56 protein-coding genes and 1 riboswitch (1 of these 57 running past the window's edge) are annotated in these 57,671 nt (G+C 31.2%); of the genes, 51 read left to right on the top strand and 5 right to left on the bottom strand.

Annotation, left to right across the window (positions count from 1 at the left end; translation table 11 throughout):
• Both SOR77_RS04555 and SOR77_RS04550 read right to left on the bottom strand, forming a co-directional pair.
• Positions 1-93 carry the 5' end (the start) of an NAD(P)H-hydrate dehydratase gene (locus SOR77_RS04555; RefSeq protein ID WP_320635997.1) on the bottom strand. The gene continues 762 nt to the left of window position 1, outside the view, so only the first 93 of its 855 coding nucleotides appear in the window; it begins with the start codon at positions 91-93; its stop codon lies off the left edge, out of view.
• A gap of 77 nt (positions 94-170) precedes the next feature.
• Positions 171-1,160, bottom strand: coding sequence for an aspartate-semialdehyde dehydrogenase (locus SOR77_RS04550; protein WP_320635996.1), 990 nt, complete (start codon positions 1,158-1,160; stop codon positions 171-173).
• Positions 1,161-1,290: 130 nt separating this feature from the next.
• Here SOR77_RS04550 and SOR77_RS04545 point away from each other — a divergent pair, with 130 nt between their 5' ends.
• From SOR77_RS04545 to SOR77_RS04490, 12 genes are all read left to right on the top strand, one after another.
• Positions 1,291-2,460: a homoserine dehydrogenase gene (locus tag SOR77_RS04545; RefSeq protein ID WP_320635995.1), complete on the top strand. Its 1,170-nt coding sequence runs from the start codon at positions 1,291-1,293 to the stop codon at positions 2,458-2,460.
• 18 nt (positions 2,461-2,478) lie between these two features.
• Positions 2,479-2,832 (top strand): hypothetical protein, encoded by a 354-nt coding sequence (locus SOR77_RS04540; protein ID WP_320635994.1) that lies wholly within the window; start codon positions 2,479-2,481, stop codon positions 2,830-2,832.
• 1 nt (position 2,833) lies between these two features.
• On the top strand, positions 2,834-3,790 hold the full coding sequence (locus tag SOR77_RS04535) for an NAD(P)-dependent oxidoreductase (RefSeq protein ID WP_320635993.1): 957 nt from the start codon (positions 2,834-2,836) through the stop codon (positions 3,788-3,790).
• Positions 3,790-4,227, top strand: coding sequence for a ribose 5-phosphate isomerase B (rpiB, locus tag SOR77_RS04530; protein WP_320635992.1), 438 nt, complete (start codon positions 3,790-3,792; stop codon positions 4,225-4,227). The genes SOR77_RS04535 and rpiB overlap by 1 nt, the downstream gene beginning before the upstream one ends.
• 113 nt (positions 4,228-4,340) lie before the next feature.
• On the top strand, positions 4,341-5,855 hold the full coding sequence (locus tag SOR77_RS04525; RefSeq protein WP_320635991.1) for a glycoside hydrolase family 26 protein: 1,515 nt from the start codon (positions 4,341-4,343) through the stop codon (positions 5,853-5,855).
• A gap of 327 nt (positions 5,856-6,182) precedes the next feature.
• A complete protein-coding gene (locus SOR77_RS04520; RefSeq protein ID WP_004821016.1) occupies positions 6,183-6,716 on the top strand; it encodes a hypothetical protein in 534 nt (177 codons plus the stop codon).
• Positions 6,717-6,844: 128 nt separating this feature from the next.
• Positions 6,845-6,983, top strand: a riboswitch (Lysine riboswitch).
• Between the two features lie 62 nt (positions 6,984-7,045).
• On the top strand, positions 7,046-8,206 hold the full coding sequence (locus SOR77_RS04515; RefSeq protein WP_320635990.1) for an aspartate kinase: 1,161 nt from the start codon (positions 7,046-7,048) through the stop codon (positions 8,204-8,206).
• An 8-nt stretch (positions 8,207-8,214) separates the two neighbouring features.
• Positions 8,215-9,096, top strand: coding sequence for a 4-hydroxy-tetrahydrodipicolinate synthase (gene dapA, locus SOR77_RS04510; RefSeq protein WP_320635989.1), 882 nt, complete (start codon positions 8,215-8,217; stop codon positions 9,094-9,096).
• Positions 9,093-9,824 (top strand): 4-hydroxy-tetrahydrodipicolinate reductase, encoded by a 732-nt coding sequence (gene dapB / locus SOR77_RS04505; RefSeq protein WP_320635988.1) that lies wholly within the window; start codon positions 9,093-9,095, stop codon positions 9,822-9,824. The genes dapA and dapB overlap by 4 nt, the downstream gene beginning before the upstream one ends.
• Before the next feature lie 2 nt (positions 9,825-9,826).
• Positions 9,827-10,786, top strand: a complete 960-nt coding sequence (locus SOR77_RS04500; protein WP_320635987.1) for a diaminopimelate dehydrogenase — start codon at positions 9,827-9,829, stop codon at positions 10,784-10,786.
• A 149-nt stretch (positions 10,787-10,935) separates the two neighbouring features.
• The gene (locus SOR77_RS04495; protein WP_320635986.1) at positions 10,936-12,159 is read left to right on the top strand and encodes a sodium/glutamate symporter; all 1,224 of its coding nucleotides are present in this window, start codon (positions 10,936-10,938) and stop codon (positions 12,157-12,159) included.
• A 118-nt stretch (positions 12,160-12,277) separates the two neighbouring features.
• Positions 12,278-12,796: a dihydrofolate reductase gene (locus SOR77_RS04490; protein WP_320635985.1), complete on the top strand. Its 519-nt coding sequence runs from the start codon at positions 12,278-12,280 to the stop codon at positions 12,794-12,796.
• Positions 12,797-12,832: 36 nt separating this feature from the next.
• On the opposite strand, the gene SOR77_RS04485 is transcribed toward SOR77_RS04490, so the two are convergent.
• Complete coding sequence (locus tag SOR77_RS04485; RefSeq protein ID WP_320635984.1) at positions 12,833-13,048, bottom strand: hypothetical protein; 216 nt, start codon at positions 13,046-13,048, stop codon at positions 12,833-12,835.
• A gap of 296 nt (positions 13,049-13,344) precedes the next feature.
• Here SOR77_RS04485 and SOR77_RS04480 point away from each other — a divergent pair, with 296 nt between their 5' ends.
• The 17 genes from SOR77_RS04480 (at position 13,345) to SOR77_RS04400 (ending at position 32,515) form a co-directional block, all read left to right on the top strand.
• Positions 13,345-15,396, top strand: coding sequence for a glutamine synthetase III (locus SOR77_RS04480; protein WP_320635983.1), 2,052 nt, complete (start codon positions 13,345-13,347; stop codon positions 15,394-15,396).
• A 9-nt stretch (positions 15,397-15,405) separates the two neighbouring features.
• On the top strand, positions 15,406-16,995 hold the full coding sequence (locus SOR77_RS04475; protein WP_320635982.1) for a CTP synthase: 1,590 nt from the start codon (positions 15,406-15,408) through the stop codon (positions 16,993-16,995).
• A 13-nt stretch (positions 16,996-17,008) separates the two neighbouring features.
• Positions 17,009-17,527, top strand: a complete 519-nt coding sequence (locus SOR77_RS04470) for an NUDIX hydrolase (RefSeq protein ID WP_320635981.1) — start codon at positions 17,009-17,011, stop codon at positions 17,525-17,527.
• A gap of 15 nt (positions 17,528-17,542) precedes the next feature.
• A complete protein-coding gene (gene cysS, locus SOR77_RS04465) occupies positions 17,543-18,937 on the top strand; it encodes a cysteine--tRNA ligase (protein WP_320635980.1) in 1,395 nt (464 codons plus the stop codon).
• On the top strand, positions 18,922-19,347 hold the full coding sequence (locus SOR77_RS04460) for a Mini-ribonuclease 3 (RefSeq protein WP_320635979.1): 426 nt from the start codon (positions 18,922-18,924) through the stop codon (positions 19,345-19,347). Before cysS ends, SOR77_RS04460 begins: the two co-directional genes overlap by 16 nt.
• Positions 19,344-20,075 (top strand): FAD-dependent thymidylate synthase, encoded by a 732-nt coding sequence (gene thyX / locus SOR77_RS04455; RefSeq protein WP_320635978.1) that lies wholly within the window; start codon positions 19,344-19,346, stop codon positions 20,073-20,075. The genes SOR77_RS04460 and thyX overlap by 4 nt, the downstream gene beginning before the upstream one ends.
• Positions 20,076-20,098: 23 nt before the next feature.
• On the top strand, positions 20,099-20,818 hold the full coding sequence (rlmB, locus tag SOR77_RS04450) for a 23S rRNA (guanosine(2251)-2'-O)-methyltransferase RlmB (RefSeq protein WP_320635977.1): 720 nt from the start codon (positions 20,099-20,101) through the stop codon (positions 20,816-20,818).
• Positions 20,799-21,317, top strand: coding sequence for an NYN domain-containing protein (locus SOR77_RS04445; RefSeq protein ID WP_320635976.1), 519 nt, complete (start codon positions 20,799-20,801; stop codon positions 21,315-21,317). The genes rlmB and SOR77_RS04445 overlap by 20 nt, the downstream gene beginning before the upstream one ends.
• A gap of 289 nt (positions 21,318-21,606) precedes the next feature.
• Complete coding sequence (gene secA / locus SOR77_RS04440) at positions 21,607-24,339, top strand: preprotein translocase subunit SecA (RefSeq protein WP_320635975.1); 2,733 nt, start codon at positions 21,607-21,609, stop codon at positions 24,337-24,339.
• A 113-nt stretch (positions 24,340-24,452) separates the two neighbouring features.
• Positions 24,453-25,472, top strand: coding sequence for a hypothetical protein (locus SOR77_RS04435; RefSeq protein ID WP_115312165.1), 1,020 nt, complete (start codon positions 24,453-24,455; stop codon positions 25,470-25,472).
• A gap of 5 nt (positions 25,473-25,477) precedes the next feature.
• Complete coding sequence (locus SOR77_RS04430; RefSeq protein WP_320635974.1) at positions 25,478-26,506, top strand: hypothetical protein; 1,029 nt, start codon at positions 25,478-25,480, stop codon at positions 26,504-26,506.
• A gap of 2 nt (positions 26,507-26,508) precedes the next feature.
• Entirely contained in the window at positions 26,509-27,180 is a 672-nt protein-coding gene (locus SOR77_RS04425; RefSeq protein ID WP_320635973.1) for an ABC transporter ATP-binding protein, read from the top strand.
• A 466-nt stretch (positions 27,181-27,646) separates the two neighbouring features.
• Positions 27,647-29,581, top strand: coding sequence for an acyl-CoA dehydrogenase family protein (locus tag SOR77_RS04420; protein WP_320635972.1), 1,935 nt, complete (start codon positions 27,647-27,649; stop codon positions 29,579-29,581).
• A gap of 59 nt (positions 29,582-29,640) precedes the next feature.
• On the top strand, positions 29,641-30,882 hold the full coding sequence (locus SOR77_RS04415) for an FprA family A-type flavoprotein (RefSeq protein ID WP_320635971.1): 1,242 nt from the start codon (positions 29,641-29,643) through the stop codon (positions 30,880-30,882).
• Between the two features lie 174 nt (positions 30,883-31,056).
• Positions 31,057-31,668: a hypothetical protein gene (locus tag SOR77_RS04410; RefSeq protein ID WP_320635970.1), complete on the top strand. Its 612-nt coding sequence runs from the start codon at positions 31,057-31,059 to the stop codon at positions 31,666-31,668.
• 63 nt (positions 31,669-31,731) lie between these two features.
• Entirely contained in the window at positions 31,732-32,046 is a 315-nt protein-coding gene (locus tag SOR77_RS04405; protein WP_320635969.1) for a hypothetical protein, read from the top strand.
• A gap of 55 nt (positions 32,047-32,101) precedes the next feature.
• Entirely contained in the window at positions 32,102-32,515 is a 414-nt protein-coding gene (locus SOR77_RS04400; protein WP_320635968.1) for a hypothetical protein, read from the top strand.
• Positions 32,516-32,616: 101 nt separating this feature from the next.
• Here the strand turns inward: SOR77_RS04400 and SOR77_RS04395 are convergent, their stop codons facing one another.
• Together SOR77_RS04395 and SOR77_RS04390 are read right to left on the bottom strand one after the other, a co-directional pair.
• Positions 32,617-33,798 carry a coenzyme F420-0:L-glutamate ligase gene (locus tag SOR77_RS04395; RefSeq protein ID WP_320635967.1) on the bottom strand — a complete coding sequence of 394 codons (1,182 nt, stop codon included), beginning with the start codon at positions 33,796-33,798 and terminating at the stop codon, positions 32,617-32,619.
• A gap of 1 nt (position 33,799) precedes the next feature.
• Positions 33,800-34,375, bottom strand: coding sequence for a 5-formyltetrahydrofolate cyclo-ligase (locus SOR77_RS04390; protein ID WP_320635966.1), 576 nt, complete (start codon positions 34,373-34,375; stop codon positions 33,800-33,802).
• Positions 34,376-34,586: 211 nt separating this feature from the next.
• On the opposite strand from SOR77_RS04390, the gene ftsE reads away from it, so the two are divergent.
• The 22 genes from ftsE (at position 34,587) to SOR77_RS04280 (ending at position 57,668) form a co-directional block, all read left to right on the top strand.
• Positions 34,587-35,273 carry a cell division ATP-binding protein FtsE gene (gene ftsE, locus SOR77_RS04385; protein WP_320635965.1) on the top strand — a complete coding sequence of 229 codons (687 nt, stop codon included), beginning with the start codon at positions 34,587-34,589 and terminating at the stop codon, positions 35,271-35,273.
• Entirely contained in the window at positions 35,260-36,159 is a 900-nt protein-coding gene (gene ftsX / locus SOR77_RS04380; RefSeq protein ID WP_320635964.1) for a permease-like cell division protein FtsX, read from the top strand. The genes ftsE and ftsX overlap by 14 nt, the downstream gene beginning before the upstream one ends.
• A gap of 10 nt (positions 36,160-36,169) precedes the next feature.
• Positions 36,170-37,393, top strand: a complete 1,224-nt coding sequence (locus SOR77_RS04375) for a murein hydrolase activator EnvC family protein (protein WP_320635963.1) — start codon at positions 36,170-36,172, stop codon at positions 37,391-37,393.
• Between the two features lie 9 nt (positions 37,394-37,402).
• Positions 37,403-38,572, top strand: coding sequence for a S41 family peptidase (locus SOR77_RS04370; protein ID WP_320635962.1), 1,170 nt, complete (start codon positions 37,403-37,405; stop codon positions 38,570-38,572).
• A 168-nt stretch (positions 38,573-38,740) separates the two neighbouring features.
• Complete coding sequence (gene glmU / locus SOR77_RS04365; RefSeq protein ID WP_320635961.1) at positions 38,741-40,123, top strand: bifunctional UDP-N-acetylglucosamine diphosphorylase/glucosamine-1-phosphate N-acetyltransferase GlmU; 1,383 nt, start codon at positions 38,741-38,743, stop codon at positions 40,121-40,123.
• Between the two features lie 2 nt (positions 40,124-40,125).
• Positions 40,126-41,073, top strand: coding sequence for a ribose-phosphate diphosphokinase (locus SOR77_RS04360; RefSeq protein ID WP_320635960.1), 948 nt, complete (start codon positions 40,126-40,128; stop codon positions 41,071-41,073).
• 9 nt (positions 41,074-41,082) lie between these two features.
• Positions 41,083-41,640 (top strand): aminoacyl-tRNA hydrolase, encoded by a 558-nt coding sequence (gene pth, locus SOR77_RS04355; RefSeq protein ID WP_320635959.1) that lies wholly within the window; start codon positions 41,083-41,085, stop codon positions 41,638-41,640.
• A gap of 54 nt (positions 41,641-41,694) precedes the next feature.
• The gene (gene mfd / locus SOR77_RS04350; RefSeq protein WP_320635958.1) at positions 41,695-45,162 is read left to right on the top strand and encodes a transcription-repair coupling factor; all 3,468 of its coding nucleotides are present in this window, start codon (positions 41,695-41,697) and stop codon (positions 45,160-45,162) included.
• A 25-nt stretch (positions 45,163-45,187) separates the two neighbouring features.
• On the top strand, positions 45,188-46,342 hold the full coding sequence (locus SOR77_RS04345) for a peptidylprolyl isomerase (RefSeq protein ID WP_320635957.1): 1,155 nt from the start codon (positions 45,188-45,190) through the stop codon (positions 46,340-46,342).
• 43 nt (positions 46,343-46,385) lie between these two features.
• Positions 46,386-47,213, top strand: coding sequence for an SAM-dependent methyltransferase (locus SOR77_RS04340; protein ID WP_320635956.1), 828 nt, complete (start codon positions 46,386-46,388; stop codon positions 47,211-47,213).
• Between the two features lie 133 nt (positions 47,214-47,346).
• Positions 47,347-47,631 (top strand): HU family DNA-binding protein, encoded by a 285-nt coding sequence (locus SOR77_RS04335; protein WP_040552346.1) that lies wholly within the window; start codon positions 47,347-47,349, stop codon positions 47,629-47,631.
• A 34-nt stretch (positions 47,632-47,665) separates the two neighbouring features.
• Positions 47,666-47,908, top strand: a complete 243-nt coding sequence (locus tag SOR77_RS04330) for an RNA-binding S4 domain-containing protein (RefSeq protein WP_320635955.1) — start codon at positions 47,666-47,668, stop codon at positions 47,906-47,908.
• Between the two features lie 51 nt (positions 47,909-47,959).
• The gene (locus SOR77_RS04325) at positions 47,960-48,250 is read left to right on the top strand and encodes a septum formation initiator family protein (RefSeq protein ID WP_320635954.1); all 291 of its coding nucleotides are present in this window, start codon (positions 47,960-47,962) and stop codon (positions 48,248-48,250) included.
• Positions 48,251-48,276: 26 nt separating this feature from the next.
• Positions 48,277-48,666 carry a S1 RNA-binding domain-containing protein gene (locus tag SOR77_RS04320; protein WP_004821093.1) on the top strand — a complete coding sequence of 130 codons (390 nt, stop codon included), beginning with the start codon at positions 48,277-48,279 and terminating at the stop codon, positions 48,664-48,666.
• 31 nt (positions 48,667-48,697) lie between these two features.
• Positions 48,698-49,999, top strand: a complete 1,302-nt coding sequence (gene tilS / locus SOR77_RS04315) for a tRNA lysidine(34) synthetase TilS (protein ID WP_320635953.1) — start codon at positions 48,698-48,700, stop codon at positions 49,997-49,999.
• Between the two features lies 1 nt (position 50,000).
• Complete coding sequence (hpt, locus tag SOR77_RS04310; protein WP_320635952.1) at positions 50,001-50,531, top strand: hypoxanthine phosphoribosyltransferase; 531 nt, start codon at positions 50,001-50,003, stop codon at positions 50,529-50,531.
• 14 nt (positions 50,532-50,545) lie between these two features.
• Positions 50,546-52,435: an ATP-dependent zinc metalloprotease FtsH gene (gene ftsH / locus SOR77_RS04305; RefSeq protein WP_320635951.1), complete on the top strand. Its 1,890-nt coding sequence runs from the start codon at positions 50,546-50,548 to the stop codon at positions 52,433-52,435.
• Positions 52,436-52,685: 250 nt separating this feature from the next.
• Positions 52,686-53,318 carry a response regulator transcription factor gene (locus SOR77_RS04300; RefSeq protein WP_320635950.1) on the top strand — a complete coding sequence of 211 codons (633 nt, stop codon included), beginning with the start codon at positions 52,686-52,688 and terminating at the stop codon, positions 53,316-53,318.
• 130 nt (positions 53,319-53,448) lie between these two features.
• The gene (locus SOR77_RS04295; RefSeq protein WP_320635949.1) at positions 53,449-54,432 is read left to right on the top strand and encodes an MFS transporter; all 984 of its coding nucleotides are present in this window, start codon (positions 53,449-53,451) and stop codon (positions 54,430-54,432) included.
• A gap of 171 nt (positions 54,433-54,603) precedes the next feature.
• Positions 54,604-55,764 carry a sensor histidine kinase gene (locus tag SOR77_RS04290; RefSeq protein WP_320635948.1) on the top strand — a complete coding sequence of 387 codons (1,161 nt, stop codon included), beginning with the start codon at positions 54,604-54,606 and terminating at the stop codon, positions 55,762-55,764.
• A gap of 85 nt (positions 55,765-55,849) precedes the next feature.
• Entirely contained in the window at positions 55,850-56,701 is an 852-nt protein-coding gene (locus tag SOR77_RS04285; RefSeq protein ID WP_320635947.1) for an AraC family transcriptional regulator, read from the top strand.
• Between the two features lie 106 nt (positions 56,702-56,807).
• Positions 56,808-57,668, top strand: coding sequence for an AAA family ATPase (locus SOR77_RS04280; protein ID WP_320635946.1), 861 nt, complete (start codon positions 56,808-56,810; stop codon positions 57,666-57,668).
• The last annotated feature ends 3 nt before the right edge of the window (positions 57,669-57,671 follow it).

Here is a 57,671-nt window from a genome sequence, read left to right as displayed (position 1 = left end):
TCCATAAGTTCCCTTGTGTGAAGATGGGTCTCTTTTTTTTAATATTCCCTTTATTTCTGATGGGATGTAATACGATTCAAAAAATTTTTTCATAATTCACCTACTTTTAATTAATATTATCATAAGGAGTTGATAAAATAAAAAGGCTTGAGATACACTCAAACCCATAATTATTTATGCTCTATTACATATTCAAGAATTTGTATTGCGTTTAGTGCCGCGCCTTTTCTTGTGTTATCTGAAACGCACATAAAGTTTATACCATTTTCAACAGAATGGTCACGTCTTATTCTACCAACGAAGACTTCATCTTTTCCTGTTGCAGTTATTGGCATAGGATAGATATTATTTTTTACATCATCTTGTAAAACAATACCTTCTGAATTTTTGAAGATGTTAAAAATTTCTTCAACTTCAAATGGTTTTTCGGTTTCCACTACAATATTTACCATATGACTTTCAAACACAGGTATTCTAACAGCAGTGGCAGTTATTTTTAGAGAGTCGTCAGATAAAATCTTACGACTTTCATTTACCATCTTAAGTTCTTCTTTAGAATATCCATCTTCAGTAAAATCATCTATGTGGGGAATTGCATTGTGCGAGATTTGGTAAGGATAAAATTTATTTTTTCCACCCCAATCTCCTAATTTTAGATCATCAATTCCATTTACTCCGCTCCCTGCAACTGCTTGATAAGTAGTATATATAATTCTCTTTATTCCAAAATTTTTGTATATAGGGTTAAGAGCAACTACAGATTGTATTGTAGAGCAATTAGGATTTGCTATAATTCCGTTTCCCTTTAAAGCTTCTTCCGGATTTATTTCAGGTACCACAAGAGGAACTTCAGGATCCATTCTAAAAGCTGAAGAGTTATCTACAACAGTTATTCCGTTTTCAGCAGCTAAGTTAACATATATTTTTGCAAGCGGAGAATCAAGTGCTGAAAGAGCATAATTAATATTATTATTTAACAAATTTTCTTCATTTAATTCAATTATGGTATATTTTTTGCCTTTAAAATAGATATCTTGCCCAGCAGAATTTTTTGAAGCAAAGAAGAATATATTATCAAATTTAAAGTTTCTCTCAGCTAAAATTCTTCTCATTTTTTGTCCGACAAGCCCTGTCGCACCAAGTATTGCTAAATTTATCATCTATTTCCTCCCGTCTTTTTAAGTATTTTAGCATTATAATAACTATTTTTCAATATCATATATTCATTAACTTATACTTATAATTTTAAATGAGTGGTATAATAAATCCAAAAGAGAAAGGGAAAATTTGATGATAAATATAGCATTTTTAGGATACGGCACTGTTGGGAAAGGTGCATACAAGATAATTAATAAAAAGAAAAGTGAAATAGAGTACTTTGTAGGCGATAAAGTAACAGTAAAAAAAATATTGAGAAGAAATGTAAGTGGAACCACAGAAGATGGAAGAGCGATTTTCACTTCTGATTTTAATGAAATTGTAGATGATGAAGATATAAGTTTAATTGTTGAGATGACAGGAGATTTAAAATCAAGTTATGAGTATATAAAAAGAGCTCTTGAAAATAAAAAACACGTTGTTTCAGCTAATAAAGCAGTTGTAAGTGAATATTTTGAGGAGTTTAATAAGTTAGCTGATAAAAATGGGGTATCATTTTTATATGAAGCTGCTGTTGGGGGAAGTATTCCAGTAATAACTCCATTAAAAAGCCAAGTAATAATAAATAAAATAAATAGAGTGCGAGGAATTTTAAACGGAACGTCCAACTATTTATTGAGTAGAATGTATAATGAAGCAAAATCTTATTCAGAAGTTTTAAAAGCTGCTCAAGAACTTGGATATGCAGAAAGTGACCCGTACGATGATGTGGAAGGGGTAGACACTCTTAGAAAATTGACAATATTATCTACTATTGCCTTTAATGGTATTGTAAAAAACGAAGATATCTTGAGATTTGGTATATCTAAGATAAATGATACAGATATCAAATATTTAAAGTCTAAAAATTTAAAGGTTAAGCTACTGGCAGAGAGTATAATAGAAGAGGAATGTTTTTCAGCTGTTGTAGAGCCTGTGGTCTTAGATGAAAGGGATAATTTATACAACATTGAAGGGGCAGATAATAGCGTGGAAATTTTTGGGGAGAATTATTCTTCGCTTGTCTTTAAAGGGCAAGGAGCTGGAAGTTTGCCAACTGGTAATGCCATAGTTTCAGATATTATTGAAGTATTAAGAGGAGCTGCATTAAAAGTTAAAACAGATAGTAATTTAGTTTGTAGCAATGAAATAAATGCCAAATACTATGTTAGAGTTCCGAAAGATTTTAGTTTAGATATTGAAGTTGAATCTGAAGAAGTTATTGGAGAATATAAGATATTTAAGACTGAAAAGGTATCAAGAGAAGCCTTAATTGAAAAACTGAATTGTGAAGATTGGTTTATGGCGAGGTATGAAAGTTAAATAAAAGGTCGTGATAGGTTGAAAATAAGTAGAGAAGCAATGGAGTATTTAAATAAAAATAATGCTGATTATGTAGTTATTAATTCTGAAATTTCATTTAACAGGGTGGGATCATGTTGTGCAAATGCTGTAAATCCAAAATTTGATATGAATGTAAGTTTTGGAAGTGGAATAATTGATGAGAAAAATTATGTTGTAAAACACTATGAAGATAAAAAAATTTATATAGGTCTAAAGGCTGAAGAACTTATAGGAAATGATTTTATAATAACATTGAAAAAGAGTTTATTCTCTAAAAAGCTAATTGTAGAAAATTTTGAAGCTATAGATTTAACTCACGTTGAAGATATGAAAGGTAAAATAGGAGGCTGAATTGAAAGTTTTTATAACAAGTAGAGTACCTAAAGAAATTTTACAGAGAATTGAAAATTTGTGTGAAGTTGATTATGAAGATTCTAATATACCGTTAAAAAATGATGAGATAGTCGAAAGACTTAAAGGTGTAGAGGTCTTGATATGTCCGCTTTCAGATAAGATAACAAGAGAAGTTTTAGAGAGTGAGAATGCTAAGAATTTGAAGTTAGTTGCAAACTATGGTGCGGGATATGACAATGTGGATATAAAAGCTGCAGCGGAGAATGGAATTGATGTGACAAATGCTCCCGCACCGTCATCTGCAGTTTCCACTGCTGAACTTTCTTTTGCTCTAATGCTTGCAACTGCCAGAAAGATAGTACAAGGCGAAAAGGATTTAAGGGAAGGTAAATTCTTTGGCTGGAGACCGACTTATTTTCTTGGAGAGGAACTGAAAGGGAAAACTCTTGGTATAATAGGCATGGGGAATATAGGCAAAAATCTTGCGAAGAGAGCATTGGCATTTGATATGAATGTAATTTACTATTCAAGAAATAGAAAAGAAGACGTAGAAGCTTTAGGAATAGAGTATTTATCTAAGGATGAAGTGATAAAAAAATCGGATTTCTTGTCTCTACACACTGCTTTTTCTCCTGAGTTAAAGCATATGATAGGGGAAAGAGAATTTAAGATGATGAAGTCTACGGCACATTTAATAAATGCAGCAAGAGGACCTTTGGTTGACGAGAAAGCTCTTGTAGAAGCTCTAAAAAATAAAGATATACGTTCAGCAGCACTTGATGTATATGAATTTGAGCCAAATGTTACAGCAGGATTACTTGAATTAGATAGTGTTGTATTGGCTCCACATCTGGGAAATGCAACAGAAGAGGCAAGACTTGAAATGGGGAATGCAGTTGCAGATAATTTAGAGGATTATATTGCTAAGAGAAATTTAAGGAATAAGGTGAATTAATGAAAATTGGAATGGGATCAGACCACGCAGGATTTGAATTAAAAGTAAAATTGAAAGAACATTTAGAAGCTAAAGGATATGAAGTTGTGGACTACGGAACTCATTCTCTTGGTTCGGTAGATTATCCGGACTATGGGAAAGCTGTTGCAAATGCAATTTTAACTGAAGAAGTTGAAAAAGGAGTTTTAATTTGTGGAACAGGAGTTGGAATTTCAATTTCTGCGAACAAAGTAAAGGGAATTAGAGCTTGCGTATGCTCAGAACCATATTCAGCAAAGATGAGCGTAAGACACAATAATGCTCAGATAATTGCAGTTGGTGCTAGAGTTGTTGGCGAAGACCTTGCAAAGCTAATAGTTGATGAATTTTTATCAGAAGAATTTGAAGGTGGCAGACATCAAAGAAGAATTGACAAGATGATGGAAATAGAAAAATAATAAAATGATTTTATTACGCTCTCCAATTTTTAAAAGTTGGAGAGTTCTTTTATTTTAAAGGCTTTCAAAAGTGTGTTAATTCAAGTATACTTTCTATAGTATGAGGAGGGCGTATGAACAAAATTATAACTAAAATTATTTTAATTGTATTTATCTTTATGTTGATTCCAACAAAAATTTTCGCATCAAATTTTGACACAGAAAAGATAAATGATCACACAAAATGGCTGAAAAATTATCAAGATGGTTATAGAATTCAAGTGCCGGCAAATTCTGAAATCGAAATGAAGACAAATTTGCTGTCTACAGAAATTAACTTTTTTGATATAAATATGAAAATTTTTATTCAGGACTTGAACAAAGATTTCAACTATGAAACATATGAGTACTATTCACTAAGAGGAATAAGAAACACCAAGGAACACAAAGTTTCATTCGATGGAAAAGTCAGCACAAAATTTGGGAATATACACAAAATAAAGTTCACAAGACAACATTTGAGTGAAGTTGAAAATGATAAGCCTAATTACATGATACTGTTTAAAAATTTAGGAGAGAAAGCTCTTACAGTTATGATTAAGAGTAGCACACCGATAAATGAAAAATTGGTTATGCCAATGGTGGAATCAATTAAATTTGACATTGCAAAAAATCCTAAAACTCCTGAAAAAGTGCCGAACAGCATGAAAGATGGAAATTTTGACAGACTTCTCGATAAGAAGACATTGGAATTATATCAAAAAGATTTTAATTCAGAGCACCCGACAACTTGGGGACTGTATTCAGTGGATTTTTGGAGATTTACAGATACTACAATTGTGGAGTCAGAAATAGGACACAAATTTAAATATGCATTGGTGTATCATGATTTTAGTTTTCCAAATTCTCAAGTAAAAGATGCGCTTGATGTTGCTATGATACAAGAAAAGACAGTGGAGTTAACTTTCCAATCTCAAATAGTGGACGGAGAAAATCAAACCTATGATGTTTTAGATGGGAAATATGAAGATTATTTCAGAGAACTTGCACGAATGATAAAAGTTAAGAAGTTACCTATTTTATTTAGAATAGGAAATGAGATGAATGGGGATTGGTGCGCTTATTCAGCTTATAATACAGGACTTGATTCTGATATTTACAGGGAATTTTATAATTATATCTACAAAATATTTGAAGAAGAAGGAGCAAATTCATATATATTATATGTTTTTAATCCAAATGGAAGAAATTTTCCAAATTTTAAATACAATGACGGTTCAGAATACAGACCAAGTGCTGATAAATATGACATCGTTGGAATGACACTTTATAATACGGGAAATTATTATTCATTTGAAAAATGGGAGACATTTGATGAACTATACACACCACTTTACAAAAAAATGGTAAATTCGTACGATAAACCACTTATGATAACAGAGTTTTCTTCTTCAACAGTTGGAGGAGATAAAGTCAAGTGGACTAGAGATATGTTTGAATCGTTGAAAAAGTTTGACAAGATAAAAGTAGCTATTTGGTTCAGTGGAACTGATTTAGATGAGAATAAAAATCCGGCGCGAATTTATAAAATTGACGAGCCAAAAGAAGTGTTGCAAGTGTTTAAGGAAAATTTACCAAAGAATAGATAAATTGAAAAAATAAACTTTGTTTATAAAATCAAAAATATAAAAATTGGCCTATAATTTAATTATAAGCCAGTTTTTATATTTAAAAGAAAGATGAATATTTAGTAAATAATCATAATAAAAGGTTTATGATATAATCTATATCAGATCAATGAAAACGAATTCTCAAGGTTATTTATTATAAAGAAGTTATATAGTGTAATTTATGTGATTATCTAACTTTATAAAAAATTTAGATGTATTAAAATTTATTTAAAATATACAGTGATACCATAAAAATAGTGATTAGGGAAATATGGTAGAATTTATTGATAGTACTTAGGAGGAAATATGAAAAATCTATCAAAGAGAACTATTGTTTATATAGGATTATTTATAATTATATTTGCTATAGGATTTAGTAAAGTTTATATGAAATATTATAATAGTGATAAAAAAATTATGAGTGATGTTTCAAAATATATGGTTGAAGAGAATGGAGAGAGATACTTCAACTTAGAAAAAGCTAAAAAAGATAGAGTTAGAGAAAAAGTAATAAATTTAGGAAATTTAGTAAATGATTTAGCTGATGTTTGGGAATTTAGAAATTTAGAAGAAACAGAAGATAATAATGTATCTAAGAAAGTAATATATGGGAATTTTTGTGGAAAAGATAATAATGGATGGGATAAAAATCCTATTGATGATTTAGATGCAGCTTGTAAAGGATTTGCTAAATGCTCTTTATACAACAAAGATAACACGGGTTGTAGTATCCAATTTTGTAAGGAATTAGATTGGGTGATAGAATTTGCTCAAGATGGGAGTAGGAAAAAAGAATATGCTATGGCACTAAGAGTTTTGTTTGGATATAAGAATCAATGAGTTTTTTATAAAACAATTATTAATGAGAGAGATTTAAAGATAATTTACTGAAGATATAGATAAATTTAAAAAATAGTTTGACTTTAATATATTTAAGTGTTAGAGTATATACAATTTAAAAAACAGACGATTGTAAAAGAGGCTGCGAATTTCATCAGTAAGAAATGAAAGGGGAATTCGCCGAAGGGAAACCTGGGGATGCGTAGAATATGCGTATAACTGTCTATCTAAGAGTGCCCGCTTTTGGATAGAGGTGCTTTTATAAATCGGGGGCGAAAGTAAACCATGGTGCTTTTGCTCATGGTTTTTTTGTATTTAAAGGAGGGATTATGAAAAGAGTTGTTATGAAGTTTGGCGGCAGTTCGGTTGCCACAATAGAAAAAATAAAAAAAGTTGCGGAGATTTTAAAACGTCGAAAAAACGGAATGAATGACATAGTTTGTGTAGTATCAGCCATGGGAGATACTACAGACGAACTACTAAGCCTTGTTGGAGCACTCTCTAAAAATCCTTCAAGACGTGAACTAGATATGTTGCTGGCAACAGGGGAGATGGTTTCAGCTTCTCTGCTTGCAATTGCACTTAACGAGATTGGAGAAAAGGCGATAGCTTTAAATGGAGCTCAAGCGGGGTTTCAAGTTAAAGGAAGATATGGGTTTGCAAAAGTTGTTGATGTAAATATTTCGAGGATAGAACGAGAACTATCAGAAGAAAACATTGTAATTGTCACAGGGTTTCAAGGAATTAATTCTAAAGAAGATTTTTCAACTTTGGGAAGAGGCGGCTCGGACACTTCGGCTGTGGCAATAGCTTCGAAACTTGGGGTGGATTGTGAAATATATACTGATGTGGATGGGATATACACAGTTGATCCAAGATTTCACAGAAAGGCAAAGAAGTTATCTAATATATCTTATGATGAAGCTATGGAGATGGCGCATTTAGGTGCAAAGATAATAGACCCAAGGTCTGTTGAGATTGCTAAAAAGTACGGAATAAGAATTTATGTAGCACTTAATAGTGCAAATGTATTGGGAACATATATAGGAGAGGAAAACGTGGAAGAAAGTGTAATTTCAAATTTATCTGTTCAAGATAATATTTTATTAGTGAAGAAGACTTTAAAGAATGAATCTATAGCTGAACTGTTTTTAAATTTGGCTAAGGAAGATGTAAACATAGATATAATTTCGAAGATGGATACTGAGGGAAAAACTCTTGTAAGATTTACATCTGTTGTGGGTGAAAGAGATTTAATTGAAAAAGTTGCTGACGATTTTGAATTTGTAGAAAATGTTTCAAAGGTTAGCATAATAGGTAATGCGATGAGAAATCAACCGGGAGTTGCAGCAAGAGTGTTTGACTTATTAAATTCTAACGGAATAAATTTCCACGGACTTTCAACTTCTGAAATATCAATTTCAATAATTGTAGATACATTGGTAAAAGAAAAGGTAATGAGTTTATTGATTCGTGAGTTTGAACTGTGAGGTGTGAGATGAGTATTTTTAGAGGCAGTGGAGTTGCCTTAGTTACTCCTTTTGATGAAGATGGAAGTGTAAATTACGGTGTGTTAGATGAATTACTGGAGTATCATTTGGAAAATAAAACGGATGCAATTGTAATAGCTGGAACGACGGGTGAGGCATCAACTTTAACTGATGAAGAGCAAGTTGAAGTTGTAAAGTTTACAGTAGACAAAGTAAATAAAAGAATACCTGTTATAGCCGGTGCAGGTTCTAATGACACAAGACACGGAATAAATTTATCCAAGATGATAGAAGATGTTGGGGCTGATGCACTACTTCAAGTTACACCGTACTACAACAAGACTTCTCAAACAGGTCTTTTAAAGCACTATGAAGCGATGGACAATGCTGTAAACATACCGATGATAGCTTATTCTGTCCCTGGTAGAACCGGAATGGGAATAACACCTGAGAGTGTAGTTGAAATTTCAAAGATGAATAATTTTGTAGCACTAAAAGATGCGACTGGAGATTTGGGATACACAACAAAGGTTGCTTCTATGATAGATGGAAATTTTGATATTTATTCAGGAAATGACGATGTAGTGTTACCTCTATTATCTCTTGGTGGGATAGGAGTTATATCAGTTTGGGCAAATATTTTTCCAAGGGAAGTGCATGAGATGTGCGAAGCATTTTTCAATGGAGATATTTTAAAAGCAAGAGAAATTCAACTTAAGTTCAAAGAATTTATAGACGCACTATTTATGGAAGCAAGCCCTATTCCATTAAAAGCTGCAATGCAAATTTTGGGTTGTGAGGCTTGTAATTTGAGATTGCCACTTTACGAAGCTAGTGAGAATACTAAGGAGACAATGTCAAGAATTTTAAAGGGGCTTGGTAGATTATGAAAATATTTTTAGTTGGGATAACTGGTGCTATGGGAAATGCAGTGCTTAGCTTATCAGACGAAGTTGTTGCGGGATATGCTTCTGAGTCAAAAGATATCAATGGTATAAAAGTATACGATAGATTTGAAGATGTAGCAGAAGAATTTGATGTGATTTTAGATTTTTCTAATAGAAACATAGCGAACGAAGTACTTTGTTTTGCAAAAAGAGTTAAAAAACCACTTGTGATTGCAACAACAGGTCTTGATTCAGAAATAGAGGGCAGAATTTTAGAATTGTCGAAAGAAATATCAATTGTATATTCTAAAAATTTCTCTATGGGAATGAATGTAATGAGCGAAGTGATAAAGGTATTGACGAAAGCTTTAAAAGAATTTGATATAGAAATAATAGAAAAACATCACAATCAAAAAGTTGACGCACCTTCGGGAACGGCGAAAATGTTATTTGACTCAGTAAAAGAAGAGCGAGAAAATGCAGAGGCTGTGTATGACAGAACACAGATAAGTGAAAAACGAAAAGCTGAAGAGGTTGGGATTTCGGTAGTAAGAGCAGGATGTATAGTTGGAGAACACTCGGTTATATTTGCAGGGCTTGATGAAGTTTTGGAGATAAAGCATCAAGCAGGATCCAAGAAGATTTTTGCAAGCGGAGCTTTAAAAGCTTGTGAGTTTGTAGTTGAAAAAAGTAATGGAATTTATGATATGAAAGATGTAATGAGGGGATAAAGATGATAAGAGTAGGTATAGTTGGATATGGGAATTTAGGAAAGTCACTAGAAGCTTTAATTGACTTGGAAGAAAACATGGAACTTGTTAGAATTTTTACAAGAAGAGACCCTAATTCTATTAAAAATGAAAGAATGGAGTCTTTGAAAAATATTTTAGATTACAAAGACAGAATAGACGTTATGGTCTTAGCTCTTGGATCGGCAACAGATATTCCTGAAATGGGACCTGAGATTGCAAAGAATTTTAACACAGTGGACTCATTTGACACTCACGCAAAAATTCCGGAATATTTTAGTGAGATGGATAGAATTTCAAAAGAAAATAATTTAGTTTCTTTTATTGCAACAGGCTGGGACCCAGGTTTATTTTCATTAAATAGAATGGTGGCAGAAAGCATTCTTCCTCGTGGGAATACTAACACATTCTGGGGGAAGGGAGTTAGCCAAGGACATTCCGACGCAGTTAGAAGAATAGCGGGCGTAAAGAATGCAGTACAATATACATTGCCGAAACAAGAAATTATAGAAGATATATACAATATAGAGAGCGATTTAAAATCATACGAAGCTCATTCCAGAGAAGTGTTTATTGTAGCTGAAGAAGGTGTAGATAAAGAAGCTATAAGAAGAGAAATAGTTACAATGAAAAATTATTTTGACGAATATGAAACTACTGTACACTTTATATCACAAGAAGAATTTGAAAGAGAACATATGGTGATGCCTCACGGAGGTCATGTGATAAGAGTTGGAGAAACTCCAAATGGAAAGGAAGTTTATAAATTTACACTTGAGTTAGATAGCAATCCTGATTTCACAGCTTCTGTAAATTTAGCGTGTATAAGAGCTTGTCAAAAATTCTTTGAAAATAATAGTTTTGGAACTCATACTGTTCTAGACACTCCACCAATATATTATACTGACTTAAATTCACAAAATGCCATTGAAAAATATTTGTAAACTATATTTAATTTTATAAACATAAGGGTATAAAAAAATTGGCTCTGTTAAAAATTTTTAAATTTATATAGTAAATATTTTGACACTAAAAAATTTATTATGTAAAATAAAGAGCGCGTTTATAAATATTATACTAATGGGAGGAATCGATGGAGAGAACAGTAGTGGAACTAGGGATGTTTGAGACCCTATTTTTAGCAGTAATAGGTATATATTTGGGAGATTTTTTAAGAGCTAAGTTCCCGGCACTTAAAAAATACTGTATACCTGCAGCGGTAGTGGGGGGAACAACAATAGCAATCATAACAATGCTTTTATATTATGCAAATATTTTAGAACCAAATTTTGATTTCAAAACTGTTAATACTTTGTTCTATTGTATATTTTTTGCTGCAAGTGGTACAGCAGCAAGCATGGCACTTTTGAAAAAGGGTGGTAAGCTAGTAGTAATCTTTGCAATTTTAGCAGCAGTATTATCAGCAGGACAAAATGCGGTAGCTTTAGGAGTAGGTTCGCTTTTAAAAGTAAATCCTCTTATTTCAATGATGACCGGTTCAATTCCTATGACAGGTGGACATGGTAATGCTGCAAGTTTTGCTCCGATAGCAGTTGAAGCCGGACAATCAGCAGCGATGGAAGTTGCAATAGCCGCAGCAACATTTGGTCTTATCGCAGGCTCTATGCTAGGTGGACCTTTTGGTAACTTCTTAGTTAAAAAATATCACTTTGAAGATCCTGAACTTGATAACAATTCAAAAACTTTGACAGATACAGTTTCTGATATTTTATTCAACAAAAAAACAGTCATGTCAGCTGTATATATGTTGATGGTCGCTTGTGGTATAGGTCAAGTTATCTTCTTAACACTAAAATATTTCGGACAAAACTTCCCAATACACGTTTGTTGTATGTTTGGAGGTATAATGGTTAGATTATTCCTAGATAAAACTAACAGAGTTAACGATAGTATTTTAGAAGCTTTAGATACAGTTGGAGAGTTTTCTCTTGGATTGTTCGTATCTATGTCAATTGTAACAATGAAGTTGTGGCAATTAGCAGGGTTAGGCGGACAATTAGTAGTGCTTCTAATAGCACAAGTTGTATTTATTTTGATATTTGTCTACCTATTAACTTTCAGATTATTAGGTAAGAATTATGATTCAGCAGTTATGGCAGTAGGTCATCTTGGATTCGGTACAGGGGCTGTTCCGGTTTCAATGACAACTATGAAAACTGTTTGTGATAAGTACAGATATTCTAAGATAGCATTCTTTGTAGTTCCGGTAATCGGAGGATTCATCAGTAATATCACTAATGCACTCATAATTACTAAATTCTTAGATATTGCACTTAAATTAAACGCAGGTATGTAAAATATTTTATAGCAGGGTTTAGGCTCTGCTATTTTTTATGAACTTTATTAAAAGGTGAATCTAAACTTTTAAATTAAGTTATAATGTATTTAAGAATTTGATTTGTTAAGGAGTAAGTATGTTTGCGATAGTTAATGTAGATGAAAATTGGGGAATAGGTGCTGACAATGATATGTTGGTGCATTTAAAAAGTGACTTAGAATTTTTTAAAGAAACTACTATGGGTAAATTGATTTTAATGGGGAGAAAGACTTACGAAACACTTCCCGATAAGAAGCCATTGCCGGGTAGAAGAAATGTAATTTTGACAAGAAGTGATATAAATCCGGAAGGATACGAAGTGATACACAGTCCTGAAAAAGCCATGGAGATATATTCTAAAATGAACCATGATGATTTTGCAATCATTGGAGGGGCTGAAGTGTATAAAATGTTTTTACCTTATTGTGAAAAGGCGATAATAACTAAAACTCATACAGCATTTGAACGTGTAGAAAAATATTTTCCAAATTTAGATGAGTATGAAGATTGGGAAATTGAATCTGAAGGAGAAACTGTTCGAGATCCACAAATTGATTATCACATAGTTGTATATAAAAATAAGAATGTTAAAGAATGGGACGGAGTAAAATTCTAATACAAATTAAAAATCAGCCCAAGCGAGGGTTGATTTTTAATATCCATAATTCTGTATAAGTTTTAAAATTATAAATGAAAGGCTAATTCCAAAAATAGGTAACATTATAACTAATATAAAACGCAACAAAAGTGAAACTAAACTTATTTTTAAATATAAACCTCTGTTTTGATCTTCGGTTGAAAAGAAATAATAAATAAATCCAAATGACGGAAACATAAAGCATAGAAACATTAGAATTATCTTTTGCATGACAGCCTCCTTTTAGAAAGTTTAACACAGTTTATATAATCTGAGCAATGATTTAAATTAATATTTGAAGAGAAAATTACATGATTTAAAAATTTATATATAATTTAAAATATAGTTTTAAATTATATAATTGTAAGAATAAAAAGATAAATTCTATTTGATAAAATAAATCTGAGAGTATATAATAAAAGAAAACACCTCAAGATTTTGTCTTGGGTAATATTTTTTTTCATATTGGCATTGGTTATGCCAATTTTTTGTTTTTTATGGAAAATTTATTATAGTGGAGGAACAAGATGGAAAATTTTGGGAAGATGACGTTTAACAAGGCACGTATGAAAGAAAGACTACCTCATTCAGTTTATATGAAGTGGAAAGAAGTAGTTAGAAATAACCTTGAATTAGATCGTGACACAGCGGATGCCATAGCTCATGCAATGAAAGAATGGGCAATTGAAAATAATGCAACACATTACTCACATTGGTTTTTTCCACTAAATGGCCTTACTGCTAAAAAAATGGAGGCTTTTATAGATAGAACTGACAATGAACCCCTTATGCGTTTTTCAGGGAAGGAATTGATAAAAGGGGAACCGGATGCTTCATCTTTTCCAAGCGGAGGTATAAGGTCTACATTTGAAGCAAGGGGATATACTTACTGGGATGTTACTGCAAACTCTTTTATAATAGATAATGTTTTATATATCCCAACAGTTTTTGTTGCTTTTACAGGTGAGAAATTAGATACTAGAGCACCATTATTATCTTCAACAAATAGGTTGTCAAAAATTGGCTCTGACATAATGAATATTTTAGAGAAAAAGCATACTTACAGAATGAGGGTTAAGGTTGGACTCGAGCAAGAATTTTTCTTAATTGATAGAGATTTATATAACAAGAGAATTGATTTGGCATGCACTGGGAGAACTCTTTTTGGAGCGAGACCACCTAAGGCTCAAGAACTTGAAGACCATTATTTTGGTATAATTCCTGAAAGGGTTGAAAAATTTTATCGTGAAGTAGATGAGAAACTTTGGAGTTTGGGAATTTATGCTAAGACTGAACACAACGAAGTTGCTCCTGGACAATTTGAAGTTGCAATTCTTTTTGAAAATGTAAATATAGCTGTTGATGATAATCAACTTTGTATGGATATTTTAAAGTCGGTTGCAAAAAAACACAATATGGTTTGTCTGCTACATGAAAAACCATTTAAGGGAGTAAATGGAAGTGGTAAGCACAACAACTACTCAATAGCTACTAACTATGGACTAAATTGTTTTGAACCGGGGGATAATCCTGAAGAAAATTTACCGTTCTTAATTTTTGTAAGTGCCCTTATAGAAGTTGTGCATAGAAATCAAACACTTTTGAGAATAGCTTCATCAAATGTATCAAATGATCATAGACTGGGAGGAAATGAAGCTCCACCTGCAATAGTGTCCATGTTTTTAGGCACAGATTTAGAAGATGTATTTAGAAAAATAAGTGATACTAATTACAAGCCAAAGACTAAATTTGAACCTATGAGGATTGAAACTCTAGGGGAAGTTCCAAGTGATAAGGCTGATAGAAATAGAACTGCATCTGTAGCATTTACCGGAAATAAATTTGAATTTAGAATGCTTGGCAGTTCTAAATCAGCAGCTGAGTTAAATATTGTAATAAACACTGCAATGGCTGATGCTCTTGAAAGAATGTATGAAGAGTTAAAGAATGCTGTTGATATAAAAGAAACGGTGTATAATATTGTAAGAGATAGAATGGAAAAATATAGTGGAGTAATTTATGATAAAGACAACTACTCTGAAGAGTGGGTTCAAGAAGCTAACAGAAGAGGTCTTAAAAACCATAAGACTTTATTTGATGCTTTAAAGGCGGTTAAGGATGAAAACTGCTATGAAATATTCTACAAGCAAGATATTTTTTCAAAAGTTGAGTTAGAGGCTATTTACAAGATAGCTTATGAAGAGATAAAACAAGTTCATCTATTAGAGCTTAGAACAATGCAAGAAGTAATTCAAAAACAAATTATTCCGATGACTATGAAACAAGCCGTTTTATATGGAAAGTATTTAGATACAATAGAAAATCCTGTTGTAAGGGCTGAACTTGAATTATTTAATGACTCAATAACTGAACTTTACAATTTAAGAGAAGAAATGATTGAATTACATGATAGGCTTGAAACTGATGAAGATATTTTTAAGTCTACCGAAGAATTACAAAAAGATGCTACAATGTTATTAGAAAAAGTTAGAAATATAATTGATGAATTGGAACTTAGAATTTCAGAAGAGATTAATTATATACCAACTTATAGAGAAATGTTTAATTCATTAGTTTAGGAGGAATTAATGTCAAAGTTTATATTCGTAACAGGAGGAGTTGTATCTGGAATAGGAAAGGGAATATCTGCGGCAAGTATAGGTCGTCTTTTAAAAGAAAGAGGACTTAGCGTGTTTATGCAAAAGTTTGATCCTTATATAAATGTTGATCCGGGAACAATGAGTCCTTACCAACATGGAGAAGTGTTTGTAACTAAAGATGGAGCGGAAACTGATTTAGATTTAGGACACTATGAAAGATTTATTGATGAAGAGTTGACAAAGAGAGCGTCTATAACAACAGGCAAAGTTTATTCAAAAGTTATTGAAAAAGAGAGAAGAGGAGATTATAACGGTTCAACAGTACAAGTTATACCTCATATAACTGATGAAATAAAAAATGCCGTGTATAAAGCGGCGAAAGAATCTCAAGCAGATGTTGTAATTACTGAAATTGGGGGGACTGTTGGGGATATAGAATCACTTCCTTTTTTAGAGGCGATAAGACAAATTCATGCTGAAAGCAAACCTGAAGATGTACTTTTTGTACATACCGTATTAGTGCCCACTATACCCGGTTCTGATGAATTGAAGACTAAACCAACACAACATTCATATAAGGTGCTGATGAGCTATGGTATAAAAGCTGATATTATAGTAGTTCGAAGTGGGGTTGAAATCACAGAACAAGTAAAAGAAAAGATTTCTCTATTCTGTGATGTTCCAAAGGAGGCCATAGTTGAGTCAAAGACAGTAGATTTAATTTATGAAGTTCCAATGGTGTTCCACGAACAAGGAATTGATAATTATATTATAGAAAAGCTTGAAATAGAACCTGAAGAATCAAAACACCAATGGAAAGAAATGGTTGAAAGATTCAAGAAGGCAAGCAAAGAAGTTAAGATTGCATTAGTTGGGAAATATGTAGATTTACACGATGCATATCTATCAGTAACTCAAGCTCTTATGGATGCAGGATATGAAAATGGAGCAAAAGTTTGTATAAAATGGGTTAATGCAGAAAATCTTGAAAAAGAAAATATTGAAGAAGTATTTTCAGACATAGATGGAATTATTGTACCGGGCGGTTTTGGAAGTAGGGGCACTGAAGGAATGATATTGACTTCAAAATATGCAAGAGAGCATAATGTACCTTATTTTGGGATTTGCTATGGTATGCAAATAGTTCTCATAGATGTTGCAAGAAACAAACTTGGACTAAAAGGAGCTAATTCATCTGAAATAGACCCGGATACAAATTATCCTATTATAGACTTGTTAGAAAACCAAAAGACTGTCGAAAACCTTGGCGGTACTTTAAGACTTGGAGATTATGACTGTACAGTCGAAGAAGGTACTCTAGCTAGAGAACTTTATCAAACTGAACACATAGTTGAAAGACACAGACATAGATATGAATTTAACAACTCATTTAGAGGAGAGATAAGACGTGCCGGAGTTGTATTCTCAGGAATAAATGAAGATTTAGATTTGGTGGAAATCATAGAAATACCGGAAAACAGATTTTTTGTAGCATGTCAATTCCATCCGGAATTTAAGTCAAGACCTAATAGGGTTCATCCACTATTTAATGGATTTATAAAAGCTTGCTTAAAGTGAGAAAATAAATTTTATGGCTGAGTTTTGGGATGTATATAGTAAATCCGGCAAAAGAAAAAATAGAGTCATAAAACGTGGGGACAAGATGCTAAATGGAGAATATCACTTGGTCTCTGAAGGGTGGATTAGGGTTGATGAGAACCGCTATTTGATTCAAAAGAGAAGTAAAAATAAAAAAGTTTTTGGAGATATGTGGTATTGTTCTGTTGGCGGTTCAGTTCTTGCAGGAGAAGAACCCAAGGAAGGGCTTATAAGAGAAGCAAGAGAAGAAATAGGTATTGATATTTCAAATGCTAGGATAAGATTGAAGAGAATTGTTATAGAGAGTTTTGGAATATTTTATATTTATTTGATAGATAAGAAGATAAAATTGGAAGATTTAGTTTTACAAGAAGATGAAGTTTCTGAAGTTAAGATTGTAACTTTAGAAGAAATCTGTGAATTGATAGAAAATGGGGACATGATAAAGTTAGATTATTATGAAAAGTTTTTCGATTCGGCAAAGAAGATTCCAATTAGTTTAGATGATTGACACATAGGAGGAAAAATGAAATTATACAATACTTTATCCAGAAGTCTGGAAGAATTTCATCCTGTAGTAGAGGGTGAAGTCAGGATGTACAATTGTGGACCCACTGTCTATAACTATATCCACGTTGGAAACGCAAGACCTCTTTGTGTTTTTGATACTTTGAGAAGATATTTCATATATAAGGGAAATGACGTCAAGTTTGTAGTAAATTTTACAGATATAGATGACAAGCTTATAAATAAAGCTAACCAAGAAGATACAACTGTAAAAGAAGTTGCTGAAAGATTTATAAAAGAATTTAAAACAGATGCAAATGGGTTACATCTTTATGACTACAATACAATGAATCCAAGAGCTACTGAGCATATCCAAGAGATAATAGATTTTATAGCTGGATTAGTTGAAAAAGGAGCTGCTTATGAATCCGATGGAGATGTTTATTTTAAAGTTGAATCTTTTACTGAATATGGGAAATTATCACATAAAAAATTAGAGGACTTAATAAGTGGAGCCAGAGTTGATATTTCATCGTTAAAGGAAAATCCGGCAGACTTTGCACTTTGGAAGAAAAAGAAAGAGGGAGAACCATATTGGGAATCTCCATGGTCCGAGGGAAGACCTGGCTGGCACATTGAATGCTCAGTAATGGCAAAATCTCTGCTTGGAGATACAATAGACATCCATTCAGGTGGAGAAGATTTACAATTCCCACACCATGAAAATGAAATAGCTCAATCAGAAACACTAAACGAAAAGCCTTTTGCAAATTATTGGCTTCACAATGGAATGATCACAGTAGACAATGAAAAAATGAGCAAGTCTAAGGGGAATTTCTTTACAGTTAGAGAAGTTGCTGAGGAGTTTGACTTGGAAGTATTGAGATTTTTCTTATTGTCAAGCCACTATAGAAGTCCGATTAATTTTTCAAGAGATGTAATGATTCAAACTAAGAATTCACTTGAAAGAATCTATAACGGAAGAGATAAATTAGTTGATTTACTTGAAGTCACAAAAGAAATTGAGCTTTCTGATGAAGATAGAGAGTTTTTAAATTCAATTGAAGAAGAAGTTAAATTCTTTGAGGCATCAATGGAAAATGATATAAACACAGCAGACGCAATAACAGCAGTGTTTAATATAGTTAAAAAAATCAACACAGGACTTAATGAAAATTCAAATAAAAAAGTAGTTTCATCAACACTTGATACACTTTTAAAACTAACAAAAGTTCTTGGTATTTTAGAAATTAGTCAAGAGACAGATGCAGAAGTTGAAAGACTTATTGAAGAGCGTGTTCAAGCAAGAAAGAATAAAGATTTCCATAGAGCAGATGAAATAAGACAAGAACTTCTTGATATGGGAGTAGTAATAGAAGATACAAGAGCGGGAACGAAATGGAAAAGAGCTTAAAGTTTTTAAAAATTTCAAAAGGGTATGATGAGAGTTCTATTAGGGAACTCTCTCCTCTTGCTCTAGCTTTTTTAGGGGATTCAGTTTACGAATTGTTAGTTAGAACCACAATTTTAAATAAAAATAAAAATCCAAAAAAATTACATCTAGAGACAGTAAACCATGTAAAGGCATCTAGTCAATCAGACTCTATAGAAAATATATTAGATAATTTAACGGAAGAAGAAATGAGTATATTTAAAAGAGGCAGAAATGCTAAATCGCATACAATACCAAAAAATCAAAGTGTTTCTGATTACAGAAATGCCACAGGGTTGGAATGTCTATTTGGATATTTATACTTATTGGATAAGTCGGATAGAATACTTGAGTTGTTTGAAATGATTACAGAAAGTAGGGGTAGAATATGAAAGTCGAGATTATAGCTCACACTCCAAATCCGGAGGAGTTGATAGCAAAATCAGCAAAATTATGCTATTCAAAAGTAGGAGTGGAAGAAATATCTGAAAATATGACAAAAGAAGATGCTCAGAAATTTTTGAAAATGTTGATGAGTTTTTCTCACGCATCACCTATTGAGCATGCAAGTTTTACTTTTGCAGTTGAAGGAGTTTCAAGAACTTTGACTCATCAATTAGTAAGACACAGAATTGCATCTTTCTCACAACAATCGCAAAGATACGTTAGGCTTGATGAATTTAACTATATTATCCCACCTGAAATTGAAAAAAATGAAGAAGCTAAGAAGATTTTTATAGATGCAATGGAAAATTCAAAAGAAGCTTATAAAAAGATAACAGAAATTTTAATTGCTGATAAAGAGGGAGAAGGCAATAAGAGTGCCATAGAAAAAGCTTCGATAGAAGATGCAAGGTATGTATTTCCAAATGCTTGTGAAACTAAAATTGTATTTACGATGAATGCAAGAACTCTTTTGAACTTTTTTGAACTAAGATGTTGCAATAGAGCTCAATGGGAAATCCGCCAATTGGCAACTGAAATGCTTAGAAAGTGTAAAGAAATAGCGCCGACACTATTTAGTTTAGCCGGACCAAGTTGTGTATCAGGAAGTTGTCAAGAGGGAGCTATGTCATGTGGAAGAGCTAAAGAAGTAAGAGAATTTTACAGAAGTCTATAAATTTTGGCTTGATAGGAGAAATTATGAAGTATATATATGGAAGAAACCCTGTAATTGAAATGCTAAAAGCTGAAAAAGTAGACAAGCTATACATTCAACAAGGTAACAGAGAAGGCTCCATCAAAAAAATATTTGGAATGGCAAAGTCAGCCGGAGTATTGATAACTGAAGTTAACAAGAATAAATTAGATGAATATGCAAATTCTTCAAACCACCAAGGGGTAGTTGCTTTGGTATCGGACTTTGAATATTCAAACATTGAAGAAATGCAAAATTTAGAAATAGAAAAGATTTTGATATTGGATAAGATAGAAGATCCACACAACTTTGGTGCTATAGCAAGAAGTGCAGAGGCTTTTGGGTTTAATGGGATTGTAATTCCAAAACATAATTCAGCTTATGTAAATGATGTAGTATATAAAACTTCAGCCGGAGCAATAGAGAGACTGAAAGTTGCGATAGTTGTAAATCTTACACAAACAATAGAAAAGTTAAAGGAAAATGGATACTGGATATATGGAACTGACTTACAAGGAGAGAAATATAGCTCTGTAAATTTACAGGGGAAAATAGCTCTTATAATTGGAAATGAAGGTAAGGGGATGTCTCAAGGTTTGAAAAAACACGTAGATGAAATGCTTACAATACCGATGGTGGGATCAATAAATTCCTTAAATGCATCATGTGCAGCATCTGTTTTGATGGCGGAAGTTTTAAGGCAAGATGAAGCGTCTAAATTATAAGAAATCAGAAAGATATTTGTTTGTAGATGGATACAACATAATAAATGCTTGGGATAGTTTTGATAAATCAATTCCTTTGGAAGATCAAAGACTACAGCTTGTAGATGTGCTGTCAGAATACGCTCACACTGTTGATGAAAAAATAATAGTTGTGTTTGACGCTTACATGGTAAAAAAATCTGCCGGAGCTATTTATGATTACAAAGGGATATTGGTTGTATTTACAAAAGAGTTTGAGACAGCGGACCACTATATTGAAAGACAATTATCAGAGATGAAAAGAGTTAAGGGTGTAAGAGTCGCCACATCAGATAATATAGAACAACAAATTATATTATCAAGAGGCGGAGTTAGACTTTCGGCGAGAGAATTTGAAGTTGAAGTAGAGCTTTCAAAACAAAAAATTTTTACGAAACAAAAAGTACTAAAGAAAAAAGCTGAACTTACTAACAAAATTGATGATGAGCAGTTGAATAAATTAAAAGATATGAACTTATAAAACACAGTACTAAACAAACTGTGTTTTTTAGTTAACAAAATATTAACTTTATCTACTTAATATTTGATAAAAACTATTAAAAATTTGAAAATACTGCTATAATAGGTAGCAGAGCTTATGTTTATACATAGTAGTTAATCGCGTGACGTAGTAAAATATGCTATGTCTTTTTAAATTATATAAATTTTTCAAAGTTTTGTTTAACTTTTTCGGAAAAGCTATATTTTTTTTGAAATAAAGTATATAATAAGGGTTAGCATAAAAATGGCTTAACAGAAAGGGTGGTTAAGTGGGTTTATTTGAAAAAATCTTTGGAAGTTATTCCTCAAGAGAATTAAAAAAGATTGAACCTATAGTAGATAAGGTTATGAGTCTTGAATCAGAAATGGGAGAATTAACTGATCAAGAATTAAAAAATAAAACACAAGAGTTTAAAGACAGATATAAAAATGGAGAAAGTTTAGATGACTTATTACCAGAAGCATTTGCAGTAGTTAGAGAAGCTTCTTGGAGAGTTTTAGGAATGAAACATTTCCGTGTTCAAGTCATCGGTGGTATTATTCTTCATCAAGGCAGAATTGCAGAAATGAAAACAGGGGAAGGTAAGACTTTAGTTGCGACACTTCCTTCATATTTGAATGCAATCACAGGAGATGGAGTGCATGTAGTTACAGTAAATGATTACCTAGCAAACCGTGATAAGCAGTGGATGGGGAAAGTATACAATTTTCTAGGACTTACTGTTGGCTGTATCATTCATGATATGACTCCGGAAGAAAGACAAGTTGCTTACGGGGCAGATATAACATACGGAACTAATAATGAATTTGGATTTGACTATTTAAGGGACAATATGGTCATCTACAAACACGAGAGGGTTCAAAGAGAACTTAACTATTGTATAGTTGATGAGGTCGACTCAATTTTAATAGATGAAGCTAGAACTCCACTTATCATTTCGGGTATGGGTGATGAGTCAACTGAATTATATACCAGAGCTCGTGATTTCGTAGAAACATTGAGTTTTAGAATAAAAACAGAAGATGAATCAAACTTCGAAAGATTTAATAGAAAATTTGATGAAGAAACAGTTGATTTTGTAATTAGTGAAAAAGATAAAACAGCTACTCTTACTGACCATGGTATAGAAAAAGCTGAAAAATACTTTGGAATTCAGAATTTAGCAGACCTTGAAAATATGGAATTATCTCACCACATAAATCAAGCTCTAAAAGCTAAGGGAACTATGAAAAGAGATATTGACTATGTAGTAAATGACGGTGAAATTATAATCGTAGATGAGTTCACAGGTCGTTTGATGTATGGTAGAAGATATTCTGAAGGTCTACACCAAGCAATTGAAGCTAAGGAAGGACTTGAAGTTAAGGCTGAGAGCAAAACTTTAGCTACAATAACATTCCAAAATTATTTTAGAATGTATAAAAAACTTGCAGGTATGACAGGTACTGCAATGACAGAAGAAGGCGAATTCAGAGACATCTACAATATAGATGTTGTTGAAATTCCAACTAACAAACCTATACAGAGAGTAGATAACAACGACTCAATCTACAAAACTGAAGAAGCTAAATTCAGAGCTGTAACTCGTGAAATCAAAGAAGCTCATGAAGTTGGACAACCGGTCCTTGTTGGTACAATTTCAATTGAAAAATCTGAAGAACTTTCAAAATATTTAAAACACGCAGGAATTAAACATAACGTATTGAATGCCAAAAAGCACGAACAAGAATCTGAAATAGTTGCACAAGCGGGTCGTTTTGGGGCTGTTACAATAGCTACAAACATGGCTGGCCGTGGTACTGATATTGTGCTTGGAGGAAACCCTGAATTCATGGCTAAACAAGAAATGAAGAAAAAGGGATACGAAGAAGCAGTTCTTGAAGAAGTGGATTCGTACAATGAAACTGATGATGAAGTAATTGTAGAAGCAAGAAAGACTTATCAAGAATTAGTTGCTAAATACAAAGTTGAAACAGATAAAGAAGCAGAACAAGTAACAGCTGTTGGTGGACTTAGAATAATCGGTACAGAACGTCATGAATCTCGAAGAATTGACAATCAGTTAAGAGGTCGTTCTGGTAGACAAGGAGATAAAGGCTCTACAAGATTCTATATTTCAGGTGAAGATGATTTAATTCGTCTATTTGCCGGAGATAGATTTAAACAAACTATGGAAATGGTGGACACTCCTGATGATGAACCGATAGAAGCTGGAATTTTAACAAGACTTATTGAGTCTGCCCAAAGAAAAGTTGAAGGTAATAACTTTTCAATTCGTAAACACGTTCTTCAATATGACGATGTTATGAACAAACAAAGAGAAGTAATTTACGGAGAGAGAAAAAGAGTTCTTGAAGGCGAAGACCTAAGAGAATATATAATCTCTATGATTGAAGACTTAATAGATAAAACTGTAGATTTCTACAATAAGACTAATGAATCTAATCAAAAATATATTGATATGGAAGGTCTTAGAAATTATGGAATAAATCAATTTGGATTTGAAGAAGACTTCTTAGATGGAGAAGAAGCGAATGTAGATTCTCTAAAAGAATTATTCAAAGACCTTGCTCTTGATAAATATGAAGACAAGGAAGATGAATTCACACCTGAGAAATTTAGAGAAATAGAAAGAGTTGTACTTTTACAAAATGTCGATCAAAAGTGGATGGACCACATTGACGCAATGGATCAACTCAGAAAGGGAATTGGTTTAAGAGCAGTAGGGCAAGTAGATCCTGTTCGTGCATACGGACAAGAAGGATTTGACATGTTTGAAGAAATGAATGAGTCAATTATGGAAGATACAATTAAAATGTTGTACCATGTTGTAAATCCCGAAAGAGTTGAAAGAGTAAGAGTTGCTAAAGAAGTAGAAACAGTAAATCCTGATGATGGAAAGAAAAAGCCTTATGTTAGAAAAGATAAGAGAGTAGGACGTAATGATCCTTGTCCATGCGGCTCAGGCAAAAAATATAAAAATTGCTGTGGCAAAAAATAAATAGTTTAGTTTATAAGAATCTCAAGTTTAGGCTTGAGATTTTTTGTATTGTAATAGTAAAAGAAAGGTGATAATCTGAATAAAATAAATTTAATTAAAAGGGAAGTGAAGTCATGAATATTATAAAGAAAAATATAATTTTAATTTTATTTTTTATAACAATTAATTGTGTATTTATATTGGCATTTAATTATATAGTAGGAAATGATGAAGCGAAATTCCCTTATAACATGAGTGAAAATTATATAATTTTTACTAAAGATGAAGATTTACCATATAAAAAGAAAAGTTTTGACTTTTTAAATATGTATGATGATATAAGAGTTATAGCAGAGGGAAAAGATAATATAGTTTTGGGGGTATATGACCCTCAAATGTACTATTATATACTTTCTACTAAATTTGTTATTCCGAAATGGTTTAGGTACTTTTCAAGTGAGGATTATGCAGATAAAAACAAAGTAGGAATTGCAATTGTATCGATAGAAGATATTAAGAGAAAAGGTTTTGACAATAAATTTATGACTGAAGTAGAGGCTAGTTATGATTTTGAACTCATAAATTTGTTTGATAGAAGTTCAGTTATAGCTGATGGACATTTTCAAATTATTAAAAATCTATTTGCAATGGATGAAGAAATATCAAAAATTTACATAGATTCACATGATATAAAGACAATCAAAAATGTGAGTAAGAATTTTAAAGATTTAGGATATAAAGAAACATCAACAAAGAATACGAAGGCTATATTAAGTTTATTATCTGAAACATTAGAGAGCAAGAGATATGTACAATATATGGTACTAAGTGTAGCTTTTATATATTTGTTATTAATATATGGGATTTTTATTGGGTTATTAAAATACGATAAGCATATCTATATAAGCAAAATATCAGGAGCATCAACATGGGATATGTTTAAAATTTTTATAAAAAGAATATTGCCTATTTCTATAGTTATGAGTGCAGTTTCAACTTTATTGTCTATATCATACTTAAACTTTGCAGGTAAGATAGATATCAGTGGAGTACATTTAATTAAAATTCAAGGGTTTATACTTTTTAGTTTGTGGACTGTTTTATTTATAAAATATTTTTTAACAAGTTTAAAAATTAAAAAGATAATGAGGTGAATGAGATGTTTTTAGATATATTAAAATTAGGCATAAAAGATATATTTAAATATAAACGTGAATTTCTTATTTTAGAACTTGTTATTATGATAATAACTCTAATATCTATATCATCTTTTGGCTCCATGATTTCTGTCTTTGAATCTGAAAAATTTGAAACCTATTATTCCGCCGTTCCAATATCTTATGATCAAAAAGAAAAAGATAGTATTATGAACAGATTAGATTCTATTTTTAAAAAGGGTGGATATACTTATTTTTACTCAGATTATGTAAATACAAAATTTGATGTAGAAGTGTTGGTATTAGTTGGAAAATATGAAGATAGGTCTGAGAATAATATAATCTGGTGTGTTCCTAAAGAGGATTTAAGAAAATTAAAAAACAGTTCATTAGGGAAGATTGAAATTATAAATTCAAGAAAAATTAATGAGAAAAAAATGGAACTTATTGGAATGGAGAATTTATTAAAAGATAAGAGTGTACAGCTTATAAAGTTTGAAGGCGAAGAATTTAAAAATTTGGCAAATTATCAAATTGCAGATATTGAACTCATAGCTTTATCAAAAGATGCAAAGTTGGCAGATAATATAGATAATAATGATGTGCATAAAGAATTTGAAAAAGCTTTTGAGAATACTTTTTTGCATTTACAAAGGGATGAATTTTCTAATGTTGAGGAAATTAGTTTTGTAAAGAGATTTATGTCTGTTTATATTATTGTTAGCATAATGGTTGTTGCTTTGGGGATAGTAATTGTAACTAAACATATATATGCAAAATTACACAGAGAGTACATTATTCATTTGATATGTGGAGCAACAAAGCTAAATATTTTTATAAGAAACTCAATATTTTTGATGTTTTTAATAGGCATAAATTTTTTGTTTATGGGTTATTTAAATGCTTTTCATATAGATGCGTTTTTTATTATTAATATTTTTATCTCATTAATATTTATAATAATTTTTGAACTTATTACTTTGAGAATTTTAATAAAAGAGGATTTAAGTATCAAGTTGGAAGGAGAATAGAGATGCTGGAAATAACTAATTTAGTTAAAAAATATAATGAAAATTCTAGTTCTGAACAAATTGTATTAAATGATTGCTTTTTTAAAATAGAAGAAGGAGAGAAAGTTATTATAACCGGAGAAAATGGCTCGGGGAAGACAACTTTGTTAAAAATTGTAGGATTATTGGACAAAAATTTTTATGGCAAATATCTAATAGATGGCAATAATATAGATAACTTATCTAATAGAAAAATAGCAGAGCTAAGAAATGAGATGTTTGGTTTTATTTTTCAAGAATATAATCTCTTGGAAGAAGAAACTGTTTACGAAAATATAGTAATACCACTAATATATTCAAAAAAATACAATAGATTAGAAAAGAAGGACAGAATTTATCATGTTTCTGAAATTTTAGAGATAAAGGAGTTTTTAAATAAGAAAGTTAAATTTTTATCCGGGGGAGAAAGACAAAGGGTAGCTATAGCAAGAGCTATAATAAATGATCCAAAGGTGCTCATTCTTGATGAACCCACAAATGCTTTAAATCCAAGATTGAAAGCAAAGGTGATATCATATATAGAAAAATTGGGAAGTGAAAAGAGTTTGATTTTAGTTACTCATGATTACTCTTTAGTCGAATTATTTAATTGGCGCCACTATGAAATAATAGATGGGAAATTAATTAGGAAATAAATAATTAAGTAATAAGTTAACAATTAAGTTAGCTTATTTTTTAGGCTCTATAATATCTGCTGGGAGTAAATCTCTAACAGATATTATAGAACCTAAAATTTAAAACATAGTTTTTGAAAATATTTTCAAAAACTATGTTATTTTTTTGTTAATTGGGTATTAATGAATAGACAATTTGATACGGTACATTTACAAAAAAAGTAATGTAATGGACTAGCATATACAACACTATTATGGTATAGTTTATTGCATAGAATTTATTTGTAGGAAAAAGTTTTTATCAATACTTAAGTGTATAAGAGCAAGATAGAAATATAAATAGTAAATATAAATGAGTTTTACTATAGGTTATGCCGGGGATAATGTTATAAATAATCAGCAATAGCTGAAACTGATGAGATTTAAATTATGTAGTAAGAGAGATTTAGATTTCTCTTGAAATTAGTAGGAAAGAGGAGGTACAACGATGTTGTATAGCACTACAAAAGAACATGAGGAACTCCGTAAGGCTATAAGAGAGTTCGCAGAAGCAGAAGTTAAACCGATAGCATTTCAATTAGATCAAAACAATGAGTTTCCGCATGATGTTGTAAAGGCAATGGGAGAACATGGATGGATGGGAATCCCTTATGCAAAAGAGTATGGTGGAGCAGGTTTAGATGCTATATCATATGCTATCGCTGTTGAAGAGTTATCAAGAGTTGATGGTGGGGTGGGTGTAATTTTATCAGCTCATACATCACTTGGTTCATATCCAATTGAAGCATTTGGTACAGAAGAACAAAAGAAAAAATACTTAATACCATTGGCTGAAGGTAAGAGCATAGGGGCTTTTGGTTTAACTGAACCTGAAGCAGGTTCTGACGCTGGTGGAACTCAAACTGTAGCAGAACTTGACGGAGACCACTATATATTAAATGGTAACAAAATATTTATAACAAACGCTCCAGAAGCGGACACATATGTTGTATTTGCTGTAACTACTCCAGGAATCGGAACAAAAGGTATTTCAGCATTTATCGTAGAAAAAGGTTGGGAAGGGTTCTCTTTTGGAGATCCATATGACAAGCTTGGTATAAGATCATCTAAAACTGCTGAACTTATATTTGACAATGTAAAAGTTCCTAAAGAAAACTTACTTGGTCAAGAAGGTCAAGGCTTTAGAATCGCTATGCAAACACTTGATGGTGGACGTATTGGTATAGCAGCTCAAGCTTTAGGCATAGCTCAAGGTGCGTATGAACACGCTCTTAAATATGCAAAAGAAAGAATTCAATTTGGAAAACCTATAGCACAACAACAAAGCATAGGATTTAAATTAGCTGATATGGCTACTAAATTAAGAGCAGCAAGATTCTTAATTTATTCTGCAGCAGAAATGAAGACTTTACACGTTCCTTATGGAACTGAATCAGCTATGGCAAAGATGTATGCTTCTGATATAGCTCTTGAAGTTGTAAATGATGCTCTTCAAATCCACGGAGGTTCAGGTTACCTAAAGGGTATGGAAGTAGAGAGATTCTACAGAGATGCTAAGATTACTACAATCTACGAAGGAACTAACGAAATTCAAAGAGTTGTTATCGCAGCTAGTTTAGTAGGTAAAATGCCTAAAAAATCTAAAGGAGCAGCTACAGCTCCAGGCAAAAAAGAAGGTCCTATAACTGGAGAAAGAAAACGTCAAATAATTAAAGCTGATACTGCAAAAGAAGCTGTAGATGAACTTATAAAAAACTTAAAGAAAGACGGATATGATTTTTCCGTAGGTATAGATATCAACACACCTATTGCCGATGCTGAAAGAGTAGTTTCAGTTGGTAAGGGAATAGGCAGTGAAGAAAACATGGAACTTGCAAGACAAACTGCAAAAGCTTTTGGTGCTGCACTAGGTAGTTCAAGACCTGTTGCTGAAAACCTTAAATTAGTACCGCTTGAAAGATACGTTGGTATGTCAGGACAAAAATTCAAAGGCAATCTTTATGTAGCACTTGGAGTTTCAGGAGCATCTCAACACTTAAAAGGTATTAAAGACGCAGCGACAATAGTTGCTATAAACAAGAACTCAGGAGCTCCTATATTTAAAAATGCTGACTATGGTATCGTAGGGGATATGTTTGAAATTATGCCACTTCTAATTGAAGCTCTCGGAACAGAAGAAAAAGCTCCAGCACCTGAATTTAAAAAAGTTAGAAGATCAAAACCAAGAAAATTAGCTCCTAATTACGGTGTATATGTATGCCAAGGTTGCGGATATGAATATGACCCTAATGTTGGAGATCCAGAAGGAGAAATAGATCCGGGAACAACATTTGAAAAACTTCCGGAAGATTGGATTTGCCCTAAGTGTCAAAAGGAAAAATCACAATTTGTAAAAGAAGAATTCCCTAAAGATAGACAATAGTTTAAAGTTTGTGTAAGATTAGGGAAATAAAATAGTAGTTATAAATTTAGGAGGCAAATATGTACACTGTTAGAAACGTAACAGAAGATTTATATTGGGTGGGCGTTAATGACCACAAAACAAGTTTATTTGAAAATATTTTTCCAATACCAGAAGGAGTTTCATACAACTCATACCTATTGTTAGATGAAAAGACAGCTCTTTTCGATACAGTAGATTGGCAATTCGCACAAGAGTTTGTAAAAAACATTGAATACACTCTTGATGGAAGAGATTTAGATTATTTAGTAATACACCACATGGAACCGGATCACGCAGGAACAATTGAAGAAATTTGCTACAGATATCCAAATGTAAAGATTGTTTCAAGCGAACAAGGTTTTGAAATCATGAATCAACTTGGCTATACAAAACAAGATGAACATGAACAAATTATAGTTAAAGAAGGAGATACTCTAAGCTTTGGTAAACACACTAATGCTTTCGTAGAAGCTCCTATGGTTCACTGGCCGGAAGTCCTAATATCTCTTGACTTAACTGATGGAGTTCTATTCTCAGCAGATGCTTTTGGTACTTTTGGTGCACTAGATGGTAAACTTTTTGCAGATGAATTAGATTTCGATAGAGACTATTTAGATTATATGAGAAAATACTACAGCAATATCGTAGGAAAATATGGTCCATTCGTACAAGATGTTTTAAAGAAAGCGGCAGATTTACCAATTAAATATATCTGTTCTCTACACGGGCCGGTTTGGAGAGAAGATTTAGGATATATCATTGGCAAATATGATACTTGGTCAAGATATGAACCTGAAGAAGAAGGTGTTATGATAGCTTATGCATCAATGTATGGACACACAGAATATACTGCACAAGCATTGGCATCAGAACTTTGTAGAAGAGGAATGACAAAAGTTGTACTTCACGATGTGTCTACAACAGATGTAGCTGATTTGATTTCAGATACTTTCAAATATTCTCATCTTGTATTAGCTTCAGTAACTTATAACTTGGGGATTTATCCTAAGATGAAAGACTTTATCCACGACTTGGAAGCTCTTAACGTTCAAAACAGAACGGTTGGTATAATTGAAAATGGTACTTGGGCTTGTACAGTTGGAGACAAGATGGAAGACTATGTAAATGAAAACCTAAAGCTTGTTGACGTATTAGGCGATAGAGTTACCGTAAATACTTCTCTAAGTGTTGCTAATAAGAATGATATGGAATCTCTTGCAGAAGCAATTTTAGAATCTATGGCTAAAAATAGAGAACTAAAAGCAAAGTTAAGTAAATAAATTATAAAGGGGCTACTTAGGTAGTCCTTTTTATATCTATTTTTAATAGATTTTATTTATATCGTCATATAAAAATAAATGTTCAAAAAAAGTATTGATTTTTTTTTTTTTGATATAAAGCTTTTAAAAGCAATAGGTTATAGTAAAATGTTAACTTAAAAAAGGAGGATTGTAATGAAAAAGACGATATCAACATTTTTGAGTTTTTTATTGTTATTTGTTTCAGTTCCACAAATGAGTAGAGCACAATCATTTACTATTGGTGGAGGGTACGAAGTTAAATCCGATAAAGAGGAAATAAATTGTTATAGAATTGGAAATAAGATTTATGTAAATGGAATACATGAAGCTACTATAATTGAAAATACATTTCCTAATAATTTAAATAATAATATAAATGAAAATATGTTTAGGACAGGCTGGATGTATACAGAAACTTGTCCTTTTGGAACAGCATCTGATTATACAAACTATATTGACACAAAAACCAGGAATATTTATCTGGAAAGAGAAATAGCAACATATACTTCAATTGTTTTAGGGGCGATAATTTCAAGCGTTTATTCTAGTATACCTCAAGGGATAGCTATAGGGATAGCTGGAAAAATTTTAAGTAACTTACCTGGTTCAAATTATGGTAATTTAAAAACTTTGTATTTTAAAGAAGATATATATGCTCATAAATCAGTGGGAAGTATTTATAGAAAAAATGTATTAAATTTTTATTTTGATTCTAATTTTACAGAATATGCTACAAGTCAAGTTATGTATAGTTGGTGGGGTTAGATTTATTAGTTAGTAATAATATCATTAAAAATAGTATTGTTTTAAGTATAATTGGAGAACCCTATGCTAAAAGAAAGAATTAAATCAAAGAAGCTATTTGTTATAGTCAATAGTATTGTTTATATATTGTTACTTTATCCTTTAATAAATGGACTTTATAATATATTTAATCCACTTTTTATTGTGTGCTATACAATCAGCTTTATTTGGAATTTTAAATTATTGAAAGATGAAAATAAAATATCAATAAATAATGTCTTGGGAATTACCATAGTATATGGGCTTGGATTTTATATGATGTGGCAAGTTTTTTTAAACATAATATATAATGTTGTTATAATTTCAAAACATGTGTTTAATTTTATGATTTATGAGTAAAATAAGTAGTATAATAGACGGTCTCATTTAGTTATATTTATAAAGGAGGATTGTAATGAGTTTGAAAAAGGTTTATAAAAAAATTATATTTTTTGGATTGCCAGTAGTTTTAGTTACAGCAATTTTTATGAATTACACAAGAGAAGAAGTACATATTCAAAGTTTTGAAAAAGATAATCTTATTTATTTAGCTGAAAAGAATGGTAATTATGTAAGTTCTTTTAGAAATATGTATTTAAATGATTTAGAGATAGTTACTATTGGAAATGGAGAAAACTTAACTATAAAATTTACTGATAATAAGGATAATGAAGTTACAGATTCCGTTACTATTAAAGCTGGTGAAAGCAAGGAAATAAAATTATCAAAGTTACTTACTTTTGATGACAGCATAAATGTTAAAGTAGTTTTTAATGATTCATTAAAAGATAATGTAACTATAGTTGCTAAAAAAGCAGGTTTACATTGAGAGATAAGATGAGGTGAGTTGCCTCATCTTTTTTATGTTGTAAAAAATATTTAAATTTAGAAAATAAAAAATCAGCCCGAAGGCTGATAATTATATATACTCTATTTTGTTGCGTAGTTATCGAAGTAACCTTGGATTAAGATTACAGGAGTTCCCTTATCTCCAGAACCTGAAGTTAAATCGCAAAGAGAACCAAGTAAGTCAGTAAGTCTTCTTGGAGTAGTACCAAGAGTTTCATTTTTACCCACTAAGTCAGCATCTTTGTTATTTATTTTTTCTCTCATAGCTTCAGAAGCTTCTTCGCCTGAAAGACCTTTAAGTTCTGTATCTGCTATATACTTAATTTTTAGTTCGTTTGGAGTTCCGATAAGACCTTTAGTGTGTCCAGGACTTACAACAGGGTCTGCAAGTTCCCAAATTTTACCTACCGGATCTTTGAACGCTCCATCTCCGTAAACCATTACTTCAATGTTGTTACCTGAGTATTCGTTAAATTTCTTTTGAAGTTCCTCAACGAATGGTTGAGCATCTCTTGGGAAAAGTTTAACAGTTTCTTCATCTGAAAGGTTAGAGCCTAATAGACCATATTCAGAATTGTATCCACTTCCGTCAATAGACTCGTTCATTATATCATCAAGACCATAAACTAGGTTTGCACCGGAATCTTTAAGTTCTTGTTTAACAAGTTCACGAGTGTGGATAGAACATACTAAAATATCTTTAGTATATTTTAGTATTGCTTTTGGGTCATTAGAAAAGTGAATTTCTGAATTTGGAGCAATTTCTTTGTAAAGAGAAACATAGTCTATTCCGGTGAATTCATGTTTAACTTCTTCTCCAAATAATTTTCTATAATCACTTTCTTCTAATACATCAGAATAAGGATTGATATGTTTGTCATAAAGGGCTTTTTCGTCCATTAAGTGATTTCCAACTTCATCAGATGGATAAGAAAGCAATATGTGAAGCTTTCTGCCACTCTTAGCAATTCCTCTTAAAAGAGTTGAAAATCTGTTTCTGCTTAGTATTGGAAAAACTAATCCGATTTCGCCATCAAATTTTTCTCTAACATCTTGAGCGATATTGTCTGTACTCACGTAATTACCTTGAGCTCTAGCAAGTAGAGATTCAGTAATTGCAACTACATCTTTGTCTACAAGTTTAATGTTTTGAGATTCTACAGCTTTTACAACTGAATCAAATACGATATCAGAAAGATTGTCTCCTTCTTTTACAATCGGTGTTCTAATTCCTCTAACAACAGTACCAAAATATCTTTCCATTTTAATTTCCTCCTAAAGGGGTAAATCCATCTTCAGATAGAAATAGATGTAACTGCTGGTCATTGTCATCATGATCAAGCTCGTCAGATAACATATACGAATAACCTATACCTAGACGGGTTGGATTAGTTTTGAGGGTGGCAAAGAATTTATCATAAAAACCTCCACCATAACCAATTCTGTATCCATTAAGATCAAATGCAAGACCCGGAGTTAAAACTAAATCTAAAACTTCAGGATCTACTAAGTTAATGTTTTTCTCAGAAGGCTCGAGTATTCCCATATAATTAGGCTGTAAGTCTTCAAAATTTTCTATTTTGGAGACGCCCATGGTGAATGTTTCTCTATCGACTACAGGCACATAAATATTTTTTCCGTCTTTTAGAGCTTGTTTTATAAACTGATGGGTATCAACTTCATTTTGATAGCTAACAAATGTAAAAATATGATTGCTATCTTTGTATAATTCTGAGTTGGTTAAATTTGTAAAAATTTGAGCCGATGCAGAATTAATATAATCGCTCGTAAGATTTTTTCTTTTTTTTAAGTTTTCTTTTCTCATTTGGATTTTATCCATTCTCATCACCTCAACATTAACATTATACACGAATTTTATGGAATTTCCAGTTTTTTATAAATTTAATACAATAAAAATTTATAAAAAATAGTTTATTTTACTATTAAAAATTAGTTTAATCCATTAAAATATCGATAAAGGTTGTAATTTGTTACTGTTTTGTAATATAATAAAAAATCAAGAATAATTAATTTTTATGAAAGGAATAACAATGATAGAATTTAAAAATGTATTTAAAGAGTATGGTAACGGAGTTATGGCTCTTTCAAATATAAACATGGTTGTTCCGAGAGGGGATTTTGTTTTTTTAGTTGGTCCAAGCGGAGCTGGAAAATCAACTCTTGTAAAGCTACTCATAAGAGAAGAAAAAGTTACAAGGGGAAACATTATAATAAATAACACTGATATAACTAAGTTAAAGAATAGTCAAGTTCCTAAGCTTAGAAGAGATATTTCAGTAGTATTTCAAGATTTTAGGCTTTTGGCTAAAAAAAATGTATTTGAGAATGTGGCATATCCTCTTGAAGTTCAAGGAGAAAGTAAAAAGAATATAAGAATAGCGGTGGAACATGCTTTAGAGCTTGTAAATTTAGAGGATAAAATAAAATCTTATCCTTCAGAGTTATCAGGTGGGCAAGACCAAAGAGTATCAATAGCAAGAGCTATAGTAAATAAAGCCCCCATCCTTGTATGTGATGAACCAACAGGTAATTTAGATCAGGAAACTGCATGGGAAGTTATGAACACTCTTGAAAAGATAAATAATCAAGGGACGACAATTATAATGGCAACTCATGCAGTTGAAATTGTAAATAATATGAAAAAACGAGTTATAACTCTAAAAGATGGCCAAGTTGTAAACGACGTTAAAAATGGAGGATATTATGAGAATATTTAGACAGGTCATAAATATCCTAAAAGAGAGTTTAAAAGGGATAATAAGGAATTTTGGAATGGCAACAGCTTCAACTATTTCAATAGGAGCTATGTTGACTCTTTTTGGAATTGTATTGTTACTTCTTTTAAATATAAATAGTGCTGTTTATAATTTGGGTCAAGAACTTGATAAAGTTGTAGTTTTTATAAAAGATGAAGCACCGGCAGCAGACATAAATAACTTGATAGCTAAATTGAGTAAAGATGATCGTGTAACCCAAGTACAATATATATCTAAAGAAAAAGCGGTTGAAAAATTTAAAGAACGTTTGGGAGATAAGGCTTATGTAATGGATTCCTTACCGCCAGATGCACTTCCTGCATCTTTAATTGTGAGTTTAAACGACTTGACTCTTGCATCTGAAGTTGCAAGAGAAATGACGGGGAATAATATTGTAGAAAGAGCTGACTATCAGTACGAATTGATTGAACAAATGTATAAATTTGAAAACATGGTAAAGTATGTTGGTGCAGCAATTGTATTGGCATTAGTGTTTGTTTCAGTTTTAATTATTCATAATACTATTAGAATAGCAGTTTCTAATAGGAGTCACGAGATAAATATAATGAAATATATAGGAGCGACAGATTCGTATATTAGAAGTCCATTTTTAATAGAAGGAATAATATTTGGATTAGTTGGCGCAGCATTGGCGTTTTTTATTGTTCACCATTTGTACAGTTTTTACTATGCAGGTCATAATGCACAAATAACAAATATAATTGAGGTTGGGCTTGTAAGTCCTACTATAATAGGTAAGCATATTTCAATTATATTTGCCTGTATTGGGGCAGGCATAGGTTATTTAGGTTCGTTGGTGTCTACTGAAAGACATTTAAATGTATGAGGAGACTTTAATGAAAAATATGAGGACATCAGTGGCGATTATATCAGCTACTGTTTTATTAAGTAGTAGTGTATATGCTTCAAGTAGTTCGCTTGAAAAACAAAAGACTAACATACAAAAACAAAAGCAACAGATTTCAGAACAACTTAAAAAAAGCAAAAACAGTATAAATGAAGTTCAAAAGAATGTTAACACTGTGCAAGGCGAAATTATAGAAATAGATAAAAAAATAAGTGGTTTATCAAATGGCATCTATGCTTTAGAAACTGAAATTACAGCTTTAAAAGAGGACATAGATAGAAAGAGCAAAGAGTTAGTGACAGCCCAAGAAGATTTAGAAAAGAGTAAAAGACTATTTACTGAAAGAGTAAGGGCAATGTATATGAATGGAAAAGTCGAATACATTGAAGTAATTTTAAATTCTCGTGACATCGAAGAGTTACTTTTAAATTATGAGATAATTTCCTCTATAGCTGATTCAGACAAAAAATTACTTGATGAAATTTCAGAAAAAATCAATGTGATAACTAATACAAAAAAGATTTTAGAAGATAACAAAGTAAAAATCGAAGCCTCAAAGAGCAAATTAGAGTCTGAAAAAAATCAATATGTTGCAGCCAATCAAAAGAAGCAAGAGTATATGAATAAACTTCAACTGGACGTTCAAGCATATACTAAAGAATATGAAATTGCTGAAAATGAATGGACTAACTTAGATAAAGAAATTCTGAAATTACAAGATGAAATAAAAATTGCAAAACAAAGAGAAGCTTTAGCAGCACAACAGGCGAAAGCCGGAATAAATAGAACCGCAAATTTGAGAAACCTAAATTTAGGACCGAGAAGCGGAGCTAATTTATCTTGGCCAGTTCCGGGATGCTATAGCATTTCATCTCCTTTTGGTTACAGAATTCATCCTATTTTAGGGACTAGTAGATTTCATTCGGGAGTAGACATTCCGGCATCAAGTGGAACGCCAGTAATAGCAGTTAGAAAAGGTACCGTCATAATGGCAAAATTTATGAATGGTTACGGGAATGTTGTAATGGTAGATCATGGAGACATTGTAACCGTATATGCACATAACAGTGCACTAAAAGTTGTGCCAGGGCAAACAGTTAGTACTGGAGATGTAATAGCATTAGTAGGTTCAACAGGTCTATCTACAGGACCGCATTTACACTTTGAAGTAAGGGTCGAAGGGCAACCGGTTAACCCATTAAATTATATATAGGTAGATAAAATGAAAAAATATATAAAAATTTTAGCGTGTATAATATTATTAATAGCTACAAATTTATTTTCCTTTATCTTGGGAATGGGAGGATTCATTAAAGTAGATAAAGATAAATATACACAGATTGCACAATTAGAAGATTTTGTAAAGAAACATTATCTATATGAAGTTACAGATAAACAACTTTTAGAAGGAGAATTAAAAGGTGTTGTATCCGGATTAAATGACCCATATTCAGAATATTATACAAAAGAAGAATATGATAGACTTATGGACTTTACAACAGGAAAATTCTTTGGAATAGGCGTGGTCATAACTAAAGGTGAGGATAATTTAATAACTGTAATTTCGCCAATAAAGGGCTCGCCAGCAGATGTAGCCGGTGTAAAAGCAGGAGATAAAATATTAAAAGTTGCAGACCAAGAATTTAGCGGAGATAAATTACAAGAAGCATCTAACCTTATGAAAGGTAAAAAAGGTACAGAAATAAAAATTACTCTTTTAAGAAAAACCGGTGAAACTGAAGACTTGACTATAAAACGTGATGAAATAAGAGTTGATACAGTAAATTCAGAACTAATCGGCAATATAGGTTATATAGATATATTACAGTTTGATGAGATGACTTCTAAAGATTTTGAAAAGAATTTAAAAGAATTGGAATCTAAAAATGTAGAAGGAATAATTTTAGACTTAAGAGGAAATCCAGGTGGTGTAGTTACATCAGCAGCCGAGATAGCAGATTTACTTTTACCTAAGGGCAATATAGTCTATGCAGAAACTAAAAATGGCAAGAGAGATTTTGAATTCGACTCTGACGAAAATCATTACAGTGCACCTTTAGTGGTGTTGGTTAATGAAGGATCGGCATCTGCGTCAGAGCTTCTAAGCGGAGCTCTTAAAGATTATAAGAGAGCTACCATAGTAGGTAAAAAGACATTTGGTAAGGGAATTGTTCAAACTGCAGTTAGATTTTCAAATGGAGACGGAATAAAACTAACTACATCTGAATACTTTTTACCAAGTGGGAAGTCAATTCATAAATTAGGAGTGGAGCCCGATGTTGAAGTTGAATTAAATAAAGATACTAAGGGGATAGGTCCTAATTTCAAAGATACAGACAATCAATTACAAAAGGCAATTGAAATATTGCAAAGTGAAATAAGTAAAAAATAAGTTTGAAAATCCTTTTAAAATGAAAAATTTTAAGAGGATTTTTTAATTGTAAATTCATAATAATTTTAATAAAAATATTTTAACACTATAAAAAGTAAGTTTTAATGTTGAGTAAACTCCATTTGATATGTATAATAGTTTTAGAAAAATGTAAAGGTGTGGTAAAAAATGAAGGTTTCTGTAATCCTTGCAGCAGGCGAAGGATCAAGAATGAAATCAAAAAAACCTAAGGTAATTCATGAAATACTGGGAGAACCAATGCTTGGATATGTAGTTAAGGCTGCTAGAGAAAGTGATGTCAGTAGAGTAAGCGTTATAGTGGGACATGGCAAAGAAGAAATTGTCAAACGTTTTGAAAATTCTGAATTGATTTTTAGAACTCAACCTATAGGAGAAGATGTTCCTTATGGAACTGGATTTGCAGTTATGCAAGCCATTGAAGATTTTGAGGATGAAGATACAGTACTTATATTAAACGGAGATACACCTCTTGTTAAGGCTGATACTTTAAACGGACTTATGGAGTATCATGAAAGAGGTAATTTTTCATGCACAATTTTAACGGCTGATATGCAAAATCCATTTGGCTATGGAAGAATAGTCAGAAATGAAGATGCACAGATTACAAGGATAGTTGAAGAAAAGGATGCCGGAGGAAAAGAAAAACTTATCAGGGAAATAAACTCCGGGATTTTTGTGTTTAACGGTAGAGAATTAAAGAGTTCTTTAAAAAATCTAAATACGGATAACTCTCAAGGTGAATTATATTTAACAGATGTAGTAAAAGATTTATTCGAAAGTGAAAAGAGAATAGGTGGCTATAAGTTAAAAGATAATACTGAAATTCTTGGGATAAATTCCAGAGATAGCTTGTGTATTGCAAATGAAATTATGCAAACTAGAGTTAATGTGGAGTATATGAAAAAAGGTGTAACAATGATAGATAGTAAATCAATTATCATTGAACCTACAGTTGAGATAGGATGTGACACCAAAATATATCCGGGAGCTATTTTACAAGGTAATACAGTTATTGGAGAAGACTGCACCATTTATGGGAATACAAGAATTATAGATTCTAAAATAGGCAATGAAGTTACTATAGACAATGCACTAATTGAAGAATCTGTTGTTGGAGATGGAACTACAATAGGTCCATTTGCACATTTAAGACCTAAGAGCAATGTGGGTAAAAAAGTTAAAATAGGTAATTTTGTAGAAGTTAAGAATACAAATTTTGGTGACGGCTCTAAAGCTGGCCATCTTGCATATATTGGAGATGCTGATGTGGCAGAAGATGTCAATGTTGGTTGTGGGGTAGTGTTTGTAAATTACGACGGAAAGAATAAATTTAGAAGCAAAATAGACGAAGGAGCTTTTTTAGGGTCTAATTCCAACATAGTTGCACCGGTTCATGTTGAGAAAAATGGCTATATAGCAGCTGGTTCCACAATAACAAAGGATGTTGGCGAAGATCAATTGGCAATAGAGAGAGCAGACAGAAGAGATATTGAAGGTTGGGTAACAAAGAAAGGTTTAAACAGGAGGTAGTTATGTCAGTTTCAGGAGATATTCAAATATTTACAGGTAATTCAAACAAAAAGTTGGTTGAGGATATTTGCAGAGAACTTGGAGTGGAAATGGGAAAATGTGAAGTAAAGACATTTTCTGATGGTGAAATAGCAATAGACATCGCAGAAACAGTTAGAGGAAGAGATGTTTATGTGATTCAATCAACTTCAAATCCTGTAAATAAGAATTTAATGGAAACGTTGATTATGGTAGATGCCCTTAAGAGAGCTTCAGCGGGTCATATAAATGTTGTACTTCCATACTATGGATATGCAAGACAAGACCGTAAAACCAAGGCTCGTGAACCAATTACATCTAAATTAGTGGCAGACCTTTTAACAGTTGCCGGAGCAAATAGGGTAGTTACTATGGACCTACACGCAGGTCAAATTCAAGGTTACTTCAATATTCCTGTTGATCATTTGACAGCAGTCCCAACTCTTGCAAAATATTTTAAAGATATAGTTGAAGGAGAAGACTTTGTAGTAGTTTCTCCTGACTTAGGTGGTGTAACTAGAACAAGAAAGTTTGCCAACCAATTAAATTTACCTATAGCAATTATAGAAAAAAGAAGACCAAAGCCAAATGTATCAGAAGTTATGAATATAATTGGAGATATTGAAGGTAAAAATTGCATTTTGGTTGATGATATAATTGATACGGCAGGAACTATTTGTAAAGCGGCAGAAGCTTTAAAGGCAAAAGGAGCAAAGAAGGTATATGGTTGTGCAACTCATGGGGTACTATCGGGACCGGCAACTGAAAGATTAGAAAGCAGTGTTATGGAGAAATTTATTATCTCTGATACAATCTTCCTGGCTGAAGAAAAGAAAATTGAAAAGATTGATGTAGTATCTGTTGCAAGTTTATTTGCGGCTGCGATAAGAAGAATAAACTCAAATAGTTCAGTAAGTGAAATGTTTGAATAAGGTGATTGTTTGTATATAGTAGCGGGCCTTGGTAATCCGGGCAAGAATTATGAGTACACAAGACACAATGTTGGATTTTTGGCAATTGATAAATTAGCAGAAAAATTCAATGTGAAAGTTAAAAAGATAAAATTTAAAGGACTATATGAAGAAGTTCGAATAAATAATGAAAAAGTAATATTGTTAAAACCTCAAACTTATATGAATAACAGTGGGGAGTCAATTAGAGAAGTTATGAATTTTTACAAAGTTGAACCTGAAAATGTGATTATTTTAGTTGACGATATAGATATAACCCCATATACGCTTAAAATTAAAAAAAGTGGCTCTGCTGGAACACATAACGGTTTGAAGTCAATTATATATCAGGTACAAAGTGATAAGTTTTTGAGAGTGAAGATAGGCGTTGGAAACAACGAACATAAAATAGATTTAGCTGACTATGTGCTTGGGGGATTTAGTAAAGCAGATGGCTCTAAGATAGAAAATGCTATAGAAAGAGCAGCAGACTCGGTTGTAGAAATTATTGAAAATGGAGTAGATGCTGCAATGAATAAGTTTAATTAATCGGGGAGTACTCTTCCCGATTTTACTTGTTATATTAAATTTTAGGAGAAAATATTGTTATTGAAATACGGTTTTAGAAATTTAAGTAATTTTTCAGAAATTCAGAGCAGCATAGAGAGAGGAGAAACCTTACACATTTATGGGGCAACTCCATCAGCAACTTCTCATTTTGCATACGCAATTTTTGAAAATAGACCGTTAGTGATTGTAGCTAACGATGGTTTAAAAGCCAGAAAAATATACGAAGACTTGAACAGTCTTGGTCAAAAAACTGAATACTTTCCTGAAAGAGAAGTGTTTTTATATAATAAATTTTCTAAGTCGACAGAAAATACTTATAGTAGATTAAAAACCATGACAAAGTTGGCAAGTGGAGAAGTAGATTTTTTAGTTTGCACTCTGGGGGCATTGGCAGACAAATATAATCCGGTTGAAATTTTTAAAAATTATTCATTTGAAATAATTCAAGGTAAAAATATAATTGAAAATATCGAAGAAAAGCTAATTCAACTTGGTTATGAGAGATATACACAAGTAGAAGCTCAGGGTCAATTTGCCATCAGGGGAAATATAATTGACATATATTCTGAAAATCCATATAGAATAGAGCTTTTTGATATTGAAGTGGATTCGATAAGAACTTTTGATATATCTACTCAAAGGTCAATTGATACTTTGGAAAATATAAAAATACTTCCAGCTCAAGAAATGATTTTAACTTCAGAGATGAAGGAGTTAGTTATAAAGAAAATAAATTCTGAGTTAAAAAAGATAAAGCTTATAGGTAGAGAAAAGGATAGAATTGAAGAAAAATTTAAACGAGTTATAGAAAAAATTGAGGCAGGAGATATAGGGCCGATAATAGATTTGGTGACCCCTTTTTTAGAAGCTGAACACACCTCAACTGTACTTGATTATTTTTTAGAAAAACCAATTGTTTTGATGGAAGAGCCAAACATATCTTTTGAGCATTTTGAAGCAAGTTCGAGGGACAGCTTGGATAATTTGTCTGAGTTGATTTCAAGAGGAGAGGCTTTAAAAGTGCATGAGAATGTAAAATTTGACGAAGTATTTTTGATTGAAACTTTAAATAGTTCAAATTTGATAACTTTAAACACACTAACTGTTTCTCAAAAACATTTTAAAACTGGAAGACCTTTTAATGTGAAAATAAAATCATCTACAAACTATCGAGGAAAGATAAAATTGTTCATCGATGATTTAAAAGATTATGTTTACAGAGGCAATAAGGTAATAATATTAGCGGGCAGTGAAACTAAAGCTAAAAAACTTGTTACGACTTTGGAAGAATTTGATTTACATTCAAGGTTTGATAAAGATTTTGAAACAGAAATAAAAACTTCTGAAATTATAGTTACAGAGGGAAGCATTCACGAAGGCTTTGAAATAGTAGATTCTAAATACGTCGTTTTAAGTTATTCAGAAATTTATGGCAATTCAAACAAGAAAAAACACAAAAAAGATAAAAATGCAAAGAAAATAAATTTTGATGATTTAAAAGTTGGAGATTATGTAGTACATGAAGCCCATGGTATCGGAAAGTATATGGGCACTGATAGACTTGAAGTACAAGGAACTCAAAAAGACTATGTGATTTTAGAATATCGTGGTGAAGACAAACTATTTATTCCTATAGAAAATTTGGACTCGATCTATAAATATGTTGTTGGAGACGGAGTTAAACCGAAAATAAATAAATTAAACTCTGTTGAATGGAGTCGTACAAAGCAAAAAGTAAGAAAAAACATAGAAGATATGGCAGATGATTTAATAAATTTATATGCTACAAGAGAGAAGATTAAGGGATATAAGTTTAGTGAAGATACTCAGTGGCAAAGTGAGTTTGAAGATGCATTTATATACGAAGAAACAGAAGGACAAATAAGCTCAATAGCAGAGATTAAAAAAGATATGGAGTCTGAAAAGCCAATGGATAGATTGTTGTGCGCCGATGTGGGATATGGAAAGACAGAAGTTGCACTTAGAGCAGCTTTTAAGGCGATTATGGATTCGAAACAAGTTGCATTTTTGGTGCCGACAACTATACTTGCAGAGCAACACTATAATACAATCGTAGAAAGGTTTAGAAATTTTCCGGTGAAGATAGCATTGTTATCGAGATTTAGATCAAGGGCACAGATTAAAAAAGACCTTGAAGATTTAAAGAACGGATTTGTGGATATAGTTGTTGGAACTCATAGATTGTTTTCAGAGGACGTTAAGTTTAAGGACTTGGGGTTATTAATTATAGACGAAGAGCAGAGATTTGGAGTAAGGCACAAAGAAAAGTTAAAGACTTTGAAAGAAAATGTGGACACGTTGACCCTTACAGCAACTCCAATTCCAAGAACATTACAGATGTCTATGATTGGTATAAGGGATATGTCGGTTATAGATGAACCGCCGGAAGAGAGATTTCCAGTTCAAACTTATGTGTTAGAGCACAATCCTCTTATGGTTAGAGAGGCGATTATAAAAGAAATTGAAAGAGGAGGGCAAGTTTTTTATGTAACTAACAGAGTTCAAGAAATGGAACTCAAAATGGCGGAGTTAAAAGACTTAGTTCCTGAGGCGAGTTTTACAATGGCTCATGGTCAGATGAGTGAGAGAGAGCTTGAGAAGACTTTTATAGATTTTATTAAAGGAGAATACGATGTTCTTATAGCGTCTACAATTATTGAAACAGGATTGGACGTTCAAAATGCAAATACAATTATAGTAACTGAAGCCAATCGATTGGGACTATCTCAGTTGTACCAATTGAGAGGTAGAGTAGGTAGGTCAAACAGAATTGCATATGCATATTTCACATATGAAAAAGATGTTTCACTTACTGAAGTTGCAACCAAGAGACTTAAATCTATAAAGGAGTTTACGGAATTTGGAAGTGGATATAAGCTTGCTCTAAAAGATCTTGAAATAAGAGGATCAGGATCCATACTTGGCTCAAGACAATCGGGTCATGTAAATTCAATAGGTTATGATTTATATATAAAATATTTAAAAGAAGCAGTTGCTAAAAAGCGTGGAGAAGAAGTTAAAGAAGTTGAAGATACACAAGTAGATATAAAAGTAAATTCATTCATTCCACACAGCTATATTATGGATAATGAACAAAGACTTGAAATTTACAAAAAAATTGCTATTATTGATAGTGAGACTGAATACCAAGACTTAGTAGATGAGCTGATAGATAGGTATTCAGATGTACCAAAAGAAGTTTCTAATTTAATGGATATTTCCCTTATAAGAAATAAAGCTAGAGAATCAGGTATTACATCAATCACACAAAGCGGAGATAGATATGATTTAAAGCTTAAGAACTTACCTAACTTAGAGTTGATAAACGTGTTGCAAGATATGTTTAGAAATATAACTTTTGACTTGGGAACCTCACCTGGATTTATAGTAAAAGGTTTAAAATATCCACTACAAGATTTGTTGAAAATTGTTGGGATAGTTAAGTTACACAAAATTAACACCAATGTAACGGCTTCTTAGTGTATAATAAATAGAAAAAGAGAGGATGAATGTTTTGAATTTAAAAAATACTATTAATAAAATTGTGTTGGGAGTGGGACTTTCGGCATTACTTATTACAACAGCTTGTGGGACACCTAAAAAAGAAGGAGTTGCCGCTACAGTTAATGGAGTGGATATAACGCAAGAAGAATTTGTAAAGAACTACGCAAGCCAAAGAAATTATTATACTCTTTCAGCAGGAAGTGAAAGTTATTTAACAGAAAAATCACCTCAAGATCCATCAAAAACTATGGACCAAGTTATTAAAGAATCTGTTTTAAATGACTTAATCGATATGGAAATTTTAAAACAAGATGCTGAAAAATTAGGGATTAAAGCAGAAGATTCAGAAATTGACAAGGAATTAAATACTGTTAAAGAGCAAATGGGTGGACAAGAAGCTTTTAACGAACAATTAAAGCAAATGGGTTCAAATGAAGCATATTACAGAGAATACTTCACTAACTTGAACATAATGAAACAATACTACAAAGTAAAAGAAAAAGAATTTAAAGCAAGTGAAGATGAAATTAAAAAATATTATGATGAACATAAAGATGAATACTTTACAGCAGATGCAGCACATATTCTTGTTAAAGATGTAAATGAAGCTAATTTAATCAAGAAGGAGTTATCTAAAGGTGCTGACTTTGCTCAAATTGCAAAAGAAAAATCAACAGATAAAGGTTCAGCTGAAAAAGGCGGAGAGCTTGGAGAATTTTCAAATGGAATGATGGTAAAAGAATTTGAAGATGTTGTTAAAACTATTAAAGTTGGAGAAATATCTGATCCGGTAGAATCTCAATTCGGTTTCCATATTATTAAGCTTAATAGATTTGAAAATAAGAAATTAGAAGAAGTTAAAGAAACTATTGAAAGTGCTGTAACTCAGCAAAAATATAAAGATTATCTTGATAATCTTAAAAAAGAAGCTAAAGTAGAAAAATATATAAATGTAAAAGACGATATTGAAATTCCTGAAGAATTTAAATTACCGGCAGCAACAAAAGCAGAAGACAAGAGTAAAGAAACACCGGCAGATGAAGTTGGAAATTCAACAGTAGAAACAAAAGAAAAAGCTGCAGAAAACAAAGCTTCAAATAAAAAAGAAAATAAGGATGTAAAAAATACTGAAAAGACAGAAGAAAAGAGCAAATAATTAGAAAAGAGGAGGGGTGGCTTTCAGCCACCTTTTTTATAAGATGATAAATATAATAGGACTTGGTGCAACAGACCAATATGGCATCACTTTACAAGCTTTGGAATATATAAAAGATGGCAATCCAAATTATTTGAGGACTGAAAAAGTAGATGCAATTAAAAAATTTATTGAATTAAATATAGAATATAAGACATTTGACTGTCTATACGAAAGTGAAGATACATTTGAAGAAGTTTACGATAAAATCGTAGAAATACTAATTGAAAAATCAAAAGATGGTGATATAAACTATTTTGTACCGGGAACGCCACTTATAGCAGAAAGAACAGTTTTAAAATTAGTTGAAAAGAAAGTTGATATTAATTTAGTGGCTGGAGTGAGCTTTATAGAACATATTTTAAATGCTGTGAAAAGAGATCCGTCGAAAGGATTTATGCTACTTGATGCAGATGATTTCACTACTTTTAATATAAACACTAAGCTTGATATAGCAATAACTCAAGTTTATAACATGAGAACGGCAATAGACTTAAAATTGTCTCTATCTGAAATATACGGGGATGAATACAAAATTTATTTTATAAAAAATGCCGGACTCGAAGATGAAGTTGTGGAATATATATCCATATATGAAATGGACAGAATGGAATATAATCACCAGTGTGTAATCTATATTCCAAAATCAGATATAGTTGGGTTTGGAGATATATTAAATAAATTTAGAAAAGAAGATAAGAGAATAGAGGTAGATGTAAAAAAACTAATTGAAAATTTAAAAAATGATTTAGAGGAATTAGTTGCAGTTGACACAAATGGAGAGAGTTATATATACGATATTTTACAGGAAATTTACAATAAAAATGTCTAAAATTAGGCTTTTTTTATAAATTTAAGTGGAAAGATTAGGTAAGATAGGGTATAATAACGATAGTCTTAGAAGATAAGGTAATTGCACAGCAAAAAATATGGCTGAAACGGCAATTAATAAAGGAGGATTTATAGTGAACAAATCAGAATTAGTAACAAGCATAGCAGAAAAAAGTAATTTAACAAAAAAAGATGCTGAAATGGCTCTTAACGCATTTTTAGAATCAGTACAAGAAGCTCTTACAGATGGAGAAAAAGTACAATTAGTAGGATTCGGAACTTTCGAAGTTAGAGAAAGAAAAGCAAGAGAAGGAAGAAACCCAAGAAATCCTGAAGAAGTTATCAAGATTCCTAAGTCAAATGCTCCTGTATTCAGATCAGGTAAAGCATTAAAAGAAGCGGTAAATAAAAGCAAATAAGCTATTGGGGGCATAAGTAGCTCCCATTTTTAATATGAGATTAGATAAATTTTTAAAAATATCAAGGATTATAGTTAGAAGAACTGTAGCTAAGACAGCAGCTGAAGGTGGTCATATTAAAGTGAATAAGAATGTGGCAAAACCATCAACTGAAGTTAAAGTTGGAGATATAATTGAAATAGAATTTGGCAATTCTACAAGAAGAGTAGAAGTCTTAGAGATAAAAGAGCATGTAAAAAAGGATGAAGCTGATAGTTTGTATAAAATTATTGACTAACTCCTTGAAAAAACTACTTTTGGGTGTGATAATGACTTTGGAGGCTATTTTATGAAAAGAAGAGGAATTCCTAAAATATACATAGCTATCGTGATTATTTCGGCGATTTATGCTGGGCACAATATGAGCACAGCTATGTCTAAAGCTCATGATAAAAATATTCAGTTAGCTGAATACAATAGGGAAATAAAAACTTTAAAGTCAGATATAAAAAATCTTGAAGAAGAAAAAAAATCATCAGGTTCTCTTGAGTTTATTGAAAAAGTTGCAAGAGAAGACCTTGGGATGGTTAAACCTAGAGAGGTAGTTTATATTGATAAGGAAAAAGCCGAGAAAAAATAATAGAAGAACATAGGAGGAATTATTTAATGGCATTAACTGTAGGCCAAATAGTAGAAGGTGTTGTATCAAATGTAATGAAATTTGGTGCGTTTATTAGTTTACCGGAAGAACAAAGCGGATTAGTACATATATCCCAAATATCAGATTCATACGTTGAAAATGTCAGTGACCATTTAGAGAAAGGTCAAACAGTAAAAGTTAAAATACTTTCAATGGAAGATGGCAAAATTGATCTTTCGATAAAACAAGCACTTCCGAAGACCTCTAAACCGGCTGTAGTCGATTTTGAAAAAACTGAAAAAGACTCTTCTTTTGAAGATAAACTTTCAAAGTTTTTAAAAGATTCAAATGAAAAATACGAACAAGCAAGATCAAGACAAAATGCCAAAATGGGAACAGGTAGATCTCGTAGATAATGGCCATCAAAGATGGCCATATTTTTTTGATATGAAATATAATAAATCATTTTATAAAAACTTAAAAAAATATAATATGATAGATGGTGGAGAAGAAGTCATAGTTGCGTGCTCAGGCGGAGCAGACAGCATGTTTTTACTCTACAATTTATTTTTGCTAAGAGAAGAATTCAATATAAAAATTAAAGTTTGTCATGTAAATCATGGGATAAGAGCAACTGCAAAAAGAGATCAAGATTTTGTAAGGGATATTGCTCAAAAATTAGAACTCGAATTTGAAACCATTGATGTTAACATGGATGAATTTGCTAAAGAAAATAAGATGAGTTCAGAAGAAGCAGGAAGATTTTTAAGATATGAGTTCTTTAGAACTTTTAACACAAAAATATTTACGGCTCATAACCAAGATGACCAAGTCGAAACTATTCTGTATAGGATAATTAGGGGAACCGGTTTAGAAGGGTTACAGTCCATAGAGTATGTAAATGGAGATTTATACAGACCAATGCTAAACATTAGTCGTAGGGAAATAGAAGAGTATCTTTTGGAAAATGGAATAGACCATGTAGAAGATGAGACAAACTCAATGGCTATATATAATCGAAATAGATTAAGACTTGAATTAATTCCATACATTGAAGAAAATTTAAATTCTAATTTTAAAGGAGCTCTTTTAAGGCTACAAGATTTAGCGCATAAACAAAATACATATTTTCAAAAAATAGTTGATAGATATTTTTTGAATAATATGAAAGAAGATGTATTAGATATTAAACTTTTGAAAGATGAAGATGAATATTTAATAAGTATCATAATAAGAGAATATCTTAGAAGGTTAAATCTTATCGAGGGTGTTGGGAAAGTACAGATTGAAAATATAGTTGATTTAATAAAGCAAGATTCTGCATCAATTACAGTGCATAAATTAATTTTTGAAATTTCTCAAGGATATTTATTTTTAAAAAAAGAAGTTGAAAAGATTGATGAAACTTTAAAATTTGGAATAAATAAAACTCAATTAGGAACTTTGATTGTTGAAGAAGGCATTAAAAAGGGTAAAAATTCAATTCAATTAGATGCCTCAAAGATTAAAGGGAAGTTGAGAGTTAGAAATAAAAGAGATGGAGATAAATTTACTCCAATAGGAATGAAAGGCTCCAAAAAAATAAAAGATTTTTTAATAGATAATAGAATTCCTAAGTACAAAAGAGATTTTGTACCACTAATAGTTGATGATGAAAATATAATTTGGATTGCTCCATATAGAATGAATGAAAAATACAAGATAGAAAGTATGACTGAAAAGATAATCAGTATAAGCTTGGAGGTATAAATTGGGTAATATAAAAGAAGTGCTAATCAGTGAAGATAAAATACAAAATAGAATTCTTGAATTGGCACAAGCAATAGAAAAGGATTATGATGGCGAAATTTTGATGATAGGGATTCTAAAAGGGTCTACTATTTTCATGGCAGATTTAGTTAGAAAAATTAATAAAAATGTCTATATGGAATTTATGCAAGTTTCAAGCTATGAAGGAACTGAGTCCACAGGGAATGTAAATATCAAAAAAGATGTCGAAATTGAGCTAGTTGGGAAGGATGTTTTGATAGTTGAAGATATTATAGATACAGGAAATACTTTGGGATACCTTATTGAAAATTTAAAAAAAAGAGGTGCAAAGTCTGTTGAAATAGTTACATTGCTTTCAAAACCTGAAAGAAGATTAAAAGAAATAGAGTGTAAATATATAGGATTTGAAATAGAAGATAAATTTGTAGTTGGATTTGGTATGGACTATAATCAAAATTACAGAAATTTACCATACATCGGTATATATGATAACTCTGAAGAAAATATTTAAACAGGAGGTATGTATTGAATAAGAGAATAAGTGGGATATTACTCTATTTGATGTTAATAGGACTTGTTTTATTTGGCTTTAGAATGATAACTCCACCGCAGGAAGTGGTAGATAAAGTTTCCGCAACTAAATTTGTACAAGCACTTGAAAAAAATGAAGTAACAGATATACACTATGATGATTCGAAAGTAACATATAAATTAAAAAATGAAAAAGCATATATTACCTATCTTCCAAGTGAATCGAGAGTAAATATATATGAAAAATATATAGCTCCTAAAGTGAGTACAGGTGATATAAATATTTCACAAGAGCCAATTAAAGTTAAACCGTTTTATGTTGAATGGATACCGACAATATTGATACTTGTAGTGTTTGTAGGTGCTTGGTACTATATGATGAATCATACACAAGGAAGTGGCGGTTCTAAGATGGGGAGCTTTGGCAAAAGTAAAGCTAGAATGATTAAACCGGAAGATAAAAAGGTGGTAACATTCAACGAAGTTGCAGGATTAGTGGAAGAAAAAGAAGAACTATCTGAAATAGTGGATTTCTTAAAAAGTCCTAAAAAATTCGTTGAGATGGGAGCTAGAATTCCAAAAGGGGTACTTATGGTAGGTCCTCCGGGGACCGGTAAAACTTATCTTTCAAGAGCTGTTGCAGGAGAAGCTAAGGTACCTTTCTTTATAATGAGCGGTTCAGACTTCGTAGAAATGTTTGTAGGGGTTGGAGCTAGTCGTGTTAGAGATTTATTTGAATCAGCTAAGAAAAATGCACCTTGCATAATATTTATAGACGAAATAGATGCAGTTGGGAGACGTCGTGGAGCCGGAGTAGGCGGAGGACATGACGAAAGAGAACAGACATTAAACCAACTGTTAGTTGAAATGGATGGTTTCGGAGAAAATGAAGGTGTAATAGTTATGGCGGCTACTAACCGTGCTGACATACTTGACCCGGCGCTAATGAGACCGGGAAGATTTGACAGAACTGTTTATGTTGGAAAGCCTGATGTAAAAGGTAGAGAACAAATACTAGAAATACACTCTAAAAATAAAAAAATTGCAGAAGATGTAAATTTGAAGACCATAGCAAAGAGAACACCGGGATTTACTCCGGCAGATCTTGAAAATTTGATGAATGAAGCAGCTCTTTTAGCAGCTAGAAGAGGCGAAATAAAAATCAGCATGGAAGATGTCGATGAAGCCTCTATAAAAGTTCAAGCAGGTCCAGCTAAAAAATCTAAAGTAGTTACAGAAAAAGAAAGAAAACTTACAGCAGTTCACGAAGCAGGTCATGCAGTTGTATCTGTTTCACTAAAAAATACAGACCCTGTCGATATGATTACAATAATACCTCGTGGAATGGCAGGAGGATTTACTTCATATCTACCAGAAGAAGAATTGACTTTTATGACAAAAGGTCAAATGGAAGATAAAATAGTTACACTACTAGGCGGAAGAGTTGCTGAAGACCTTGTATTAGATGACATTTCCACCGGAGCACATAACGATATTCAAAGGGCAACTCAAATGGCAAGAGATATGGTCACTGAATATGGAATGAGTGAAAAAATAGGTACTATAAATCTTTCAACAGATGAAGGAGAAGTATTTATAGGTCGTGATTTGGGAAGAAGCAGAAATTATTCAGAACAGACAGCATATGCAATTGACCAAGAAGTTAAGAGAATGATTGATGAAGCATATGCTAAATGTAAAGCTATACTTTCTGAAAATATGGACAGACTATTAAAAGTTTCGGATACATTACTTGAAAAAGAAACAATTACAAGAAATGAATTTGAAAAAATAATAAGTGGTGAACAAGAACCGGTTGAAGGAGAAGTCCACATAGAAGAATCAGACTTATCAAAAGAAGCAAAAAAAATAATGGAAGAATAAAAATTTATTTCAAAAACAATCGGTGTAGTTGGTATAAGCTGGCTATGCCGATTTTTATAATTGTTAGCTTTCACAAAGAGCATAAAATTATTAAATTAAAAGACTCCTAAAAAAGCTAGATGCATTAAAAATTTTTATTTTCATAAATTATACTATCTTTTTAAGACTATCTAAAAGTTTAGATTTAAAAGAAATAAATTTATTCTGTATGAAATGGTATAATTAAAAAAAGCCATATGAGGGATATAAAGTGATAAATATTTTAATAGCAGATGATAAAAGTTTAATACGAGATGGAATCTCGATGATATTGAGTTTATATGAAAATATAAACGTAGTTGGAGAGGTTAATAATGGAAAAGAAGTTATAGATTTTGTATCCAAGGTAAATGTAGACTTAATATTAATGGATATTAGAATGCCGGTAATGGATGGAGTAGAGGCAACAAAGATTATCAAAGAAAGATATCCAGACATTAAAGTATTAATACTGACTACTTTTAATGAAGATAAATATATTTTTGAGGGTTTAAAAAATGGAGCTGACGGTTATTTATTAAAAGATATAAATTCAGATAAGTTAGTTAAATCCATAGAAATGGTATATAGTGGAAATGTGTTAATGCAACCTGAAGTTGCAAAAAAGATGGTGGATTTTATTGATAGAGATAGTTTAGAAGAAAATTTTAAGAAGAATAAAAATTTTTCCATTTTAACTAATAGAGAATATGAAATAGCTATTTTAGTTAGTGAAGGGAAATCTAATAAAGAAATAAGTGAGATACTTTTTATAACAGAGGGAACTGTAAAAAATCATATAACCAAAATATTAGATAAATTAGAAATTAGAGATAGAACTCAATTGGCTATACTAATTAAATAAAATTATGACTTTAGTAATGGTTTTTACATAAATATCATTACTTTATTCAGTTTTGATAAACATCTTATATTTTTATAATATTTTTGTAGTTAGCAAGTTTTAGAAATATTATAAGAAAGTAGGTTGTAAATTGAGAGAATTAAAAAGAATTGTGTATTATACATCTTTTTCGAAAATATTTATAAGTATATTTATACCAGTTTATATTCTATCTTTTGAAACAAACATTATACACCTAGGGGGTTTTTATTCGGTATTTAATATATTCGGAGTTTTGTTTAGAAGGATAGTAGGTAAAATAATTGATAATAAGGGAAGAAAAAGCGGAATATTTAGCGGAATTATTTTACATATTATTTCTATGGCGGTTTTTATAAAAGGATATAGTTTTATTAATGTTATTATAGGTACTGTAATTTACAGTATAGGAGAATCTTTTTTACTTGTGAGTTTTGATTCATCAGTAGCTGGTTTAAGTAATGAATTTGACATATCAATTAATTTTGGAATAATTAATGAAACTTTTAGTAAGGGGAGTATAACAGGATGTTTATTAATATTACCTTTATTATTTAAATTTTCATTACAAGAGGGATTAAAATTTATATCTATATTTTTTATTTTCGTAAATTTACTTGCTCTATACAAGGCTAAAAATTATTTCTATGATACATCATTTTTGGAAAATAAGAATGAAATGTGGTTTAAAAGTAAAATTATTAAAAAAAATAATTTTTTTCTGTATATAGGGATTGTATCGTTTGTGACAAGTTTAACTTCTCCTTTATATCTTATCTATTTTAAGGAGAATGTAATTTCAGAAATTAATTCACTAGCATATTTATATTTGCCATCAGCAGTTTTTATGATTTTTCTACCGAGTAAGCTGGGGAAATTTATTAGCAAGGCTAATAAATATGATAGTGCTTTTTATGGAATATTATTTACATCTGTACTGTATATGATGATATCATTAAGTAATTCAGGAATATTTTTTATAAGTATTTTTACTGCTATTTTAATGACAGAGGTATTTTATACTCAAGCTTCCAGCAGTATTTTAATTGAGATAACAGAGTCCCCAAAAATAGGTATAGCTTATGGAAATTATTGACAAGCATTAGGAATTGGAAAGTCAATAGGTCCAATTCTAGGAGTCTATCTATATAGATTTTCAGGTGGTAAATTATCGTTTTTCATAATAGGATTTATCTTATCTATTATAGTTTTTATTTTTTATATAAAGTACAAAAATAATATGTTATTGAGCATTAGGAAGTGAATAATGAAAAAAACATTTAAATATAATTTATATATTAATATTATTTTACACATTATGATAGGAATAGAAGTCATAAATAGAACTAAGGCACACGGACATAATTTAATTTTCTTTTTATCCATTTTCTTATTTTTTTCTATAAATAATTATTTGCGTGTAAATAATTATTTTAAAAATAAAGTTTCTTTAATTGTATCCATTTTAATTTATTTAATACTTGGTAGTTTTATAGTTTGTAAAATAGGTGGATATACAGATATTTTATATTTTATGATTATTTATGAGACAGTTCTGTTTGGAAGTGATAAAGAGGCATTGTATATAACTTTAACTTCATTGATGGTAATTTTTATATCAAGTTTAGTGAGAAAAGTTAATTTGAGCACAAGTTTTATGAAGCTAAATTTTCAAGATTATATATTAGATGTTTCAATGCTTATGATATATTTAATATTTTTTTGTTTACTAGTATATTCTTACAAAATAGTTGTATTTGAAAGATTGAGAATAAAAAATTTAAATATAGAATTGGAAAAGGCATATGAAGAGATTTTGGAAATAAATAAAAGAGTTAAGGAACTTACATTGTTTGAAGAGAGGAATAGAATAGCTGGAGAAATACACGATTTTTTAGGACACAACTTAGTTGCACTTAATATGAATCTAGATGTTGCTAATAAGGTTGTGGATAAAGATATCAATATGTGTAAGGGTTTATTGAAAAAATCTAAATATTTGGCAGAAAAAAGTATGGATAGTTTGAGAGATGCTGTATATGCACTTAATGAAGATGATTTTAAAAGTTTAAAAAATAAGATAAATGAATTGGTGGAAGAAATTAATAGTACAAGGATTTTAGAACTTAATATAGATTATGATGGAGATTTAAATGGAATAGATAGATATAAACAGAGTTTAGTATATAGAATAATAAAGGAATCTATATCGAATAGTATAAAACATGGGCAGTCAAGTAAAATAAATATTTTTATTAGGATAAAAGATGGTATTAGAGTAGAAATTATAGATGATGGAAGAGGGTGTAATTTTATATTTAAAGGAAATGGTTTGAAAGCTATTGAAGATAATGTTAATAAATTAAATGGTAATATAGTTTATAGATCTAAGATAGGTGACGGTTTCCAAATTTTTATAGATTTTTAAAATGAATAATTCCACTATATCTGTACAGAAATTATGAGGATTAAATTTTATGCGCAAGTATACTTTTATTTAAAGGAGAGAATTCATGAATAATATTATTGAATCTTTTAATAGTACAATTAATTATATTGAGACAGTTTTGTGTGAAGAAATTGAAGAAAAGAAAATTTTAAACTTTTCTGGCTATTCATTATCAATGTTTAGTAGAATTTTTTCTATCTTAACAGACATGACTTTATCTGAGTACATTAGATATAGAAAATTAACTAAAGCTGCTATTGACTTAAGAGAAACTAAAATTAAAGTAATAGATATAGCCATAAAATATGGATATGAGTCTTCAAATTCTTTTACAAATGCATTTAAAAGATTTCATGGGATTTCTCCTGTAGAAGTGAGAAGAGGAGCAAATTTTAATATTGTTTCTCGTGTACAGTTATCTGTAAAAGTAAGTGGAGGCAGAGATATGAATATAAGCATACAGAAAAAGAGTGGATTTAAAGTTGCAGGAATAAAATCAAAAAATATTGATACTTCAGAATGTTCAAAATTGTGGGAAAGATTTTATTCTAAATTTAGGTATGATGAATTGTTAAAGCTTGGTAATGGACAGATGTATGGTATGTGTTATGATGTCAAAGACTGTAATAATATTAATTATATGGTTTGTTGTGATGTCAAAGACGTAGATGCTGCTAAGAAGATTGGACTTGACATTGTAGAAGTAGAAGAAAGTGAATATGCAATATTGAGTTTAGAAGGTAAAATACCTGAAAGTATTCACAATGGATGGAAATATGCTATGGAAGTATTTTTTCCACAAAATGGATATATGCATTCAGGAGCTCCAGATTTTGAAGTATATGGAGAGGGTAACATGGATGAAGAAAATTATAAGATGGAGTTATGGATTCCGATTGTTAAAGTAAATAAATAACTATGAAAGAGTCGGGTGAACCGACTTTTTTAATTTACATCATTTGAAAAAAGTATTTTTTAATTTTATAATCGGTATAAGATTTAGTTTTAAGGGAGGGAAAAGTGTGTTGTATTTAAAGGAATTTAAATTTCCTACGATGGAAGATGAAGCATATTTTTTTATGACTTTGAAAAAGACTTGCTATGATACATATTATCCTTTCCAAATTTTTAGAAAAAATAGGCTTACTCGTCTTGATTTTGAACCAATAACTATCTTGTACGGGGGAAATGGATCGGGGAAGTCTACTATTTTGAATATTATATCTGAAAAATTAAGATTAAATAGAGATGCTTTATATAATAGGTCCAATTTTTTTGAAGATTATATTAATCTGTGCCATTATGAATTGGATAATAAGATACCGAAGACAAGTGAAATCATAACTTCTGATGATGTATTTAATTTTATGCTTGATTTGAGAAGTATAAATAATGGAATTTCGTCAAAAAGGGAAGAGCTTTTTGAGGAGTATTTGGAAAATAAATATACTGATTTTCAATTGAGGTCGTTGGACGATTATGAAAAACTGAAAAAAATAAATATGACACGAAAGATATCGCAGTCTCAGTATGTGAGAAATAATCTTATAAATAATACACGAGAGTATTCAAATGGAGAGAGTGCTTTTATGTATTTTCAAAATAGAATAAGGGAGAATGCTCTTTATTTATTGGATGAGCCTGAAAATAGTTTGTCGCCTAAAAGACAACTTGAGTTGATTAAATTTTTAGAGGAAAGCGTCAGATTTTTTGGGTGTCAATTTATAATAGCAACTCATTCTCCATTTATTTTGTCACTTAAGCATGCCAAAATTTATGATTTGGACGGAGATTTTGCAACTTTAAAGGATTGGACAGAACTTGAGAATGTTAGAGTATATTATGATTTTTTCAAGAAATATTCTGACGAATTTGAGGAGTAGTAT

The organism is Peptoniphilus sp., assembly GCF_034090345.1.
Lineage (GTDB): Bacteria > Bacillota > Clostridia > Tissierellales > Peptoniphilaceae > Peptoniphilus.
Note: the sequence above shows the minus strand (reverse complement) of the source record. Positions and strands in the feature narration are given on the sequence as shown.

Excerpts from the sequence above, each read along its gene's own strand:
- SOR77_RS04550 (WP_320635996.1), bottom strand. The coding sequence starts at position 1,160 with ATGATAAATTTAGCAATACTTGGTGCGACAGGGCTTGTCGGACAAAAA.
- SOR77_RS04545 (WP_320635995.1), top strand. The coding sequence starts at position 1,291 with ATGATAAATATAGCATTTTTAGGATACGGCACTGTTGGGAAAGGTGCA.
- rpiB (WP_320635992.1), top strand. The coding sequence starts at position 3,790 with ATGAAAATTGGAATGGGATCAGACCACGCAGGATTTGAATTAAAAGTA.
- SOR77_RS04525 (WP_320635991.1), top strand. The coding sequence starts at position 4,341 with ATGAACAAAATTATAACTAAAATTATTTTAATTGTATTTATCTTTATG.
- SOR77_RS04520 (WP_004821016.1), top strand. The coding sequence starts at position 6,183 with ATGAAAAATCTATCAAAGAGAACTATTGTTTATATAGGATTATTTATA.
- SOR77_RS04515 (WP_320635990.1), top strand. The coding sequence starts at position 7,046 with ATGAAAAGAGTTGTTATGAAGTTTGGCGGCAGTTCGGTTGCCACAATA.
- dapA (WP_320635989.1), top strand. The coding sequence starts at position 8,215 with ATGAGTATTTTTAGAGGCAGTGGAGTTGCCTTAGTTACTCCTTTTGAT.
- dapB (WP_320635988.1), top strand. The coding sequence starts at position 9,093 with ATGAAAATATTTTTAGTTGGGATAACTGGTGCTATGGGAAATGCAGTG.
- SOR77_RS04500 (WP_320635987.1), top strand. The coding sequence starts at position 9,827 with ATGATAAGAGTAGGTATAGTTGGATATGGGAATTTAGGAAAGTCACTA.
- SOR77_RS04495 (WP_320635986.1), top strand. The coding sequence starts at position 10,936 with ATGGAGAGAACAGTAGTGGAACTAGGGATGTTTGAGACCCTATTTTTA.
- SOR77_RS04490 (WP_320635985.1), top strand. The coding sequence starts at position 12,278 with ATGTTTGCGATAGTTAATGTAGATGAAAATTGGGGAATAGGTGCTGAC.
- SOR77_RS04485 (WP_320635984.1), bottom strand. The coding sequence starts at position 13,048 with ATGCAAAAGATAATTCTAATGTTTCTATGCTTTATGTTTCCGTCATTT.
- SOR77_RS04480 (WP_320635983.1), top strand. The coding sequence starts at position 13,345 with ATGGAAAATTTTGGGAAGATGACGTTTAACAAGGCACGTATGAAAGAA.
- SOR77_RS04475 (WP_320635982.1), top strand. The coding sequence starts at position 15,406 with ATGTCAAAGTTTATATTCGTAACAGGAGGAGTTGTATCTGGAATAGGA.
- SOR77_RS04470 (WP_320635981.1), top strand. The coding sequence starts at position 17,009 with ATGGCTGAGTTTTGGGATGTATATAGTAAATCCGGCAAAAGAAAAAAT.
- cysS (WP_320635980.1), top strand. The coding sequence starts at position 17,543 with ATGAAATTATACAATACTTTATCCAGAAGTCTGGAAGAATTTCATCCT.
- SOR77_RS04460 (WP_320635979.1), top strand. The coding sequence starts at position 18,922 with ATGGAAAAGAGCTTAAAGTTTTTAAAAATTTCAAAAGGGTATGATGAG.
- thyX (WP_320635978.1), top strand. The coding sequence starts at position 19,344 with ATGAAAGTCGAGATTATAGCTCACACTCCAAATCCGGAGGAGTTGATA.
- rlmB (WP_320635977.1), top strand. The coding sequence starts at position 20,099 with ATGAAGTATATATATGGAAGAAACCCTGTAATTGAAATGCTAAAAGCT.
- SOR77_RS04445 (WP_320635976.1), top strand. The coding sequence starts at position 20,799 with ATGAAGCGTCTAAATTATAAGAAATCAGAAAGATATTTGTTTGTAGAT.
- SOR77_RS04435 (WP_115312165.1), top strand. The coding sequence starts at position 24,453 with ATGAATATTATAAAGAAAAATATAATTTTAATTTTATTTTTTATAACA.
- SOR77_RS04430 (WP_320635974.1), top strand. The coding sequence starts at position 25,478 with ATGTTTTTAGATATATTAAAATTAGGCATAAAAGATATATTTAAATAT.
- SOR77_RS04425 (WP_320635973.1), top strand. The coding sequence starts at position 26,509 with ATGCTGGAAATAACTAATTTAGTTAAAAAATATAATGAAAATTCTAGT.
- SOR77_RS04420 (WP_320635972.1), top strand. The coding sequence starts at position 27,647 with ATGTTGTATAGCACTACAAAAGAACATGAGGAACTCCGTAAGGCTATA.
- SOR77_RS04415 (WP_320635971.1), top strand. The coding sequence starts at position 29,641 with ATGTACACTGTTAGAAACGTAACAGAAGATTTATATTGGGTGGGCGTT.
- SOR77_RS04410 (WP_320635970.1), top strand. The coding sequence starts at position 31,057 with ATGAAAAAGACGATATCAACATTTTTGAGTTTTTTATTGTTATTTGTT.
- SOR77_RS04405 (WP_320635969.1), top strand. The coding sequence starts at position 31,732 with ATGCTAAAAGAAAGAATTAAATCAAAGAAGCTATTTGTTATAGTCAAT.
- SOR77_RS04400 (WP_320635968.1), top strand. The coding sequence starts at position 32,102 with ATGAGTTTGAAAAAGGTTTATAAAAAAATTATATTTTTTGGATTGCCA.
- SOR77_RS04395 (WP_320635967.1), bottom strand. The coding sequence starts at position 33,798 with ATGGAAAGATATTTTGGTACTGTTGTTAGAGGAATTAGAACACCGATT.
- SOR77_RS04390 (WP_320635966.1), bottom strand. The coding sequence starts at position 34,375 with ATGGATAAAATCCAAATGAGAAAAGAAAACTTAAAAAAAAGAAAAAAT.
- ftsE (WP_320635965.1), top strand. The coding sequence starts at position 34,587 with ATGATAGAATTTAAAAATGTATTTAAAGAGTATGGTAACGGAGTTATG.
- ftsX (WP_320635964.1), top strand. The coding sequence starts at position 35,260 with ATGAGAATATTTAGACAGGTCATAAATATCCTAAAAGAGAGTTTAAAA.
- SOR77_RS04375 (WP_320635963.1), top strand. The coding sequence starts at position 36,170 with ATGAAAAATATGAGGACATCAGTGGCGATTATATCAGCTACTGTTTTA.
- SOR77_RS04370 (WP_320635962.1), top strand. The coding sequence starts at position 37,403 with ATGAAAAAATATATAAAAATTTTAGCGTGTATAATATTATTAATAGCT.
- glmU (WP_320635961.1), top strand. The coding sequence starts at position 38,741 with ATGAAGGTTTCTGTAATCCTTGCAGCAGGCGAAGGATCAAGAATGAAA.
- SOR77_RS04360 (WP_320635960.1), top strand. The coding sequence starts at position 40,126 with ATGTCAGTTTCAGGAGATATTCAAATATTTACAGGTAATTCAAACAAA.
- SOR77_RS04345 (WP_320635957.1), top strand. The coding sequence starts at position 45,188 with ATGAATGTTTTGAATTTAAAAAATACTATTAATAAAATTGTGTTGGGA.
- SOR77_RS04340 (WP_320635956.1), top strand. The coding sequence starts at position 46,386 with ATGATAAATATAATAGGACTTGGTGCAACAGACCAATATGGCATCACT.
- SOR77_RS04330 (WP_320635955.1), top strand. The coding sequence starts at position 47,666 with ATGAGATTAGATAAATTTTTAAAAATATCAAGGATTATAGTTAGAAGA.
- SOR77_RS04325 (WP_320635954.1), top strand. The coding sequence starts at position 47,960 with ATGAAAAGAAGAGGAATTCCTAAAATATACATAGCTATCGTGATTATT.
- SOR77_RS04320 (WP_004821093.1), top strand. The coding sequence starts at position 48,277 with ATGGCATTAACTGTAGGCCAAATAGTAGAAGGTGTTGTATCAAATGTA.
- tilS (WP_320635953.1), top strand. The coding sequence starts at position 48,698 with ATGAAATATAATAAATCATTTTATAAAAACTTAAAAAAATATAATATG.
- SOR77_RS04290 (WP_320635948.1), top strand. The coding sequence starts at position 54,604 with ATGAAAAAAACATTTAAATATAATTTATATATTAATATTATTTTACAC.
- SOR77_RS04285 (WP_320635947.1), top strand. The coding sequence starts at position 55,850 with ATGAATAATATTATTGAATCTTTTAATAGTACAATTAATTATATTGAG.